The sequence below is a fragment of the Kitasatospora sp. NPDC001683 genome (assembly GCF_053596495.1).
In genome coordinates this window covers 1-56,665 of the sequence record NZ_JBSFGK010000001.1, presented here as the reverse complement: position 1 = coordinate 56,665, position 56,665 = coordinate 1, and the positions used below count along the sequence as shown (strand labels likewise).

The 56,665-nt window shown below is 71.7% G+C and carries 48 protein-coding genes, 3 tRNA genes and 3 pseudogenes (1 of these 54 cut by a window edge); 26 read left to right on the top strand and 28 right to left on the bottom strand.

Translation table 11 applies throughout. The features are described from left to right. The 3 genes from ACWCYO_RS00270 to ACWCYO_RS00260 all read left to right on the top strand — a co-directional run. Positions 1-767, top strand: the final stretch of a protein-coding gene (locus ACWCYO_RS00270; RefSeq protein ID WP_449782885.1) for a hypothetical protein. The gene continues 814 nt to the left of window position 1, outside the view; the window shows 767 of its 1,581 coding nt (coding positions 815-1,581); its start codon lies beyond the left edge, outside the window; it ends in the stop codon at positions 765-767. A 283-nt stretch (positions 768-1,050) separates the two neighbouring features. Further along, positions 1,051-2,589, top strand: a complete 1,539-nt coding sequence (locus ACWCYO_RS00265) for a N,N-dimethylformamidase beta subunit family domain-containing protein (protein WP_449782884.1) — start codon at positions 1,051-1,053, stop codon at positions 2,587-2,589. Between the two features lie 89 nt (positions 2,590-2,678). After that, a complete protein-coding gene (locus tag ACWCYO_RS00260; RefSeq protein WP_270145758.1) occupies positions 2,679-3,578 on the top strand; it encodes a phosphoribosylaminoimidazolesuccinocarboxamide synthase in 900 nt (299 codons plus the stop codon). A 23-nt stretch (positions 3,579-3,601) separates the two neighbouring features. On the opposite strand, the gene ACWCYO_RS00255 is transcribed toward ACWCYO_RS00260, so the two are convergent. The 7 genes from ACWCYO_RS00255 to ACWCYO_RS00225 form a co-directional block, all read right to left on the bottom strand. Beyond that, positions 3,602-4,222, bottom strand: coding sequence for a response regulator transcription factor (locus ACWCYO_RS00255; protein WP_270145760.1), 621 nt, complete (start codon positions 4,220-4,222; stop codon positions 3,602-3,604). A gap of 53 nt (positions 4,223-4,275) precedes the next feature. Then, positions 4,276-5,502: a sensor histidine kinase gene (locus ACWCYO_RS00250; protein ID WP_270145762.1), complete on the bottom strand. Its 1,227-nt coding sequence runs from the start codon at positions 5,500-5,502 to the stop codon at positions 4,276-4,278. 91 nt (positions 5,503-5,593) lie between these two features. Continuing rightward, on the bottom strand, positions 5,594-6,430 hold the full coding sequence (locus ACWCYO_RS00245; RefSeq protein ID WP_449782883.1) for an ABC transporter permease: 837 nt from the start codon (positions 6,428-6,430) through the stop codon (positions 5,594-5,596). Then, positions 6,427-7,434 carry an ABC transporter ATP-binding protein gene (locus tag ACWCYO_RS00240; protein WP_270145766.1) on the bottom strand — a complete coding sequence of 336 codons (1,008 nt, stop codon included), beginning with the start codon at positions 7,432-7,434 and terminating at the stop codon, positions 6,427-6,429. The genes ACWCYO_RS00245 and ACWCYO_RS00240 overlap by 4 nt, the downstream gene beginning before the upstream one ends. Before the next feature lie 149 nt (positions 7,435-7,583). Beyond that, positions 7,584-7,659, bottom strand: a tRNA-Gly gene (locus ACWCYO_RS00235). A 40-nt stretch (positions 7,660-7,699) separates the two neighbouring features. Next, positions 7,700-7,772 (bottom strand) — tRNA-Gly (locus tag ACWCYO_RS00230). 141 nt (positions 7,773-7,913) lie between these two features. Beyond that, on the bottom strand, positions 7,914-8,231 hold the full coding sequence (locus tag ACWCYO_RS00225) for a histone-like nucleoid-structuring protein Lsr2 (RefSeq protein WP_030056585.1): 318 nt from the start codon (positions 8,229-8,231) through the stop codon (positions 7,914-7,916). Between the two features lie 468 nt (positions 8,232-8,699). Between ACWCYO_RS00225 and purS the strand changes: the two genes are divergently transcribed. The 4 genes from purS (at position 8,700) to ACWCYO_RS00205 (ending at position 12,770) form a co-directional block, all read left to right on the top strand. Beyond that, positions 8,700-8,954: a phosphoribosylformylglycinamidine synthase subunit PurS gene (gene purS / locus ACWCYO_RS00220; RefSeq protein WP_030278336.1), complete on the top strand. Its 255-nt coding sequence runs from the start codon at positions 8,700-8,702 to the stop codon at positions 8,952-8,954. Then, positions 8,951-9,628 carry a phosphoribosylformylglycinamidine synthase subunit PurQ gene (gene purQ / locus ACWCYO_RS00215; RefSeq protein WP_270145770.1) on the top strand — a complete coding sequence of 226 codons (678 nt, stop codon included), beginning with the start codon at positions 8,951-8,953 and terminating at the stop codon, positions 9,626-9,628. The genes purS and purQ overlap by 4 nt, the downstream gene beginning before the upstream one ends. Then, a complete protein-coding gene (gene purL, locus ACWCYO_RS00210; protein WP_270145772.1) occupies positions 9,628-11,883 on the top strand; it encodes a phosphoribosylformylglycinamidine synthase subunit PurL in 2,256 nt (751 codons plus the stop codon). The genes purQ and purL overlap by 1 nt, the downstream gene beginning before the upstream one ends. Before the next feature lie 74 nt (positions 11,884-11,957). After that, positions 11,958-12,770 (top strand): sterol carrier family protein, encoded by an 813-nt coding sequence (locus ACWCYO_RS00205; protein ID WP_270145774.1) that lies wholly within the window; start codon positions 11,958-11,960, stop codon positions 12,768-12,770. 19 nt (positions 12,771-12,789) lie between these two features. Here ACWCYO_RS00205 and ACWCYO_RS00200 read toward each other — a convergent pair whose 3' ends face one another. Further along, complete coding sequence (locus ACWCYO_RS00200; protein ID WP_270145775.1) at positions 12,790-13,500, bottom strand: hypothetical protein; 711 nt, start codon at positions 13,498-13,500, stop codon at positions 12,790-12,792. Between the two features lie 61 nt (positions 13,501-13,561). Continuing rightward, positions 13,562-14,344 (bottom strand): DUF3152 domain-containing protein, encoded by a 783-nt coding sequence (locus ACWCYO_RS00195; protein WP_449782882.1) that lies wholly within the window; start codon positions 14,342-14,344, stop codon positions 13,562-13,564. A gap of 240 nt (positions 14,345-14,584) precedes the next feature. On the opposite strand from ACWCYO_RS00195, the gene ACWCYO_RS00190 reads away from it, so the two are divergent. Beyond that, positions 14,585-15,004: a DUF3151 domain-containing protein gene (locus tag ACWCYO_RS00190; RefSeq protein WP_270145777.1), complete on the top strand. Its 420-nt coding sequence runs from the start codon at positions 14,585-14,587 to the stop codon at positions 15,002-15,004. A gap of 107 nt (positions 15,005-15,111) precedes the next feature. Here ACWCYO_RS00190 and fbaA read toward each other — a convergent pair whose 3' ends face one another. Next, positions 15,112-16,134: a class II fructose-bisphosphate aldolase gene (gene fbaA, locus ACWCYO_RS00185; RefSeq protein ID WP_270145779.1), complete on the bottom strand. Its 1,023-nt coding sequence runs from the start codon at positions 16,132-16,134 to the stop codon at positions 15,112-15,114. Between the two features lie 339 nt (positions 16,135-16,473). On the opposite strand from fbaA, the gene ACWCYO_RS00180 reads away from it, so the two are divergent. Then, entirely contained in the window at positions 16,474-17,196 is a 723-nt protein-coding gene (locus ACWCYO_RS00180) for a DedA family protein (protein WP_449782881.1), read from the top strand. A 107-nt stretch (positions 17,197-17,303) separates the two neighbouring features. Here the strand turns inward: ACWCYO_RS00180 and pyrE are convergent, their stop codons facing one another. From pyrE to ACWCYO_RS00155, 5 genes are all read right to left on the bottom strand, one after another. Next, on the bottom strand, positions 17,304-17,840 hold the full coding sequence (pyrE, locus tag ACWCYO_RS00175; RefSeq protein WP_270145783.1) for an orotate phosphoribosyltransferase: 537 nt from the start codon (positions 17,838-17,840) through the stop codon (positions 17,304-17,306). A 43-nt stretch (positions 17,841-17,883) separates the two neighbouring features. Beyond that, on the bottom strand, positions 17,884-18,957 hold the full coding sequence (locus ACWCYO_RS00170) for a hypothetical protein (RefSeq protein WP_449782880.1): 1,074 nt from the start codon (positions 18,955-18,957) through the stop codon (positions 17,884-17,886). A 580-nt stretch (positions 18,958-19,537) separates the two neighbouring features. Then, complete coding sequence (locus ACWCYO_RS00165; protein ID WP_449782879.1) at positions 19,538-21,169, bottom strand: polyamine aminopropyltransferase; 1,632 nt, start codon at positions 21,167-21,169, stop codon at positions 19,538-19,540. 154 nt (positions 21,170-21,323) lie between these two features. Beyond that, complete coding sequence (locus ACWCYO_RS00160) at positions 21,324-21,851, bottom strand: DUF2617 family protein (RefSeq protein ID WP_270145787.1); 528 nt, start codon at positions 21,849-21,851, stop codon at positions 21,324-21,326. An 858-nt stretch (positions 21,852-22,709) separates the two neighbouring features. Continuing rightward, positions 22,710-23,681, bottom strand: coding sequence for a LuxR C-terminal-related transcriptional regulator (locus ACWCYO_RS00155; protein WP_449782878.1), 972 nt, complete (start codon positions 23,679-23,681; stop codon positions 22,710-22,712). Positions 23,682-24,080: 399 nt separating this feature from the next. Between ACWCYO_RS00155 and ACWCYO_RS00150 the strand changes: the two genes are divergently transcribed. From ACWCYO_RS00150 to ACWCYO_RS00140, 3 genes are all read left to right on the top strand, one after another. After that, on the top strand, positions 24,081-24,254 hold the full coding sequence (locus ACWCYO_RS00150) for a hypothetical protein (RefSeq protein ID WP_449782877.1): 174 nt from the start codon (positions 24,081-24,083) through the stop codon (positions 24,252-24,254). A gap of 8 nt (positions 24,255-24,262) precedes the next feature. Next, positions 24,263-24,565: a hypothetical protein gene (locus tag ACWCYO_RS00145; RefSeq protein ID WP_449782876.1), complete on the top strand. Its 303-nt coding sequence runs from the start codon at positions 24,263-24,265 to the stop codon at positions 24,563-24,565. Positions 24,566-24,899: 334 nt separating this feature from the next. Then, complete coding sequence (locus ACWCYO_RS00140; RefSeq protein WP_270145794.1) at positions 24,900-26,393, top strand: FG-GAP-like repeat-containing protein; 1,494 nt, start codon at positions 24,900-24,902, stop codon at positions 26,391-26,393. A 123-nt stretch (positions 26,394-26,516) separates the two neighbouring features. Here ACWCYO_RS00140 and ACWCYO_RS00135 read toward each other — a convergent pair whose 3' ends face one another. Continuing rightward, entirely contained in the window at positions 26,517-27,677 is a 1,161-nt protein-coding gene (locus ACWCYO_RS00135; RefSeq protein ID WP_449782875.1) for a pyridoxal phosphate-dependent aminotransferase, read from the bottom strand. A gap of 611 nt (positions 27,678-28,288) precedes the next feature. Here ACWCYO_RS00135 and ACWCYO_RS00130 point away from each other — a divergent pair. After that, a complete protein-coding gene (locus ACWCYO_RS00130; protein ID WP_449782874.1) occupies positions 28,289-29,476 on the top strand; it encodes a hypothetical protein in 1,188 nt (395 codons plus the stop codon). Positions 29,477-29,482: 6 nt separating this feature from the next. After that, positions 29,483-31,546 carry a tetratricopeptide repeat protein gene (locus ACWCYO_RS00125; RefSeq protein ID WP_449782873.1) on the top strand — a complete coding sequence of 688 codons (2,064 nt, stop codon included), beginning with the start codon at positions 29,483-29,485 and terminating at the stop codon, positions 31,544-31,546. A 411-nt stretch (positions 31,547-31,957) separates the two neighbouring features. Here ACWCYO_RS00125 and ACWCYO_RS00120 read toward each other — a convergent pair. Together ACWCYO_RS00120 and ACWCYO_RS00115 are read right to left on the bottom strand one after the other, a co-directional pair. Beyond that, a pseudogene (locus tag ACWCYO_RS00120) lies at positions 31,958-32,164 on the bottom strand (aminotransferase class I/II-fold pyridoxal phosphate-dependent enzyme); the annotation flags it as partial. A gap of 27 nt (positions 32,165-32,191) precedes the next feature. After that, positions 32,192-32,758, bottom strand: a complete 567-nt coding sequence (locus tag ACWCYO_RS00115) for a type III secretion system chaperone family protein (protein WP_270145802.1) — start codon at positions 32,756-32,758, stop codon at positions 32,192-32,194. Positions 32,759-33,104: 346 nt separating this feature from the next. On the opposite strand from ACWCYO_RS00115, the gene ACWCYO_RS00110 reads away from it, so the two are divergent. After that, on the top strand, positions 33,105-33,374 hold the full coding sequence (locus ACWCYO_RS00110) for a helix-turn-helix domain-containing protein (RefSeq protein ID WP_270145804.1): 270 nt from the start codon (positions 33,105-33,107) through the stop codon (positions 33,372-33,374). 128 nt (positions 33,375-33,502) lie between these two features. Here ACWCYO_RS00110 and clpB read toward each other — a convergent pair whose 3' ends face one another. Together clpB and ACWCYO_RS00100 are read right to left on the bottom strand one after the other, a co-directional pair. After that, complete coding sequence (gene clpB, locus ACWCYO_RS00105; RefSeq protein ID WP_449782872.1) at positions 33,503-36,124, bottom strand: ATP-dependent chaperone ClpB; 2,622 nt, start codon at positions 36,122-36,124, stop codon at positions 33,503-33,505. A 143-nt stretch (positions 36,125-36,267) separates the two neighbouring features. Continuing rightward, positions 36,268-37,200 (bottom strand): LysR family transcriptional regulator, encoded by a 933-nt coding sequence (locus ACWCYO_RS00100; RefSeq protein WP_270145808.1) that lies wholly within the window; start codon positions 37,198-37,200, stop codon positions 36,268-36,270. A gap of 70 nt (positions 37,201-37,270) precedes the next feature. Here ACWCYO_RS00100 and ACWCYO_RS00095 point away from each other — a divergent pair, with 70 nt between their 5' ends. The 3 genes from ACWCYO_RS00095 (at position 37,271) to ACWCYO_RS00085 (ending at position 40,317) form a co-directional block, all read left to right on the top strand. Then, positions 37,271-38,425: a TDT family transporter gene (locus ACWCYO_RS00095; RefSeq protein WP_449782871.1), complete on the top strand. Its 1,155-nt coding sequence runs from the start codon at positions 37,271-37,273 to the stop codon at positions 38,423-38,425. A 655-nt stretch (positions 38,426-39,080) separates the two neighbouring features. Then, entirely contained in the window at positions 39,081-40,073 is a 993-nt protein-coding gene (locus ACWCYO_RS00090; RefSeq protein WP_270145812.1) for a LuxR family transcriptional regulator, read from the top strand. Beyond that, positions 40,063-40,317 (top strand): hypothetical protein, encoded by a 255-nt coding sequence (locus ACWCYO_RS00085; protein WP_449782870.1) that lies wholly within the window; start codon positions 40,063-40,065, stop codon positions 40,315-40,317. The genes ACWCYO_RS00090 and ACWCYO_RS00085 overlap by 11 nt, the downstream gene beginning before the upstream one ends. Before the next feature lie 485 nt (positions 40,318-40,802). Here ACWCYO_RS00085 and ACWCYO_RS00080 read toward each other — a convergent pair whose 3' ends face one another. Continuing rightward, a complete protein-coding gene (locus ACWCYO_RS00080) occupies positions 40,803-41,420 on the bottom strand; it encodes a hypothetical protein (RefSeq protein WP_449782869.1) in 618 nt (205 codons plus the stop codon). A 335-nt stretch (positions 41,421-41,755) separates the two neighbouring features. On the opposite strand from ACWCYO_RS00080, the gene ACWCYO_RS00075 reads away from it, so the two are divergent. After that, a complete protein-coding gene (locus tag ACWCYO_RS00075; RefSeq protein WP_449782868.1) occupies positions 41,756-41,914 on the top strand; it encodes a hypothetical protein in 159 nt (52 codons plus the stop codon). 74 nt (positions 41,915-41,988) lie between these two features. Here the strand turns inward: ACWCYO_RS00075 and ACWCYO_RS00070 are convergent, their stop codons facing one another. From ACWCYO_RS00070 to dnaK, 5 genes are all read right to left on the bottom strand, one after another. Beyond that, positions 41,989-42,978 carry a helix-turn-helix domain-containing protein gene (locus tag ACWCYO_RS00070; RefSeq protein ID WP_270145822.1) on the bottom strand — a complete coding sequence of 330 codons (990 nt, stop codon included), beginning with the start codon at positions 42,976-42,978 and terminating at the stop codon, positions 41,989-41,991. A gap of 190 nt (positions 42,979-43,168) precedes the next feature. Further along, positions 43,169-43,714 carry a heat shock protein transcriptional repressor HspR gene (locus ACWCYO_RS00065; RefSeq protein ID WP_270145824.1) on the bottom strand — a complete coding sequence of 182 codons (546 nt, stop codon included), beginning with the start codon at positions 43,712-43,714 and terminating at the stop codon, positions 43,169-43,171. 7 nt (positions 43,715-43,721) lie between these two features. Further along, positions 43,722-44,873, bottom strand: coding sequence for a molecular chaperone DnaJ (gene dnaJ, locus ACWCYO_RS00060; RefSeq protein ID WP_449782867.1), 1,152 nt, complete (start codon positions 44,871-44,873; stop codon positions 43,722-43,724). A gap of 223 nt (positions 44,874-45,096) precedes the next feature. Then, complete coding sequence (grpE, locus tag ACWCYO_RS00055; RefSeq protein ID WP_270145828.1) at positions 45,097-45,723, bottom strand: nucleotide exchange factor GrpE; 627 nt, start codon at positions 45,721-45,723, stop codon at positions 45,097-45,099. Next, the gene (dnaK, locus tag ACWCYO_RS00050) at positions 45,720-47,570 is read right to left on the bottom strand and encodes a molecular chaperone DnaK (protein WP_270145829.1); all 1,851 of its coding nucleotides are present in this window, start codon (positions 47,568-47,570) and stop codon (positions 45,720-45,722) included. Before dnaK ends, grpE begins: the two co-directional genes overlap by 4 nt. A gap of 335 nt (positions 47,571-47,905) precedes the next feature. Between dnaK and ACWCYO_RS00045 the strand changes: the two genes are divergently transcribed. From ACWCYO_RS00045 to ACWCYO_RS00030, 4 genes and pseudogenes are all read left to right on the top strand, one after another. Beyond that, positions 47,906-50,137 (top strand): (Fe-S)-binding protein, encoded by a 2,232-nt coding sequence (locus ACWCYO_RS00045; RefSeq protein WP_449782866.1) that lies wholly within the window; start codon positions 47,906-47,908, stop codon positions 50,135-50,137. Positions 50,138-50,459: 322 nt separating this feature from the next. Continuing rightward, positions 50,460-51,524 (top strand): annotated as a pseudogene (locus tag ACWCYO_RS00040) (sugar phosphate nucleotidyltransferase); the annotation flags it as partial. Positions 51,525-51,739: 215 nt separating this feature from the next. Continuing rightward, on the top strand, positions 51,740-52,789 hold the full coding sequence (locus tag ACWCYO_RS00035; protein ID WP_270145833.1) for a YIP1 family protein: 1,050 nt from the start codon (positions 51,740-51,742) through the stop codon (positions 52,787-52,789). A gap of 88 nt (positions 52,790-52,877) precedes the next feature. After that, positions 52,878-53,768 (top strand): metal-dependent hydrolase, encoded by an 891-nt coding sequence (locus tag ACWCYO_RS00030; RefSeq protein ID WP_449782865.1) that lies wholly within the window; start codon positions 52,878-52,880, stop codon positions 53,766-53,768. A gap of 116 nt (positions 53,769-53,884) precedes the next feature. Here ACWCYO_RS00030 and dcd read toward each other — a convergent pair whose 3' ends face one another. Next, the gene (gene dcd / locus ACWCYO_RS00025; protein WP_030278387.1) at positions 53,885-54,460 is read right to left on the bottom strand and encodes a dCTP deaminase; all 576 of its coding nucleotides are present in this window, start codon (positions 54,458-54,460) and stop codon (positions 53,885-53,887) included. A gap of 71 nt (positions 54,461-54,531) precedes the next feature. Then, positions 54,532-54,753, bottom strand: coding sequence for a hypothetical protein (locus ACWCYO_RS00020; RefSeq protein WP_360227361.1), 222 nt, complete (start codon positions 54,751-54,753; stop codon positions 54,532-54,534). Between the two features lie 276 nt (positions 54,754-55,029). On the opposite strand from ACWCYO_RS00020, the gene ACWCYO_RS00015 reads away from it, so the two are divergent. From ACWCYO_RS00015 to ACWCYO_RS00005, 3 genes and pseudogenes are all read left to right on the top strand, one after another. Further along, positions 55,030-55,103 (top strand) — tRNA-Gly (locus ACWCYO_RS00015). A 275-nt stretch (positions 55,104-55,378) separates the two neighbouring features. Further along, a pseudogene (locus ACWCYO_RS00010) lies at positions 55,379-55,782 on the top strand (transcriptional regulator); the annotation flags it as partial. A 184-nt stretch (positions 55,783-55,966) separates the two neighbouring features. Further along, entirely contained in the window at positions 55,967-56,548 is a 582-nt protein-coding gene (locus tag ACWCYO_RS00005) for a hypothetical protein (RefSeq protein ID WP_449782864.1), read from the top strand. The last annotated feature ends 117 nt before the right edge of the window (positions 56,549-56,665 follow it).

Below are 56,665 nucleotides of genomic sequence, written 5' to 3'. Positions count from 1 at the left end.
GGATCGCCGCCCAGGAGCAGGTCGGCCTGGCCTACGCCGGCTGGGACCGGCTGCTCACCCGGGTCGCGCTGCCCGCCTGGCGGCTCGGCCGCCACCCCGCGCACCTGAACGCCGGCGTGGTCGCCGCGCTCACCGAGCTGTCCCGCCGCGACCGGCTGGCCGACGGCTACGGCACCCGGCTCGGCGACCGCCCCGCCTGCGACCTGCTGGAGGAGCCCGGCGCGGTCGACCGGGCGGTCTCCCGGCTCGCCGCCGAGCTGTTCTTCGGCCGACCGGCGGCCGGCGCCTGGCACGAGCTGGAGTGGACCGAGTACCCGGCCGAGGTGGTGGACGCCGGCTGGCGGGCCCGGGCCGCCGCCCTGCAGTGCGCCCTGGACCGGCTGGCCCCGCAAGCCCGCCCGGGCGCCCCGACCCTCACCCGGCTGCTGGCCCGGCTCGCCGACGGCGACGGCGAGCAGCTGGCCGCCGCCCTGGCCGCCCAGCTCGCCCGCACCACCACCCCGGCCCCGCTGCTCGAACCCGACCGCACCGGCCGCGACCTGCTGGTCGACCACGTCACCGCGATGGTCTGCTGCGCCGCCGTGGACACCGCCGGCGGCGCCCCAGGCCTGGACTGGCTGGACGGCCCGGTGCTGCTGCTCGGCGGGGTCCGCCGCACCGACCTGGCCGTCCCGGTCGCCCAGGCCGTCGAGCAGGGCCAGGACGGCCCGCTGCGCGCCTGGCTGGACGCCGCCGAGGTCCGGCTGGAGAAACCCGTACGGCTGTAGGGCGTGTCCGACGATTCCCGCCGGCGCGCGAATCGTCCGACACGCCCTGGCGTCGCTGCGGCCCCGGACGGCGCTCGACGCTCCCGCACGCGCCCCCGGGAGCCTCGGCCGCCGGTCGTCTCCGCAGGCCGGAGGCCCTGTCCCGGAGGCCCGCGAGATTCCCGACACCAATTGCTACCGTGGGGTGACGGAGCGCCAGCACTGTGTGGTGTATTAGACCGCACGCACATCCGGGGGGCACGTGCCAGCGAGGGATTCACGGAAGTGCACCTGGGAGGGGCGCGTGGGGACCGAACTCAACCGCCGCTGGGAGTCGGGCACGCACGCCTACAGCGTCTCCGACCCCTTCGGTCAGGGCCCGCTGCCCTGGCTGCGCAGCCCCGACCAGTACCTGGCCGGGGTGGAGGGCGCCGTGCCCTGGTACGTCTCGGTGGACGCGCCCGGCCAGCAGCCGCTGTCGGCGGGCGTGCGCCCCAAGCCGCCGGTCGGCACGCCGCAGAGCTCCAACGACGTGGACCAGCAGATCAAGGGCTTCGCCTCGGCCGGAGTGATCCGCCCCGGCGGCTCGGTGGACTTCCGGGTCACCGTCAACCCGCCCCGCGAGTTCACCGTGGACGTCTACCGGATCGGCCACTACGGCGGCGACGGCGCCCGCCACATGACGTCCAGTCCGCTGATCGCCGGACTGGCCCAGCCCGCCCCGCTGGTGGTGGAGCGGACGGTCTCCTGCCACCACTGGTGGCACTCCTGGCGGCTGCAGGTCCCGGCGCACTGGAAGCCCGGCGCGTACGTCGCCGTGCTGACCACCGCGGACATGCTGCACCGCAGCCACGTCCCCTTCACCGTGCGGGACTTCGCGGACCAGGGGCGCAAGGCCGAACTGCTCCTGGTGCTCCCGGACGTGACCTGGCAGGCGTACAACCTGTTCCCCGAGGACGGCCGCACCGGCGCCAGCCTCTACCACGCCTGGGACGGCCGGGGCGGTCTGGTCGGCGAGCCCGAGGCGGCCGTCACGGTCTCCTTCGACCGCCCGCACGCCACCGCCGGGCTGCCGCTGCACGTCGGCCACGCGTACGACTTCATCCGCTGGGCCGAGCGCTACGGTTACGACCTCTCCTACGCCACCGCCACCGACCTGCACGCCGGCCTGGTGGACCCGTCGGAGCACCGGGCGCTGGTCTTCCCCGGCCACGACGAGTACTGGTCCGAGCCGATGCGCCGGGCCGCCGAGCGGGCCCGGGACGGCGGCACCTCGCTGGTCTTCCTGTCCGCCAACACCATGTACTGGCGGGTCGAGCTGACCGCCGCCGCCTCCGGCGAGCCGAACCGGCTGCTGAACTGCCGCAAGCGGCAGAAGGTCGCGCCGGGCAGTCCGGCCGCCGGGGCGCCCGGCGCGGCCAGCGCGCTGTGGCGGGACGCGGGCGAGCCCGAGCAGCACCTGCTCGGGGTGCAGTACTCGGGCCGGGTCGCCGCGCCCGTCCCGCTGGTCGCCCGGCACACCTCGCACTGGCTCTGGGACGGCACCGGGCTGCAGGAGGGCGACGAGCTGCCCGGCCTGGTCGCGGGGGAGGCCGACCGGTACTACCCCAAGGTCGCGCTGCCCGACCACACCGAGCGGGTGCTGCTGGCCCACTCGCCGTACCGGGACCTGGTCGGTCGCACCCGCTACCAGGAGACCTCGCTGTACCGGGCGCCCAGCGGCGCGTACGTCTTCGCGGCCGGCACCTTCGCCTGGTCGCCCGCCCTCGGCCGCCCCGGACTCACCGACGAACGGGTCCAGCGGGCCACCGCCAACCTGCTGGACCGGCTCTGCAAGAACTGAGACCGGGCGGGCGTGAAAGACTGCAGGGGCAGTGACCTCCCCTTTCGCGGTGCCCCACGCCCGTGAACGACCCCTGAGGACTGAACACCTTGAGCGGATTTGTCACCAAGCCCGAGCCCGTCCAGGTACCCGGCCTGGTCCACCTGCACACCGGCAAGGTGCGCGACCTGTACCGCACTGAGTCGGGCGAGCTGGTGATGGTCGCCAGCGACCGGATGTCCGCCCACGACTGGGTGCTGCCGAACGAGATCCCGGACAAGGGCCGGGTGCTCACCCAGCTCTCGCTGTGGTGGTTCGAGCGGATCGCCGACATCGTCCCCAACCACGTGATCTCCACCGAGGTCCCGGTGGGCGCCCCCGCCGACTGGAAGGGCCGCACGCTGATCTGCAAGAACCTGGACATGATCCCGGTCGAGGCGGTCGCCCGCGGCTACCTGGCCGGCTCCGGCCTGACCGAGTACCAGGAGAGCCGCACGGTCTGCGGCATCGCCCTGCCGGAGGGCCTGGAGAACAGCTCCGAGCTGCCCGCCCCGATCTACACCCCGGCCCTCAAGGCCGAGGTCGGCGAGCACGACGAGAACGTCCCGTACGAGGAGACCGCCCGCCGGATCGGCGCCGAGCTGGCCGCCCAGGTGCGCCGTACCACCCTGGACGTCTACGCCAGGGCCCGGGACATCGCCCGCGACCGCGGCATCATCCTGGCCGACACCAAGTTCGAGTTCGGCCTGCTGGACGGCGAGCTGGTGATCGGCGACGAGGTGCTCACCCCGGACTCCTCCCGCTACTGGCCGGCCGACGAGTACCGGCCGGGCCGCTCGCAGGCGTCCTTCGACAAGCAGCTGATCCGCGACTGGCTGGTCTCCCCGGCCTCCGGCTGGGACCGCTACAGCGAGCAGCCGCCGCCGGAGCTGCCCGCCGAGGTCGTCGAGCAGACCCGGGCCAAGTACATCGAGGTCTACGAGCGGCTGACCGGCACCAGCTGGGTCTGAGTCGCACGAGCGAGGCCCGCGAGCTAGATCCAGCCGTGCTCGCGGGCTATCCGCACCGCCGCGTGCCGGTTCTCCGCGCCCAGCTTGTTGGCCGCGGAGGACAGGTAGTTGCGCACGGTGCCCTGGGATAGCCCGGCCCGCTCGGCGATCTCCGCGATCGGGGTGCCGTCCGCGGCCAGCTCCAGGACGTCCGTCTCGCGCGGGGTCAGCGGGGTCTCCCCGGCGCTGATCGCGTCCGCCGCCAGCTCCGGGTCCACGTACCGGCCGCCGGAGTGCACGGTGCGGATGATGCCGGCCAGGTCGGCCGCCGAGACGGTCTTCGGCAGGAAGCCGCGCACCCCGACCTCCAGCGCCCGCTTGAGGTAGCCGGGGCGGCCGTGACCGGTGACGATCATGCAGCGGCAGTCCGGCAGCAGCCGGCGCAGCTCGGTGGCCACCTCGATGCCGTCCCGGCCGGGCATCTGCAGGTCCAGCACCGCGATGTCCGGCCGGTGCGCCCGGGCCATCGCCAGGGCTTCCGGGCCGGAGCCGGCCTGGGCGACCACCTCGATGTCGTCCTCCAGTGAGAGCAGCGCGGCCAGCGCGCCGCGGATCAGGTGCTCGTCGTCGGCGAGCAGGACGCGGACGGGTGCGGTGTCGGTCATCGGGCGGCCTTCCTCGGCAGCGGGGTTCAGAGCGGTACGGCCGGCAGCGGGGTTCAGAGCGGTACGGCGGCGAGCACCCGGAAGGTGCCCGGCGCTGCCGTCGGGACGGTCAGTTCACCGTCGTGGGCGGCCAGCCGCTCGCGCAGGCCGCGCAGCCCGGTGCCGGCGCCCGGGGAGGGGACCGGGACCTCCGGCACCCCGTCGTTCTCCAGTTCCAGCACCGCCCGGCCGTCCTCCCGCCGCAGCCGGATCAGGCAGTGGGCGGCCTCGCTGTGCCGCAGCACGTTGGTGGTGGCTTCCCGGATGACCCAGCCGAGCACCGACTGCACCGGCAGCGGCAGTCCGTCGGCGTGCTCGCCGAGGTCGATCTCGCAGGCGACGTCGGCGGCGCGCAGTACCGCCCGGGCGCCGATCGCCTCGGCGTGCAGGTCGGCGGTGCGGTAGCCGCGGATGACGTCCCGGACCTCGCGCTGCGACTCCTGGGCGATCCTCTGCACCTCGGCCATCTGTTCGGCGGCCTCCGGGCGCCCGCGCCGGGCGAGCTGGACGGCGAGTTCGCTCTTCAGCGCGATGGTGGTGAGGTTGCGGCCCATCACGTCGTGCAGGTCGCGGGAGAACCGCAGCCGCTCCTCGGCGACGGCCAGCCGGGACTGCGCCTCGCGGGCGGCGTCCAGCTCCCAGACGACGGCGGTCACCCAGGCGAAGCTGCGGCAGCTGCCGATCAGGACGAGCGTGCCGATGACCGCGCCGCACACCCACCCGAAGGTGCTGGCGGGGCTGACGCCGGCCAGCAGCATCGCGGGGGAGACCATGAGCGGCAGACCGGCGGCGGCAAGGAAGGCCCAGCGCAACCGCAGGCTCACCCCCGTGGGGCCTGCGGTTGCTCCCACCAGGGAGGCGGCGATCACCAAGGTGAACGGCGGGCCCGGGTGGAGGGGCAGCCCGTCGGATGACGGGCCGAGCAGGAGGACGGTCCAGGAACCGGCCACGGTCAGGACGGCGTTGACGACCAGCCAGCGCCGGTACGTGCTGGGCCGCCCCAGGTAGTGGTCGAGCGAGGTCCGGTACGCCCGGAGCGTGACCAGGGTGGAGGCGAGCGAGAGCACCAGGGCGACCTGGGCGACGGTGGTCGAGTCCTGGACCCTCGCGGCGGAGGCAGTGGACAGCAGGTTTATCGGCAGCATGATCCACGCCACCAGGTAGAGCGACCAGCGGAAGTACAGCTCGGCGCGTTGCGGCTTGCCGTAGCCCTTCCAGCGGCGGATCGGCCCCCGGACCATCGCAGTGTCCCCCGTCTGATCACGATCGTGTCGCTGCCTTCATATCAGAGGTGGAACGGGGGCAGATCCTGCGGATTCCTGCGTGCCGAGATCAGCGGCGCGGTTCCCAGCGGAAGTACCGCACCGCGCCCCAGACGGCGAGACCGAGCCAGACCGCGCCGGTGACCAGGTGCGGGGCGGCGGCGCCCCAGCTGCCGAGGAAGCCGGTCGCGGCGGCGGAGCCGTCGGTGCCGAACCAGCCGACCCGGATCAGCTGGAAGGCCGGGGTGGTCGGCAGCAGGCGGCAGACGTCGGCCAGCTGCGAGGGCATGACCTCCAGCGGGACGAACAGGCCGGAGCCGAACTGCATGACCAGCATGACCGGCAGGGTGGTGATGCCCGCGCTCTCCACGGTCCTGGTGAAGGCGCTGGACAGCGCGGCCAGGGCGATCATGGTGGCCAGCAGCACCAGCAGACCGACCAGCATCAGCACCGGGTTGACCGGCACGGCCAGGTGCAGGCCGACGCTGCCGCCGATCCCGATCAGGGCGGCCATGAAGAGCCCGAGGGCGAGCGAGGGGACGGCCGTGCCGAGCAGGATCTCCAGATCCTTGGCCTCGCCGGTGCGCAGCCGCTTGAGCACCAGCTCGCCGCGCCGTCCGACGTACGCGACGGTCAGGTTGTAGTACACGACGAAGGCCAGGATCATCCCGACCGAGCCGTAGATCAGCAGCGAGTGGACGTCCAGCCCGGGGTTGTTCTCGGACTGCTTCTTGAGCATCCCCTGCAGGGTGCTGATCAGCACCACCGGCAGCACCACGGCGGTGAACAGCGCGGTGCGGTTGCGCAGCAGCAGGGTGGCCTCGGCCCGGCCGAGGGCGAGCAGTCGGCCGGCCGTGGTGCTCGGCGGACCGCTGACGGTGTCGGGGGCGGTGGCGGCGGTGGTCATCGGGCGGATCCGATCAGGCGGCGGCGGGCGGGACGGGTGGCGGCGGGGGTCTGCGGCGGGGCCTGGTGGGCGGCCTCGGAGGCGATGGCGAGGAAGGCCTCCTCCAGCGAGGCGCTGCGGGCGTCCAGGGCGCCGAGGGCGATCCCGTGGTGCCGGGCCCAGCCGAGCAGGTCGGTGAGGGTGTCCTGGAGGCCGACGCTCTGCACGGTGACCTTGCGGCCGTCGACGGTGACCTCGGCGCCGGGCAGGAGGGGCAGCGCGGCGCCGGTGAACTCCGGGAGCTCGAAGGTGATCCGGGAGGGCCGGCCGGCGATCACCTCGGCGACCGTGCCGGTGGTGACGACCTGGCCGCCGTGCATGATGGCCAGCCGGTCGGCGAGCTCCTCGGCCTCCTCCAGGTAGTGGGTGGTGAGCAGCACCGTGGTGCCCTGGGCGCGCAGCTCGCGGACCAGCCGCCAGACGGCGGCGCGCGCCTCCGGGTCGAGGCCGGTGCTGGGCTCGTCCAGGAACAGCACCTCGGGGCGGCCGAGCAGGGCCATCGCGAGGTCGAGCCGGCGCCGTTCGCCGCCGGACAGCTGCTTGACCCGGACGCCGGCCCGGTGGCCGAGGCCGACCAGCTCCAGTGCCTCCGCGACCGGGCGGGCGCCGCTGGTCATCCCGGCCCAGGTGCGGCCGGTCTCGGCGGCGGTGAGCTCGCCGGGGAAGCCGCCCTCCTGGAGCATGATGCCGATCCGCGGCCGGACGGCGGCGCGGTCCCGGAAGGGGTCGTGGCCGAGCACCCGGACGGTGCCGCGGCCGGGCGCGGCCAGGCCCTCGATGACCTCCATGGTGGAGGTCTTGCCGGCGCCGTTGGTGCCGAGCAGGGCGAACAGCTCGCCGCGGCCGACGGTCAGGTCGACGCCGCGGACGGCGTGGTACTCGGTGGCGCCGGTGCCGTAGTGGCGGTGCAGGTCGGTGACCTCGATCACGCTGTCGCCGGGGCGGGCGGGCTCGCTCGTTTCCATGCCCCAAGCCTTCCGCCGCCCCGGTCGCGCGGGCAGTGCGCGCCGTCATGACTCGGTGGTGCGGATCCACGGGTCGGCGATGACAAATGTCATGGGGAGGAGCAGCACGAATACGCCGAAGGCCCCCTCGATCGAGGGGGCCTTCGTTCTGGAGCGGACGACGAGATTCGAACTCGCGACCCTCACCTTGGCAAGGTGATGCTCTACCAACTGAGCCACGTCCGCATGGTCAAACTATTGAGTTGTGCTGTGCTCGCGCACTGCGAGCGGACGACGAGATTCGAACTCGCGACCCTCACCTTGGCAAGGTGATGCTCTACCAACTGAGCCACGTCCGCGTGGTGCCCGGTGGGGCACCCGCCGCCTCTTCGGATCTCTCCGTTGCGGCGACGAGGAATACTCTACAGCATCGTTCGGGGTGGTCGCCCCACCCTTTCGGTCCGGGCGGGCAGGGCGACCGGGGCGGTGCCCCGACGGGGTCAGTTCGCCTCGGCGAACGCCTCGTACACGTGCTTGGGGATCCGGCCGCGGGCCGGCAGTTCCATCCCGCGCGACAGGGCCCAGGCGCGCACGGCGGCCGGGTCCGGGGTGAGCGCGGTGCGGCGGAAGGACTTTCCGGTGCGGCTCTGGCGCCGGCCGGCCGCGACGAACGGGGCGAGGGCCTCCCGCAGCTTTTCCGCGTTGTCCACGGACAGGTCGATCTCGTACGACTTCCCGTCGACGCCGAAGTGGACGGTTTCCGCGGCGGCGCCGCCGTCCAGGTCGTCGGAGAGCGTGACAACTACACGCTGAGCCATGGGTGTCAATCCTCTCGGGCAATTCGGCCGTCGGTTCACGGAGTGCGCCCCGTGGCCTGATGTGCACCAACTCGCGCAAGCGCACACGGGCAGGCCCGGTGGCCCGCCGGATACGCAGCACTTGCCGCGACAGGTGGCCCTATTCTGCACCCGAAGGGGGTCGAAATCGAAGAGTCCGGCATTCTTTTCCGGATATTCACGAGTCTTCGCGGGGTTGCCGGATACCGATGTGCGGGACGGGCGGTTCTGTCCCCAAGTGCCGTATTCGGGTGTTCTCCGGGGGCTCCCGCGGGCGGCTCCGAATCCCTGGAAACGGGCCGGCCCGGGCGGGGGGCGTCGGCGCCGGATCCCTTGTGGCGTAAGGGTCGTGGGTCTACGCGCGTCACCCTCCCCGGCCAGCATTCCTGCCCCGAACGGCCGGTAGTCTGGAGTTCCCCCGCCTCACCGAAGACACCACCGGGAGTGCCAGTGGCACGCGTCGTAGTCGACGTCATGCTCAAGCCGGAGATCCTCGACCCCCAGGGACAGGCGGTGCAGCGTGCACTGCCCCGTCTCGGATTCACCGGGATCGCCGACGTCCGCCAGGGCAAGCGTTTCGAGCTGGAGCTGGAGGGCCCGGTCGACGACGCCGCGCTCGCCCGTATCCGCGAAGCAGCCGAGACCTTTCTCGCCAACACCGTGATCGAGGACTTCACCGTCCGCGTCGAGGAGGCGGCGAAGTGACCACCCGCATCGGCGTCGTCACTTTCCCCGGCTCGCTCGACGACCGCGACGCCCAGCGCGCGGTCCGCCTGGCCGGCGCTGAGCCGGTCGCCCTCTGGCACCGTGACAAGGATCTCCACCAGGTCGACGCCGTCGTCCTGCCCGGCGGATTCAGTTACGGCGACTATCTGCGCTGCGGCGCGATCTCCCGCTTCTCGCCGGTGATGGAGACCGTCATCGAGCAGGCCAAGCTCGGAATGCCGGTGCTGGGTATCTGCAACGGCTTCCAGGTGCTGTGCGAATCGCACCTGCTGCCCGGCGCGCTCACCCGGAACGACTCGCTGCACTTCGTCTGCCGCGACCAGAAGCTGCGCATCGAGAACGCGGAGACGGCCTGGACCGGGGATTACTCGGCCGGCCAGGAAATCGTCGTCCCGCTGAAGAACGGCGAGGGCCGCTTCGTCGCCGACGCCCACGTCCTGGACGAACTCGAGGCGGAGGGCCGGGTCGTGGCCCGATACCTCGACGTCAACCCGAACGGTTCGTACCGCGACATCGCCGGCATCAGCAACGCCGCCGGCAATGTCGTCGGCCTGATGCCGCACCCGGAGCACGCGGTGGAGCCGCTCACCGGTCCGACCACCGAGGGCCTGGGCTTCTTCACTTCCGTACTGAAGCAGCTGGTGAACGCCTGATGAGCCTCGACACCGTCAAGAACGCCGAGCAGACCCCGGATGCCGCCCAGCCGTGGGCCGAACTCGGCCTCAAGGAGGACGAGTACGCGCGCATCCGGGAGATTCTCGGCCGCCGCCCGACCGGCGCCGAACTCGCGATGTACTCGGTCATGTGGTCCGAGCACTGTTCGTACAAGAGCAGCAAGGTCCACCTGAAGCAGTTCGGCGAGAAGAAGCCCGATTCGGACGCGATGCTCGTCGGCATCGGCGAGAACGCCGGTGTGGTCGACGTGGGCCAGGGCTACGCGGTGACCTTCAAGGTCGAGTCGCACAACCACCCGTCGTACATCGAGCCCTACCAGGGCGCGGCCACCGGCATCGGCGGCATCGTGCGCGACATCCTGGCGATGGGCGCCCGCCCGGTCGCCGTGATGGACCCGCTGCGCTTCGGCGCGGCCGACCACCCGGACACCCGGCGCGTGCTGCCCGGCATCGTCGCGGGCATCGGCGGCTACGGCAACTGCCTGGGCCTGCCGAACATCGGCGGCGAGGTCGTCTTCGACTCCTGCTACCAGGGCAACCCGCTGGTCAACGCGCTGTGCGTGGGCGTCATGAAGCACGAGGACATCCACCTCGCGCAGGCCTCCGGCGCCGGCAACAAGGTCATCCTGTACGGCGCCCGCACCGGTGGCGACGGCATCGGCGGCGTCTCGGTGCTGGCCTCCGAGACCTTCGACGACACGAAGCCGGCCAAGCGCCCGGCCGTCCAGGTCGGCGACCCGTTCCAGGAGAAGCTCCTGATCGAGTGCACCCTGGAGATCTTCCGGGAGAAGCTCGTCAAGGGCATCCAGGACCTCGGCGGCGCCGGCCTGTCCTGCGCCACCAGCGAGCTGGCCTCGGCCGGCTCCGGCGGCATGCGGATCGACCTCGACACGGTGCACCTGCGCGACCACACGCTCTCGCCGGAGGAGATCCTCATGAGCGAGTCGCAGGAGCGCATGTGCGCGATCGTCGAGCCCGACAAGGTCGCCCGCTTCCTGGAGATCTGCGAGAAGTGGGACGTCATCGCCAACGTCATCGGTGAGGTCACCGACGGCGAGCGGCTGGAGATCTTCTGGCACGGCGAGCTCGTGGTGGACGTGCCCCCGCGCACCGTCGCCCACGAGGGCCCGACCTACCAGCGCCCCTACGCCCGCCCGAGCTGGCAGGACGCGCTGCAGGCCGACGCCCCCACCGCCGAGCGGCTGGCCCGCCCGACCACCGGCGAGGGCCTCAAGGCCGACCTGCTGAAGGTCGCGAGCCACCCCAACCAGGCCTCCAAGTCCTGGATCACCGACCAGTACGACCGCTACGTGCTCGGCAACACCGTGCTCTCGCACGGCGAGGACTCGGGCATGATCCGGATCGACGACGAGACCAACCTCGGCGTCTCGGTCGCCACCGACGGCAACGGCCGCTACGCCAAGCTGGACCCGTACGCCGGCGCCCAGCTGGCCCTGGCCGAGGCGTACCGCAACGTCGCGGCCGGCGGTGCCAAGCCGCTCGCCGTCTCCGACTGCCTCAACTTCGGCTCCCCCGAGGACCCGGACGTGATGTGGCAGTTCGCCGAGGCCACCCGCGGTCTGGCCGACGCCTGCCTGACCCTGGGCACCCCGGTCACCGGCGGCAACGTCTCGCTGTACAACCAGACCGGCGAGGTCGCCATCCACCCGACCCCGGTGGTCGCGGTGCTCGGCGTCATCGACGACGTCACCCGGCGCACCCCGGTCGCCTTCGCCGAGGAGGGGCAGCTGCTCTACCTGCTCGGCGACACGGCGGACGAGCTGGGCGGCTCGGCCTGGTCGCAGGTCGTCCACGACCACCTCGGCGGCCTGCCGCCCAAGGTGGACCTGGAGCGCGAGCGGCTGCTCGGCGAGATCCTGATCTCGGCCTCGCGCGACGGCATGATCGACGCCGCGCACGACCTGTCCGACGGCGGCCTCGGCCAGGCGCTCGTGGAGAGCTGCCTCAAGGGCGGCCACGGCGCGCGGATCGTCGTGCCCGAGGGCATGGACCCGTTCGTCCTGCTGTTCTCGGAGTCGGCCGGCCGCGCCGTCGTGGCGGTGCCGCGCAGCGAGGAGCTCCGCTTCAACGACATGTGCACCGCGCGTGGCCTGCCGGCCACCCGGATCGGTGTCGTGGACGGCGACGCCCTGGACGTCCAGGGGCAGTTCACCGTCTCGCTGGCCGAGCTGAAGGACGCCCACACCGGCGTCATCGAGGCCCTGCTGGCCTGACCGGCGCGCCTTCGAGGGGCGGGCGGTTCTCCGGATTCCGGGAACCGTCCGTCCCTCGGCGTATGTTGGGCCCCATGCCTCCCAAGTCCCGTACGTACCAACCGCAGAAGGTCCGCGCCGCGCTGGCCGCCCAGAGCGCGGCGCTTCGGGCCGTCGTCCACGGCCTCACCGCGGACCAGCTGGATCTGCCGACCCGGCTCGGCACCTGGCGGGTGAGGGAGTTGCTGGCGCACCTGAGCCTGGCGCTGGGCCGGCTGCCGGCCGCGCTGGACGCCCCGGCGCCGGCCGGGCCGGTGCTCTCGCTGGCCGGCTACGCGGAGGTGAGCCGGACGATGGCCGAGGCCGTCGACAGCCTGGCGACGGAGCAGGCGGCGACCGGGTTCGCGGGCCCGCCCGCGGCGGTGGTCGCCGCGTTCGACCGGTCGCTCGACGCCGTACCGGCCGCGCTCGACCGGCCCGCCGGGGCGGCCCCGGAGCCGACCGCCGTCGTGGTCGGTCGGCGGATGCCGCTGACCGACTACCTGGTGACCAGGCTGGTCGAGGCCGTGGTGCACGCCGACGACCTGGCCGAGGCGCTCGGCCTGGACGCCTTCCCGCACGACCGCCAGGCCCTCGCCGCCGTCACCCGGATGCTGGCGGACGCCTTCGCCGAGCAGGTGCCCGGCGGCGCGGTCGAGCTGCGGATCCCGCCGTACGCGGTCGTCCAGGCCGTCCCGGGGCCCAAGCACACCCGCGGCACCCCGCCGAACGTGGTCGAGACCGACCCGCTGACCTGGATCCGGCTGGCCACCGGCCGGGTGCCGTGGGCGGCGGCGGTGGCCGACCACCGGGTGGACGCCTCGGGGGAGCGCAGCGACCTGGGGGAGTACCTGCCGATCCTGGGCTGACGCAACCGACCGGCCCTGGTCAGCCCTTGAGCTGGGCGGCCAGGGCCTCGGCGGCCTTGCGCAGCGGCTCGCCGGCCAGGGCCTGGTCCTGGGCCGCCTGGCCGGTGGTGTTCTGGGTCAGCATCAGCACCAGGTCGCCGTCGCCGTGGAGCGCGATCCGGGCGACGGCGGCCGTGCCCCCGCCCGGGGTGAGCCTGGTCTGCCCGACGGCGGGGCGGTCGGTGGAGAACCGGGACAGCTGGTCCACGCTGAGCAGTCCGGCGCGGGCGATCGAGGGGAGCATCATGCTGATGCCGTAGTCGTTCTTCGGCACGGCCAGCAACTCGACGTCGACGGTGGACGGGCCGACCGTGTACGAGCAGGTGATCTGGGCGCTCGGGGGCGTGGCCGGCATCTCTGTCATGGTCGGCGGGTGGGTGGCTCCGGAGGGCCAGGGCTGGGCCGGGACGCCGTCCCCGGCGTTGCCCCGGACGGATCGTCCGTCCGTCACGGCGGGGGCGACGGCGCCGGTGATCCCGGCCCCGGCCGCGGCCTTGGCGAAGTCGAGGCCGAACGGGCAGGTGCTGGACCTGTTCTTGAACAGGTCCAGCGCGGTCGACCGGACGCGGTCGTAGGAGAGCGCTCCACCGCTCGTGGCGGCATCGGTCGAGGACGAGCAGGCCGCGGTGCCGAGCGTGATCCCGGCGATGGTGAACGCGGCGGTGAGCCTCAGGCGTTGGGCAGCGGTCATGCTCGGAGGGTAGGCCACGGTCGTGCCGGCGGCTTGCCGTTCGGGTCTCAACTCCGTTGCACTACGGGACCGCTGGGCCGCTCAGGTAGGTGCCGTCCGCCGAGTACGGCCAGGCGTTGGGGGCGCAGCCCTTGAGCCCGTAGATCTGCTGCATCATCGCGGGCGCGGGCTTGCCCGGGCCGGGGCAGGTCTCGTGTCCGTGGCCGATCCGGTGGCCGACCTCGTGGTTGACGATCAGTGCCCGGTACTCGTCCAGCGGGCCGCCGAACTGCGGTGAACCGGTGTTCCAGCGCTTGGAGTTGACGAGCACCTGGTTGCCGACGTTGCAGTTGACCTCGCCGTGGGTGTCCAGGCCGGAGGCGCCGCAGATCTTGTCCACGGTGGCGGGGGAGGCGATCTTCACGGTGAAGTCGTACGAGCCGCCGGCGACCAGTTGGAAGCCGTTCTTGTGGTCGTTGGTCCAGCCGCGGCGGTCGCCGAGGATGCCGTGGATCTGGGCGGCGGCGGAGGCGGCGTCGATGCCGATGCCGTCCTCGACCTCCACCCGGTAGCGGCGTATGGTGCCGCGGCCGACCGCCTTGGCGCTGGCGGGGGCGATGGTGAAGGTGCCCGAACCCTTGGTGGGGCCGGGGTCGGGCCCGGTGGGCGTCACGGTGGGGGTCGCCGTCGGCGTGGGGGCGCCGGTGGGCGTCGGCGTCGCCGGTGCCGTGCCGGGCGACTGCTCGCCGGGCGGGGCGACCCGGGCCTGGGCGGTCGTGGCGGGGGCCGGGTGTTCCGACGGGCGGTTCAGCGCGAAGCCGGCGACGCCCAGCAGCAGGACGGAGGCGATCAGTGCCGTGAGCATGCCAGGGCCGATCCGGCGGCGCGACCTGCGGCGTCGGCGGGCGCTGCGAGCGTTCCTGGGCGGAGCGGCTCGCCGGCGGGCGGATCTGGCTGCGGGCACGAGCCACACCCTGGCATGCGAACGGGTGAATGTCTACATACCTGGTATGCAGCCAGCGCTCCTCCGCGGCCCGACTCCCCGGCGGCCCGGTTCCCCGGCGGGGCGGTTGACCCCTGGCCCCCGGGTGGCAGACTGCACTGCATGGCGATTCACAAGAATCTTCTCGACGGCCCCGAACCGACCCTCCTGCCGGAGGACGAGCAGCCCTACCGGATGCTGGCGGAGGAGTCGGCCTCACCGACCCAGGTGGCCGCCGACTTCCCGGCCTTCTGCCTCGCCTGGGCCATGCTCGCCGACGACGCCTACGCGGCCGGCCGTTACGTCGAGTCGTACGCCTACGCCCGCACCGGCTACCACCGCGGGTTGGACGCCCTGCGCCGCAGCGGCTGGAAGGGACACGGCCCGGTGCCGTGGGACCACCGCGGCAACCGCGGCTTCCTGCGCTGCCTGGCGGCGCTCGCCCGGGCGGCCGGCGCGATCAAGGAGACCGAGGAGGAGAACCGCTGCTGGCAGTTCCTGAAGGACAGCAGCGCGGAGGCCTACGCGGAGCTCAAGCAGTAGGACCGCAGTCAGGAACCACGGAACCACCCGGACACGACCGTGCCCCCGGCGGGAGACCGCCGGGGGCACGCCCGTTTCAGGCCCGTTTCACGCTCGCTTCAGCGGGCTCACTTCAGGCGCTTGCCGGCCGAGCGCAGCTGCTCGGCGGCCTCGACCACGCGGGCGGCCATGCCGGCCTCGGCCAGCTTGCCCCAGGTGCGGGGGTCGTAGGTGTTCTTCTTGCCGACCTCGCCGTCGACCTTCAGCACGCCGTCGTAGTTGGCGAACATGTGGCCGGCCACCGGGCGGGTGAAGGCGTACTGGGTGTCGGTGTCCAGGTTCATCTTCACGACGCCGTTCTCCAGCGCGGTGGCGATCTCCTCGGCGGTGGAGCCCGAGCCGCCGTGGAAGACGAAGTCGAACGGGTCGGTCTTGCCGTACTGCTTGCCGATCGCGTCCTGGAGCTCGCGCAGCAGCTCCGGCTTCAGCACGACGTTGCCCGGCTTGTACACGCCGTGCACGTTGCCGAAGGAGGCGGCCAGCAGGTAGCGGCCCTTCTCGCCCAGGCCGAGCGCCTCGGCGGTGCGCACGGCGTCGTTGACGGTGGTGTACAGCTCGTCGTTGATCTCGTGCGAGACGCCGTCCTCCTCGCCGCCGGTCGGGGTGATCTCGACCTCGAGGATGATCTTGGCGGCGGCGGCCTGGGCCAGCAGCTCCTGGGCGATGGACAGGTTGTCGGAGAGGGTCTCGGCCGAGCCGTCCCACATGTGCGACTGGAACAGCGGGTTCTCGCCCTTGGCCACGCGCTCGGCGGAGATCGCCAGCAGCGGGCGGACGTAGCCGTCCAGCTTGTCCTTCGGGCAGTGGTCGGTGTGCAGCGCGACGGTGATGTCGTACTTGGCGGCGACGATGTGCGCGAACTCGGCGAGCGCGACCGCGCCGGTCACCATGTCCTTGTTGTGCTGGCCGCCCAGGAACTCCGCGCCACCGGTCGAGATCTGGATGATGCCGTCGCTCTCGGCCTCGGCGAAACCACGCAGCGCGGCGTGCAGGGTCTGCGACGAGGTGACGTTGATGGCCGGGTAGGCGAACTTGCCCGCCTTGGCCCGGTCGAGCATCTCGTTGTAGACCTCGGGAGTTGCGATGGGCATGCGATCCGCTCCTGTCGGGTTGCGGCGTACGGACGGTGCTGTCCGACGCTGTGTACGCCTTCGTGACGACTCCGTGCCGGCCCGCCGACGCGCGGCGCTGCGGTGTGGCTCTCCGGCACCAAGGTTCGAGGCGGCCTCCGCGTACGGCCATGAGGGTGGTGGGCCGCCGCGGACCGGACGCCTGTGCCATCTTCCCAGACTCGTGCCCGCAGGTCAGCAGGAGCCCGCCTGTCGGGACGTCGCCCGGGCAGGCTCGGCCGGAAGTAGTCGGCGGGCCCGGCGCGAGTCCGGGGGCTCGGCCGGAAGCCGTCGGAAAGGTACGCCCGCTATCCTGCGCCCGTGGACTACAACCAGCTGGCCGTCAACCTGCTCGACGCCAAATCCCTGATCTCGTCCCTCGGCGCCATCGGGCTGATCGCGATCATCTTCGCGGAGACCGGCCTGCTGGTCGGCTTCTTCTTCCCGGGCGACTCGCTGCTGATCATCGGAGGTGTCGCCGCCTCGAACGCCGCCTCGTCGGTGCTCGGCGACGGCGCCAAGCTGCCGATCGCCGTGCTGCTCATCGGCTGCCCGGTCGCGGCGGTCGCCGGTGCCCAGCTGGGGCACCTGCTCGGGGCCAAGGTCGGGCCGAGGATGTTCGACAAGCCCGACTCGAAGATCTTCCGCCGCGAGTACGTGATGAAGGCGGAGGAGTACTTCAACAAGTTCGGCTCGGGCAAGGCCGTGGTGCTGGCCCGCTTCATGCCGATCGTCCGGACCTTCCTGAACCCGGTGGCCGGAACCCTGGAGATGCCCGCCAGGACCTTCTTCGTGTGGAACGTCGTCGGCGGTGTGCTGTGGACCGAGTCCATGCTGCTGATCGGCTACTTCTTCGGTGACGCGCTCGCTCCGGTGATCGACAAGTACCTGATCCCGGCGGTGCTGCTGATCGTGCTGCTGTCGATCTCGCCGATCCTGGTCGAGGTCGTGCGGGAGCGCCGGAAGAAGAAGGCCGGCGTCGTCGAGGCTCCCACCGCGGACGCGGTGCAGGGCGGCGGCAGCGGGCGGCACCGGCGCGGCTGAGGTCCTCGTTCACGGCCTCGTCGTCGCACCCTGACGTTCAAGGGCCGGGTCCCGTTCCACGTGGTTTCACGTGAAACAGGGCCCGGCCCCTTGCTTCGTCCGTACGGTCAGAGGCCCAGGTCGTCCAGGGTGTACGCGGTCACGTACTCCAGGCCCTGCTCCTCGACGGCGCCCGCGCCACCGCGCTCGACGATCACCGCGACGCCGACCACCTCGGCGCCCGCCTCGCGCAGCGCCTCGACGGCGGTCAGCACCGAGCCGCCGGTGGTGGAGGTGTCCTCGACGGCCAGCACCCGGCGGCCCTTCACCTCCGGGCCCTCGATCCGGCGCTGCAGGCCGTGCGCCTTGCCGGTCTTGCGGACCACGAAGGCGTCCAGCTTCCGCCCGCGCGCGGCGGCGGCGTGCAGCATCGAGGTGGCCACCGGGTCGGCACCCAGGGTCAGACCGCCGACGGCGTCGTACTCCAGGTGCGAGGTCGCGTCCAGCATCACCCGACCGACCAGCGGGGCGGCCTCGCCGTCCAGCGTGATCCGGCGCAGGTCGACGTAGTAGTCGGCCTCCTTGCCGGAGGAAAGGGTGACCTTGCCGTGCACGACGGCCTTGTCCTTGATCTGTGCCAGCAGGGCGTCGCGGTCGTTGCTCATGAGCGTTCAGTCTAGGGCCTGAACGCTCATGAGGCGCTCGCGGCTAGCGGCGGCGCAGCGCCCTGACCAGCACCACGGCACCGCCCAGCAGGGCCACCGAACCACCGATCACCCACGGCACCGCGCTGCGTCCACCGGTGCCCGGCACCACGATGCCGCCGGCCTCGCCGCCCCAGCGGGACGCCGCCCGGGCCCGCGCACTGCGGGCCGGCAGCGCCGGGGCGTACCGGCCGCGCGGCGGGGCGTGGTCCACCTCCTCGGCCGAGCGGCCGACGATGCTGCGGCGGACCGGGCCACTGAGCTCCGGTTCGTCCTCGTAGGCGAAGAGCGGCTCGGCGGGGAGTTCCTCGGCGACTCCGTCCCGGGGGCCACCGCTGCCGTCCCCGGCGGCGTCGGCCTCTTCGCGGTCGTCGACGTCGTTCTCCTCGTCGTCGACCTCGTCCTCGTCGTCGTCGGCGGCGGAGCCGGTGGGGAGGCCGAAGCGCTCGGCGTCGGCGTCGGAGAAGGCGATCAGGTCGGAGAGGTCGTCGTCCAGGTCGTCGCCGGGCTGGTCCTGGTGCTCCTCGATGAAGACGATCTCGGCGTCGGTCACGCTGTCGGTCCCGTCCGCGCTCTCGTTCCCGCCTTCGTCCCCGCCGTCGTCCGCGATCTCCTCATCGCCCTCCTCCGGGGCGTCCGGGGAGGTGAGTGCGGTGGCGAAGCGCTCCAGCAGACGGCGACCGGCGGCGTCGAGGGTCTCGTCGTCGAACTCGGTCAGCCGGCCGGTGGCGCTCAGATCGCCGGTGAAGCGGATCACCGCGGTGCCGTCTTCGGCGCCGTCCGAGACGCTCACCCGCACGGTGGCGGTCGCCTCGCCGCTGCCCCGGGCCTCCTGGCCCTCGGCGAGCACGGTCAGCACACCGTTGCGGCCCTCGATCAGCGACAGCACACCCTTGAAGGTGATCGTGGAGGCGCCGATCCGCAGCTTCAGCCGCCCGCCGATCTCATCGGCCGGCCCGGCCCCGACCGCCGCCGGCTCGGTGCTCAGCCCCGGCACGCTCCGCGCCAGCAGCGCCGGATCCTGCAAGGCCTGCCGCACCAGCTCTGCGGACATCGCGACGACAACCTCATGCTCCATGTCACGGAGCCTACCGACTGGGCCCCGCCCGGTCCCTACCCACCACCGCCCGACTTTCCCACCACCGCCCGCCCCTGCCGGCTCCGCCCGCCCGCACGGCCTGCGCGGGCCTTCCTGCGCGGCCTGCGGGGACCGGGGCGGGGCGGTCGCCGACCGCGGGCTTGTCGGCGCTCGTGTTCCGTTCTCACTCGGCCGGGCACCCCTTTGCCGAGCCCGGCTGCTCGCACGGCCCGCGCGCTTCCCTGTACGGCCAGCGGCGACCCTCGCCGGCGGGGCGGGCCAGCCGTGGGCCTCGCTGACGGCCTCACCGCCAGCGGGCTCCCCTTGCCGCGTCGACACTCTCGTTCCCAGCGCGGCCCGAGGAAGGTGGAGGGCCGTGGAGGCATCGGGGCGAGCCTTCGGCGCGGCGGCATGGTGTTGACCCGGTCGGGTCCTGCTTCCTGGGCGTCTTTCTCCAGGCCCGCCGCCCCTCCCTTCCGTCGGCGCGCCGGGTCTGCCGCCCTTCCTCCCCGTCGACGCGCCGGGCCCGTCACATCTCTCCTCCTGTCAGCGCGCCAGGTCCGTCGCCCCTCTCCCCCCGTCAACGCGGTCCCAGGAGTGTGAGCGGGTCAGGGGAGTGGGGTGGGCGGAGGGCGGTGAGGTGGGTGGCGGAGGCCTGGAGGGCGGCGGGGGTGAGGGCGCGGGGTGGTGGGGCGTCGGGGGCGAGGGTGAGCGGTGGCGGGGTGGCGGCGGCGAGCAGGAAGGCCTGGATGGTGTTCGGCGGGTCGGGGCGGCAGGTGCCGGTGGCGGTTCCCTGGACCTCGTACGGGGTGGTCCACAGGCCGGCGGCCCGCAGCCCGGACTCGATCTGCCACAGGCCCTCCCCGTCCCCGCCGGCCCGGACGGCGATCCGGCCGCCGGGGGCCAGTGACCGGGCGGCGAGGCGGTAGAACTCCTGGGAGTGGAACTTGACCGGCCCGCCGTCCACGGGGGCGGGCAGGTCGGCGAGCACCACGTCGTACTCCTGGTCGGGGGCGCCGCGCAGCCAGGCCATCGGGTCGGCCGCCGTGGTGCGGACCCGGGGGTCGTCCAGGGAGTGGCCGTTGAGGGCGGCGAGCCCGGGGTCGGTGCGGGCGAGCCGGGTGAGGGCCTGGTCGGCGTCGACCAGCCGGACGGAGCGGACGTCCCGGTGCCGCAGCACCTCCCGCAGGGCGAGGCCGTCGCCGCCGCCGAGCAGCAGGATCCGGGCGTCCGGTCCGGCGGCCAGGGCGGGGTGCACGAGTGCTTCGCTGCCCCGGTACTCGTCGGGTCCGCAGACCGCGAGCCGTCCGCCGAGGTAGAGCCGGAGCGGGCCTTCGGCGGGGCCGGTGAGCACGATCTCCTGGTACCGGCTGCGGGTGGCGTAGCGGACCTGGTCGCCGTAGAGGGCGTGCCGGGCGGCGCGTTCGATCGAGTCGGAGCCGGCGGCGGCGGCCGCGAGCACGGCGAGGACGATGGTGCAGCCGCCCCAGAGCAGCCGTCGTATCCGGGGGGCGGGTTCCTCGCGGAAGAGCCAGAGCACCACGGCGGCACCGGCGACGGCGTTGACCGCGCCGGTGAGCAGCGCGCCGTCGCCGGGACCGAGGCGGGGGAGGATCAGGAAGGGGAAGGCGAGGCCGCCGATCAGCGCGCCCACGTAGTCGGCGGCGAACAGGTCGGCGACCGCGCGTCCGGCGTCCTCGCGCCGGATCCGCTGGATGAGGGTCATCAGCAGCGGGATCTCGGCGCCGATCAGGATGCCGATCAGGCAGGTGAGGCCGACCATCGCGGCCTGGTAGCGGCCGATCCAGGCCCAGCAGGAGTACAGGGCGAGGACGGAGAGCCCGCCGGTGAGGGCGAGGGCGCACTCGACCAGGGCGAAGGCGGTCGCGGGTCGGCGGGTGAGCCGCTTGGCGAGCAGTGAGCCGAGGCCCATCGCGAACACCATGACGGAGAGCACGACGGAGGTCTGGGTGACCGTGTCCCCGAGGAGGTAGTCGCCGAGCGCCACGAGTTCGAGCTCGTAGACGAGTCCGCAGGCCGCGCAGACGAACGCGGCGAGCAGGACGGTGAGCCGGGCGAGCCGGGGGTGGGAGCGCAGCCGGGACCGACGGCGGGCGGGCAGGGGGATGAGGTTTCGCCCGGGCGGGGGTGGGGTGCCGTCGTCGAGGTCCACTCGCGGGCGTGCGGGCGGACCGGCTGGATGATTGATCACGAACAAACGCTAGGGGACGTGCGGGACGGATAGCTGCGCCCATCCGACGGACAGTGAGGGTCGTCGGATTGACGAATCGTTCCTGCGTGCGATTCGTGGGTTTGTGCTGGGTGGTGTAGGACCGGACCGGTGACCCCGCCCGGCTCGTGGGCCCTCACGCCCCCGACACCACCAGTGAGGAGCGGGTGCAGACCAGCTGCCCCTCCTGCGGGTAGGCGTGCCAGGTCCGCCAGAGCAGCCGGTCCGTGCCGCCCTGGGCGACCAGTGCGGTGAAGGCGCTCGGGTCGCCCGGGAAGACCCCGGCGAGGCCGCGCGGGTGCCCCTCGACCAGGGCCAGCAGCTCCTGGGCGCGGGCCGCGAAGTCGTGCGGGGGCAGTGCCTCGATCCGGGCGGCGAACTCGTACTCCCAGCCACCGACCTGCTTGGCCACCCGGGCCGGCAGCGGGGTGCGGCGGCCGGGCAGACAGGCGACGGTCTCCAGGCACTCGCCGGGGCCGGCCGAGATCACCACCTGGTGCGAGGCGCCCAGCAGCCGCAGCTGGAGGGTGTCGGAGGTGCCGGGACGGCCGCCGTCGAGTCTCAGGTCGCGGACGGCGAGAGCGGGCAGCGGGTCGCCGCCGAGGCACCACGCCAGGTCACCGGCGCGGGTGTCCGTGTAGGAGGTCTGCAGTGTGGTGAGCATGCTCGGCTCCGCGTTTCAGCTCCGTGCGCGCCCGCCGAGCAGCAGCGAGTAGGCCTAGGCGATGGCGAGGCTGTTCGTGGCTGTGCGGCCCTGGGCGCGGCCGACCGTGGAAGGAAGGATTCCGGCTGGAGATTCAGCAGCAGAGAAGCACGAATACGCCGGGTCCGTCGGTGATTTACCCATCCTTGTCAAGCATTCACCGTTTCGAGCACACCTGCTTCCCGGCTCTGATCGACCCGGTGTGCGACTTTGCACAGCGCGCGCCCCTGTCACCGGCCTGTGCGCCGTGCGCGCTGGTTGTGCGCCCTCGGTATGCCCCACGCGCCGCCGCCCTCCACACGCAGGGCGTGGAGGGTGGCAGGAGCGTGCCCGACGGGTCGCCTGTTTTGCCTCACTGGCAGCAAATAGGCATGTGATCCATGGGAGTTGAGGACAACGCAGAACTGACCACGGACCAGGATTGGCCCCGTTCAATGGGGCGCGCGAAACGAAGCGAGCGCCGTCTGTCCGCAACGCACTCCGGAAGTCGTCAGCTCCCTTGCACAAACCGGCCCCGGCTGGGCTGCGGTCCGCTCGCGGGCGGAAGTCAGTTCGGACGAACAGTCCGGCCGCCAGCCGTCGACACCGTCAAGTACGGTTTGTCATGCGGCACTTGCCGCCAAGCGGCACGGCGGGGTGACGCGACGACGCGGTCGTGCCGCCGGACTCCCGCAGCCGCCGCCCGTCAGATCCAGCCGGCCGTCAGATCCGCCGCAGGCGCTCGACGGCGGTGAAGCCGTCGAGCAGCAGGTCGCGCTTGCGGAGCAGGTCGGTGCGCAGGGTGTGGAAGTAGCGGTCGGACAGGCTGCACGGGGCGGGTCAGAGCCAGCCTCTTTGGGCGGCTTTGATGCCGGCTTCGAACCGGCTGCTGGCGCCGAGGCGTTCCATGATGGAGGCCATCTGGCGGCGGACGGTACGGTCGGCGATGCCAAGGCGCTGTCCGGCGGCTTCGTCGGTGAGACCGGTGCCGAGCAGGCGCAGGAGTTCGCGTTCGTGGTCGGTCAGGCCGGTTTCGGGGTCGTCGGGGCGACCGGCGCCGAGAGGGACGGCGGTGTTCCAGGCCTGATCGAAGAGTTCGAGCAGGGCCGTGACGATGCCGGGTTCGGTGACGTGGAGGGCGCCCTTGCGGTTGTCGGTGGGGTCGATCGGGACGAGGGCTTGGGCGCGGTCGATGATGACCATGCGCTGGGGGACCGTGGGGGCCGTGCGGACTTCTCCGCCGTGGCTGAGCAGGGTGTGGGCGAAGGTGGCGACGTGGGCGTGGTTGCGGGCGGCGTCCTGGAAGAGCGAGTGCATGGTCACGCCGCGGGCCAGGGCGGCGAGGTCCTGGCCGCGGGCGGCGTCGAGGTCTTCGGGACGCTGGACACCGGGCTGGACGCCGATGATCTCCGTCTGGGCGGTGCGGGCGAAGTGTTCGAGCCGGGCCTGGATGGCGTCCATGCCGAGGAGGCGTTCGCCGTGCGCGGATCGCTGCTCGGCGCGGTCGGCGACCATCCGGGTCACCGCGGCGCGCGAGGCCGCCAACTGGGCCTGGCGGGCGGCCAGGTCCGCTTCCTGGCGGGCGACCATGTCCGCCAGTCCGATTTCGGGGTCCACGGCGCGCAGCTGTCCGGGGTGTTCGATGGACGCGCGCACGAGCATCAGTTGCCCGAGCTCGTCGAGGCAGTCATGGATCCGGGTGGGGGTCAGGCCGCAGTTGTCGGCGAGCTGTTCGACGCCGTGGCCGGGGTGGTCGAGCATCGCCCGGTAGACGGTGACGGCGTCGATGCTCAGGCCGAGTGCTTGCAGCATGGTGCCCCGTTTCGCTCATCGGCACGGCGCCCGGCTGCGCCTGCCCGGCCAGAATCGCAGCCGACCAGCAGCATTGACAAGATCTTTCCGCTGCATTTTGCCCAGGTCAGGGCAGATGCATGGATGATCCTTCCCGCCCGGGAAACAGGCGCCTCGCCCACCTTGGCTCCAAGGACCGGGCCAGTGATTCACAGTAAATTGATGTGTCCATGACCATGAGTCCTGATCAGGTCGGGCCGGTTCAGGACGTCCGAAAACCCTTCCGGGGGCGTTGATCTGCGGCGAAGCTGTTCGTCGCCAGCAGGGAACAGCCCGAACGGCAGCCGGACGAAGCGTCAACCGCGGGACGCGAGACCGGAACAGGCCACCCATAACCTCGCCAGAAACGGAGCAACTACCGTGATCCGCACCCGTATCGCCCTGGCCGCCGCGGTCGCCACCCTCGCGCTGGGCATCGTCGGCCTCATCCCCTCCGCAGTCGTCGCCGCCCCCCAGGGCACTGCTGCCGGCCAGAGCGCTCCGGCACCGGGCGTCCAGATCGCCTCCCCGGACACCACCTCCTGGGGGGGCTGAGTCGCCCCATGGACATCGTCTGCGCCAGCCTCGACCGCAGGCTGCCGGCCGAACCCGCGTCCGAGGGCGAGACGGCCGAAGTCCTCGCCGCCTTGTGGGCACATGCCAGGCCCGACGACAGTCTCGAACACATCACCGCCCGTCCCGAGCCCGACCGGATCGACCTCCTGCTCTACTTCCTCACCCGCCCCACCGACGCGTCCAGCACCCGAAGCCCGCTCCACCGGGCCGGGGACCTGCTCCACCGTAGCCACCAGGCCTCACCACTGTTGCGCCGCCGCTACCTGCCGCCGCAACTCCTGGCGGCCTAGCTCAGGGCGCGATCCGCCCGTCCGGCGGCGCTCCACGCCCTGAACCAGCCTGACTCGCCCTGAACCAGGCCGACTCGCCTGACGACCGCTGTTCCTGCAGGACAGCCGTCGTCCCCGCGCACACCCACGACGGGGAACCTGACGCATCGTCAAGCAGCGAAGGCCGCCTCCGCACCATTCCGCACCATCCGCGCGCCTGCGCGCAATCCGCCCTGTCCCGTGAAATCGCCCGCGGCTGTTCCTGCAGGACAGCCGCCACGAGCGGCGGACCGGAGCAAGGCACGTACACAACGACTCCGCAACTCCAGGTGCCTCACCCGAAGGAAGAACAGCCATGCTCTCGATCAAGTCCCGCCTGCTGAAGAAGTCCACCATCGGCACCCTCGTCGCCGCCTCCGCCATTGCCGGCCTGACGGCGCTGCCCGCCCAGGCCGCCACCGTGGGCCAGAACATCGCTTCCGAGGCCGCCTCCCAGATCGGCGCCAACGCCTGCACCGGCGGCGGCTACTACGGCAGCTGCACCGGCGACGGCGGTTCGCCCGAGCTCTGGTGCGCCGACTTCGCCAAGTGGGTCTGGAACCAGGAGGGCGTCGACGTCAGCGGCCTCACGGCCGGCGCGGGCAGCTTCTACACCTACGGCAAGAACAACGGAACGCTGTCCAGCACCCCCGCTGTCGGCGACGCCGTGGTCTTCAACTACTCCGGCGGCGGCTACGCCGACCACGTCGCCATCGTGACCCAGGTCAACGCCGACGGCACCATCGTTACCGTCGGCGGAGACGAGAACGGCGTCCATGGCAACTGGGCCGCCACCTCCGCGGTGCACCAGGACGGGCCCTACAACGGCGGGCTCGGCTGGACCCCCTACATGGGCATGAGCATCTCCGGTTACATAGCCCCGGTCGGCGGCACGGCCGGCGGCACCACCAACCCCACCCCGGCCACCCCGACCATGCGCCTGACCGCCGGCGACTTCAACAACGACGGCAAGCAGGACACCCTGGCCGTCGACAACTCCACCGGCCACCTGTTCTACTACGCCGGGCTCGGCACCGGGCACTTCGCCGCGCCGGTGGACCTCGGGGGCGGCTGGGACAACATGCGCCTGCACGCGGCCGACTTCAACAACGACGGCAAGCTCGACATCCTCGCCCAGGACCCCCACGGCGAGCTCTACTTCTACGCCGGCCTCGGCACCGGGCACTTCGCCGCCCGTGTCGACCTCGGTAGCGGCTGGGGCAACCTCAACCTGACCGTGGGCGACTTCAACGGCGACGGCAAGGCCGACGTGCTGGCGGTCGACACCTCCGGCGGCCACCTGTACTTCTACCCCGGCCTGGGCAACGGCGCCTTCGGCACCCGCACCGACCTCGGCTCCGGCTGGGCCAACATGACCCTGACCGCGGCCGACTTCAACGGCAACGGCAAGCTCGATCTCTTCGCGCAGGACTCATCCACCGGTCACGCCTACTACTACCCCGGCGTGGGTGACGGCTCCTTCGGCACCCGGACCGACCTCGGCGGCGGCTGGGGCAACTACAACGTGACGGTTGGAGACTTCAGCGGTGACGGCAAGCGCGACCTGATGGCGATCGACACCTCCGGCGGCCACCTGTTCTACTACGCCGGGCTGGGCACCGGGCACTTCGCCGCCCCGGTGGACCTCGGCTCCGGCTGGGGCACCATGACCCTGACCGCGGCCGACTTCAACGGCGACGGGAAGCTCGACGTCCAGGCCCAGAACGCCAGCACCGGCCACATGTTCTTCTACCCCGGCCTGGGCGACGGCTCCTTCGGCACCCGCACCGACCTCGGCGGCGGCTGGTAACACCCACCCACCACATCAACAACCCAGCTGGGGCCCGCGCATCCCGCGCGGGCCCCAGCCCGTCTGCCCGCAGTTCCGGGAGGGGAGGGCGCACGCTCCTACGGGTGCCTGGCCGGCCCTCTGTCAGAGCCTCCGGAGGCGGGCCACCGCTTCCCGCAGGACGTCGTCGCGCTTGCAGAAGGTGAAGCGGACCAGGCTGCGTCCGGCGTCGGTGTTGTCGTAGAAGACGACGTTGGGGATGGCGACGACGCCGCAGCGTTCGGGGAGGGAGCGGCAGAACTCCAGGCCGTCCTTCTCGCCCAGGGGGGTGATGTCGGTGGTGATGAAGTACGTGCCCTCGGGGTTGAACACGCGGAAGCCCGCAGACGAGAGACCGTCGACGAGAAGGTCTCGCTTGCGCAGCAGGTCGGCACGGAAGGTGGCGAAGTAGCTGTCGGGGAGGCGGAGCGCCTCAGCAACCGCGTACTGGAACGGGCCTGCACTGACGTAGGTGAGGTACTGCTTCGCCGTGCGGACCGCCGAGACGAGAGCAGGACTCGCGGTTACCCAACCGACCTTCCATCCCGTGTACGAGAAGGTCTTGCCGGCGGAGGAGATGGTGACGGTGCGTTCGCGCATGCCGGGGAGGGCGGCGATGGGGTGGTGGGTGGCGCCGAAGACGAGGTGTTCGTAGACCTCGTCGGTGACGACCAGCAGGTCGTGTTCGACGGCGAGTTCGGCGATCACGGCGAGTTCGGCGGGAGTGAGGACCAGGCCGGTGGGGTTGTGCGGGGTGTTGATCAGCAGGAGGCGGGTGCGCGGGGTGATCAGGGCGCGCAGCTCGTCCAGGTCGGGGCGGAAGGCCGGGGCCCGGAGGGTGAGCGGGCGGCGGATGGCGCCGGCCATGGCGATGCAGGCGGCGTAGGAGTCGTAGAAGGGTTCGAAGGCGATCACCTCGTCGCCGGGCTCCAGCAGGGCGAGCAGGGCGGCGGCGATGGCCTCGGTGGCGCCGGCGGTGACCAGCACCTCGGTGTCCGGGTCGTAGCTCAGGCCGTGGAAGCGCTGCTGGTGCTCGGCGATGGCGGTGCGCAGCTCCGGGATGCCGGGCCCGGGCGGGTACTGGTTGCCGCGGCCCTCGCGCAGGGCCCGTACGGCGGCCTCGCGGACCTCCTCGGGCCCGTCCGTGTCGGGGAAGCCCTGGCCGAGGTTGATCGAGCCGGTGGCCGTGGCCAGGGCGGACATCTCGGCGAAGATCGTCGTCCCCATCCCGGCCAGGCGGCGGTTCAGTAGCGGCCTGGTACCCATCGGTGGCTCCTCACGGCTCGTCGTCGGAGCCATCCTCAGGGTAACGAGCGTGCGGCGACAAGCCCCTTGACGAGGCGACTTGATCAGGCGTCGCCGTCATCGACTGGGGCGAAGCCGGAGCGGCCCGGGGTGCCGGTCCACACCGGTGCGACACAAATCATCCCTCGGGCAATCATGGGACGACCATGATTTTTTCAAATTGTCCGGGGGCGAAGAGCGCCAGCTCAGATGAATGATGAAGCCAAATTTGATCAATCTCATTCATGTGGGCTCATGTCAGATCTATTGACGTGTCATATTCGCAACGGCAGGGTTGCCCTCGCTCGGCCGCCTGGTCGGGCAAACAGCGAGCAGGGAGGTTCTCATGAAGTCGACTGCTGCACTGAAGAAGACCGCCAAGAAGATCACCGTCCGCCGGACCGGCGACGTGCGCCTGACCTCGGCCGCGTGCCAGTGCCCGTACTCCGCTTCCGCCTGACGATGACTCCGTGAGTACTGCCCGGGCGCACGGGATACCCTCCGGTGCGCTCGGGCGCCCCCAAATGCCAGGCGAAGCGGATCATCCGACGCTTTGGAGCGCTGTGAGCGAACCGACCCTTGCGTTGCACAAGTTGAGCTTTGTTCCAGACAGCGACGACGAGGTCCTGGTCGGCCGGCTGGACACCGGTTCCTATGCGGTCTTCCCCGCCGACGGCGCACAGCTGCTCAGACGGCTCACCGAGGGGATGCCCCTGGACGAAGCGGCCGCGTGGTACGAAGAGACCTTCGAGGAACCGGTCGACGTCGAGGACTTCGTCGCCACGATCCGCGAGTTGGGATTCGTCCGGGAAGGCGGAGCCGGCGAGGCCGCCCCCGTCGCGCCGGTCCGCTTCCAGCGGCTGGCACGTGCGGCGTTCTCTCCGGTGGCATGGTTCTGCTACGCGGCCGTCCTCGTGGTCTGGCTGCTGGCCGTGGTGCGGCACGGCGAACTGCGTCCCGCCCCCTCGCAGATCTTCTTCGTCAAGTCGCTGCTCGTGGTCCAACTGGTGATCACGTTCGGCCAAGTCCCGCTGTTGCTGGCGCATGAGGGCTTCCACATCCTGGCCGGCCGCCGGCTGGGCCTGCCGACCAAACTGCGGCTGAGCAACCGGCTCACCTACATCGTGGCCGAGACGCAGACCAACGGCCTGATGAGCGTCGAGCGGCGCAAGCGCTACCTGCCGTTCCTGGCGGGCATGGTCTGCGACGGCGTGGTGCTGGCGGTCCTCGGGCTGGTCGCCGCGGCCGACCGCCACGACGACGGCGGCTTCTCGACGCTCGGCCGGGCCTGCCTGGCGCTCGCCTTCACGGTGGTGATGCGGATCTTCTGGCAGTTCCAGCTCTACCTGCGCACCGACCTGTACTACGTCTTCGCCACCGTGCTCCGCTGCTACGACCTGCACGACGCGAGCAAGGCCGTGCTGAGGAACCGGGTCTGGCGCCTGCTGCGCCGCCCGGAGCGGCAGGTCGACGAGAGCCGGTGGACCGAACAGGACCGCAAGGTCGGTGCCTTCTACGGGCCTTTCATCCTGCTCGGCTTCTGCGTCCTGGCGGGAGTCACGGTCTTCGCGAGCGTACCGGTCACCGTCGACTACGTGCGGATCGCCGCCGAAGCCCTCGGCTCCGGGCGCGTGGACGCGCACTTCTGGGACTCGCTGCTGTCCCTGGCGCTGAACGCGGCCCAGGTCGTCGCCCTGGTCGTGCTCTCCCGGCGCAAGCGTCGCGAGCAGCGCGAGGCGCCCGCGCTCTCCCCGTCTCCGACCGCTCCGATGGAAGGGTGAACCTATATGGCCAGTCACCGCAGGATCGTCAGCGAGAGCCCGGCAACCCGGCTGCGACTGGCCGCCGCGGACGGGGAGGCGACGGTCGTGGCCCGCTGCCACCGGCGGCTGCGCGGTCCGTACACAGGCGTGGACACCGTGCTGCGCGCCGTGCTGCCCGAGGCGGCCCGCCGCTGGCCGGATCTGGTGGAGTTCCACCGGGTGGAACTCCTGTACGGGATGCCGGAGTTGGCTGATCTGATCGGTCCGGCGCCGCGGACGCTGGCGCTCGACTCTTCGTTCAAGGAGCGCACCCGGTTCTTCGGCTCCGGGATGATCCGCTGCATGAGCCAGGGTGTCGCCTCGTTCCTGATCGACCACGCCCGCCGGCTGTGCTCCTGCGGCGAGCAGCCGCCGTACCTGGTCTTCGACGAGGTGGACCAGGCGGAGCCGACCGCGCAGGAGTTCATCGCCCTGCTGCTGCGCCGCGCCGACCCCGGACAGCTGAGGGTGGCGGTCGGTACGGCGCCGGGGGAGCTGCCCGAGGAGCTGGAGCGGTCGTTGGCCCGGTACGCGGAACGCACCAACGCCGAGCCGGAGTGGGCCGAGCCGGCCGAGGCGGCCGCGCTGGTCGAGGCGTACGTCTTCGGTGACTGCACCGGCAGCGACCCCGCCGAGCTGCTTGCCTACCAGGAGGCCCGGCCGGAGCTGCGCGCCCGGTTGCACGACCTGCGCGCCGAGGAGCTGGAACGGTCCGCGACGAGCTGGGGCGAGCGGGTCGGAGCACTGACGTACCACCGCGAGCACGGCAGCGACCCCGCCGGGGCGGGTCGGCTCGCCCTACTGGCGGCCCAGCGGCACTGCGTGGAGGTCGGCTTCTCGGCCGCGGTGATCGACCTCGGCCTTCGCGGGCGTGCCGTCACCGATCCGGACGTCCACCAGCACGACTTCTGGGAGTTCACCCAGCAGGCGGCGGCGGCCTGCATCCCGCTCGACCGCACCGAGCAGTCGATGGAGCTCTACCTCGACACCATCCAGCGGTTCGCGGACCCCAAGGTCCACATGATGACCAGCTACTCGATCGCGATGCTGCACACCCGCTTCCTCCAGCCGCGCGACCACGATCTGGCGCTGCGCTGGCAGAACAACGCGGCCGCGATCGCGAGTATCCTCCCCGACCCGGCCGAGCGGCTCACCTTCAGCGTCTTCCACGACAACGGCCTGGCACTGGTGGAGATGCACCGGGGCAGGCTGGACCGCGCGATGCAGCTGGTGGAGTCCTGCATCGCCCGGCTCGACACGAACCTGACGGACGACCAGTGGCGGCTGCACCGCTCGCAGCTGCTGTACAACCGGGCACGCCTGCTGACGGCCACCGGTCGGCTGGACGAGGCCTTCGCCGACTATTCGACGCTGGTGGACCTCGACCCCTACTACACCGACTACCTCTCCGAGCGGGCCCGGATCCACCGCACCCGCGGCGACTTCGCGGCCGCGTTGGCCGACTACGACCGCGCCGTGGACCTCGCTCCGCCGTTCCCCGAGCTCTACTACAACCGCGGGACGGCCCGGATCGAGGCCGGCGACACCAAGGGCGCGCTGGCCGACTTCGCGTACGTCCTGGAGATGGAGCCCGACGACGTCGACACCCGCCTCGCCCGCGCCGAACTCCTGCTGGAACTGGCCGAGTTCGACGCGGCCGCGGCCGACGTCGAGGCCGGACTCGCACTGCGGCCGAAGGAGCCCCGGCTGCTCTGCATGCGCGGCACCGTCGCATTGCAGCGCGGAGCCCTCCCTGAGGCCTTCGCGGCGCTCGACGCGGCCGTCGCCCTCGACCCGGCCTATCCGGCCGCACTGCTCAACCGCGCCGTCGTCCACTACGAGCAGGGTCGCCCCCGGGCCGCCGTGCAGGACCTGACCGCGCTGCTCGACCTGGTCGGGGACGACCCCGACGTGCTGCTCAACCGTGGTATCGCGTACCAGGCGGACGGCCTGCCGGACCTCGCCCTGGCCGACTTCGACCACGCCCTCACCCTGCCAGGCGCGGACGAGCCGGAACTGGAGGCGCGGCGCGCGCAGTGCCGCGGCTGACCAGGAGCCGCACCGCATTCTCCGCGGTGCCGGACCGGGTACCAGGGGCCCGTACCGGCACCGCCCGGTCACCGGTCCTCGGAAGGGGTGCCATCCTGACAGGCCCGGTCAGAGTCGTCGCGCTGTGCGGCGGCGCGGCGACTTCCTCCTCCACCGAGCGCGTGCTGCGCATCGCGGCCGCACACGCCGCGTCGCTGGGTGCGCAGGTGGACTCGCCTGGACGGCAGGGCGGTCGGTTGCATCGCAGTGGCAAGGGCTCCCAGGGGCCGGGGAACACCCTGCGGGCCCTGCGAGACATCGTGCATGCGCTGCGTGGCCGGCCCACTCCGCCGGGCGTCACCATGGACAGCTCATCCCTCCGCGCACCGGTCGGCCGGGACATCGAGACCGCCCTGGAACTCGTCGCACGCCAGCTGATCGGGTGAGCGGGCGGCGGGTGGCGCCGGCCATGGCGATGCAGGCGGCGTAGGAGTCGTAGAAGGGTTCGAAGGCGATCACCTCGTCGCCGGGCTCCAGCAGGGCGAACAGGGCGGCGATGGCCTCGGTGGCGCCGGTGGTGACCAGCACCTCGGCGTAGCTCGCAAGACGGCCCGGCCGCCCGGGAGTGCCGGGGGCCGGGCCGCGGAGTGCGTGCCGGGGCCGGGATCAGGCCTCCTCGCCGTCCTCGTCCTCGCCGTCCTCGCCCTCGATCTCGTTCTGCAGGCCCAGGCGCTCGACGATCCACTGCTCGAAGCCGACCGCGGCCTGGGTCCAGTTGGCGGTGGTGGTGACGAAGTAGTCCAGGTTGACGCCGGTGCCGACGATCATCTGGGCCTCGCCGATCAGGCGGACCACGCCGTCCTCGTGGGTGTGGGTGTAGACCTTGGGCCAGAGGGTCTCGCGGTTCCACTCGTCGATCAGGTCGAGGATCTCGCCCTTCTTCTCCAGCGGGTACGCGCGGTCGTAGAAGGCGCGCACCGCGAAGAGCTCCTTCTGCTCGCCGCGGAACATGTAGTAGACGCGGAAGCCCTCCCAGGGGGCGGTGAGGTCGCCCTCCTCGTCCACGACGTGCTTGAGCTGCATCTGGTCGAGCAGCTGGGTGACCAGGGCCTGGTCCGGGACGACGATCGGCGGAGGGCCGGCCGGCCGACCGCCCTGGCCGCCGGGCTGACCACCGGGCTGGCCGCCCTGGGGCACGCCGAACGACGGGATGGACGACGGGTCGATGCTCATGGGGGTCCTCTTCCTCAGTGCACGTGGTGGCCGGCAATGAGAGGCCGCCCTTTCCACCTCCCATCCTGCCTCATTCGGGGCTCCGCTCACAGGGGCGCCGGGGGGCGCGTCGATCTTCGTTCCGCGGCGGCGGAGGCCGTCGTCACGCACGGTGCCCGGGTGCCGTCGCCCTGCCGCGCGCCCGGCGTGCGCGTGAGCCAAGTCACGCGCCCGGAGCTCGGGTTCGCCTGCCGCGCGGGCCGGATGCGGTTAGCGTGCGACGGACCTCACCCGGGGACAAAACCAGTTTCCCCGGGCCGAGTTGATGCGGTTCGAACCGAAGGGGGGAGCGGGGATGGAGCGTACGGTGACCAGGGAGGGTGCCTCGCTCGGGACGCTGCTGCGGAACATCCGCCTGGACCGGGGGATGACGCAGGAGCAGTTGGGGGAGGCCTCGGGGCTGAGTGTGCGGTCGATCCGCGACCTGGAGCTGGGGGTGTCCTGCCCGCGGGTGTCCACGCTGCGGCTGCTCACCCAGACCTGGAACCTGCCGGAGGCCCAGGGGGCCGAGCTGCACCGGCTGGCGCGAACGTGGCGGAACAGCTCGCGGCGGCAGCAGCGGGACGCGGCGGAGTAGGACCCGTCCCACGGGAGCGGGCCGGGCCCCGGCTCGCGAAAGCGGTACGGCCACCCGTCGCACGAAAGCGGTACGGGCCGCTCCCCTCACACGGACGAGGGGAGCGGCCCGGCGGCCGGTGGCGGCTGCTACTTCTCCAGCGGGCCCCGGCTGCGGATGGTGAGCCGGTCGCCCTCCTCGTCCCGTTCGACCAGGACGGTGTCCCCGTCGTGCACCTGGCCGGACAGGATCGCCCGGGCCAGCTGGTCGCCGATCGCGGACTGCACCAGCCGGCGCAGCGGGCGGGCGCCGTACGCCGGGTCGTACCCGGTGAGCGCCAGCCAGTCGCGGGCGGCCACGGAGACGTCCAGGGTGAGCCGCCGCTCGCGCAGCCGCTCGCCGAGGCGGGCCACCTGCAGGTCGACGATCCGGCTGAGCTCGGTGGGGCCCAGCGGGTCGAAGACCACGATGTCGTCCAGCCGGTTGAGGAACTCCGGCTTGAACGCGGCCCGGACGGAGTCCAGCACCAGGGCCTTCTTCTTCTCCTCCGGGGTGGCCGGGTCCACCAGGAACTGGCTGCCCAGGTTGGAGGTGAGGATCAGGATCGCGTTGCGGAAGTCCACCGTGTGGCCCTGGCCGTCGGTGAGCCGGCCGTCGTCCAGCACCTGGAGCAGCACGTCGAAGACCTCGGGGTGGGCCTTCTCCACCTCGTCCAGCAGCACGACGCTGTACGGACGGCGGCGGACCGCCTCGGTGAGCTGGCCGCCCTCCTCGTAGCCGACGTACCCGGGCGGGGCGCCGACCAGGCGGGAGACGGAGTGCTTCTCGCCGTACTCGCTCATGTCGATGCGGACCATCGCCCGCTCGTCGTCGAAGAGGAAGTCGGCCAGGGCCTTGGCGAGTTCCGTCTTGCCGACGCCCGTGGGGCCGAGGAACAGGAAGGAGCCGGTCGGGCGGTCCGGGTCGGCGATGCCGGAGCGGGTGCGGCGCACCGCGTCCGACACGGCTTGCACGGCCTCCGTCTGGCCGATCAGGCGCTTGCCCAACTCCTCCTCCATGCGCAGGAGTTTGGCGCTCTCGCCCTCCAGCAGCCGGCCGGCCGGGATGCCCGTCCAGGAGGCGACCACATCGGCCACGTCGTCCGGGCCGACCTCCTCCTTGACCATCGGGGCGGAGGCGGACCCGGGCTCGTTGTCCGTAGTGGCGGCGCGCTCCTGGGCGTCGCCGAGTTCCTTCTCGGCGGCCGGGATCTCCGCGTACATCAGCTTGGACGCCCGCTCGAAGTCCCCGTCGCGCTGGGCCCGTTCGAGCGCGCCGTGCAGGTCGTCCAGCCGCTCCTTGAGCTCGCCGACCCGGTTGAGGCTCTTCTTCTCCTGCTCCCAGCGCGCCGTCAGCACGCTCAACTGCTCGTTCTTGTCGGCGAGATCGCGCCGCAGCCGGGCCAGCCGGTCGACCGAGGCCGGGTCCGACTCCTTCTCCAGGGCCAGCTCCTCCATCCGCAACCGGTCGACCGCGCGCTGGAGTTCGTCGATCTCGACCGGGGAGGAGTCGATCTCCATCCGCAGCCGGGAGGCCGCCTCGTCGACCAGGTCGATCGCCTTGTCCGGCAGGAAGCGGGCGGTGATGTAGCGGTTGGACAGGGTGGCCGCGGCGACCAGGGCGGCGTCCGAGATCTGCACCTTGTGGTGCGCCTCGTACCGGCCCTTGAGGCCGCGCAGGATGGCGATCGAGTCCTCCACGCTGGGCTCGCCGACCAGCACCTGCTGGAAGCGGCGCTCCAGGGCCGGGTCCTTCTCGATCCGCTCGCGGTACTCGTCCAGCGTGGTGGCGCCGACCATCCGCAGCTCGCCGCGGGCCAGCATCGGCTTGAGCATGTTGCCGGCGTCCATCGCCGAGTCGCCCCCGGCGCCCGCGCCGACCATGGTGTGCAGCTCGTCGATGAAGGTGACGACCTGGCCGTCGGAGGCCTTGATGTCGTTCAGGACGGCCTTCAGCCGCTCCTCGAACTCCCCGCGGAACTTGGCGCCCGCGACCATCGCGCTGAGGTCCAGCGCGACCAGCCGCTTGCCGCGCAGCGACTCCGGCACGTCACCGGCCACGATGCGCTGGGCCAGGCCCTCGATCACCGCCGTCTTGCCGACGCCGGGCTCGCCGATCAGCACCGGGTTGTTCTTCGTCCGGCGGGAGAGCACCTGGACCACCCGGCGGATCTCGTGGTCACGGCCGATCACCGGGTCGAGCTTGCCGTCCCGGGCGGCCTGGGTGAGGTCGGTGCCGTACTTCTCCAGGGCCTTGTAGGTGCCCTCCGGATCCGGCGAGGTGACCCGGCCGCTGCCCCGGACGTCCTTGAACGCCGCCAGCAGCGCCTTGGGCGTCGCGCCCTGCTGCACCAGCAGCTCGGCGACCGCGCCGCCCTCGGCGGCCAGGCCGACCATCAGGTGCTCGGTGGAGACGTACTGGTCTTCCAGGTCGTCCGCGCGCTTGCCCGCCTCGGTGAGCACGGCGAGGGTGTCCCGGGCGAGCTGCGGGGCGGCGACCGTCGAGCCCATCGCGCTGGGCAGCGCCGTCAGCTGGCGGCGCGCCTCGGCGTCGATCCGGGGGACGTCCGCCCCGACCGCCTCCAGCAGGGGCCGGGCGATGCCCTCGGGCTGCTCCAGCAGGGCGATCAGGATGTGCACCGGCTTGACGTCCGGGTTGCCGGCCGCGCCCGCCTGCCGGATCGCGGCGGACAGGGCGTCCTGCGTCTTGGTGGTGAACTTGCTCGCGTCCACTGCTGGGGGATCCTCCCTCGTCGTCCTTCACTGGTGCTACGTACAGCATGCACTAAGTTGAGTGTATTCCGCTCAAGTTTTCCTGGGGCGGCTCCGACGGCCGGACGTGCTCGGCGGTGGGCCCGCCGCGGGCGCTCCCAGCCTCAGTCCCTGCGCTTCGGCAACTGGCCGGAGTTCCGCCGGGTCAGCCCCAGCAGCTCCCGCGCCGGCCCGCCCGGCCGTTGCCCGGCCGGCCACACCGCGCGCAGCGGCCGCCGCAGGTCCAGCTCCTCCGCCAGCGGCACCTCGACCAGCCGCCGGGTGGCCAACTCCTCCACCACCGCCAGCTCGCTCAGGCAGACCGGCCCCGCCCCGGTCATCGCCGCCGCCTTCAGGGCGGTGGACGAAGCCAGCTCCAGCCGGGGCGGTACCGCGCCCCCGTGCGGCAGCAGCGCCATCTCCAGCACCTCCCGGGTGCCCGAGCCGGGCTCGCGCAGCACCAGCGGGGTGGCCGCCAGCTCCGTCCCGGTCAGCGGGGTACGACGACGCGCCCACCGGTGGCCGGGCGCCACCACGACCACCAGCCGGTCCGCCGCCACCACCGCGCCGGCCAGCCCGGGCGGGGTGGACGGGCCCTCGACGAAGCCCAGGTCGGCCTCCCCGGCCAGCACGTGCCCGGCGACCTCCGCCGAGTTCGCCGTCCGCAGCGTCACCGCCGTTCCCGGACTGGCCTCGGCGAGCGCCAGCAGCCAACCCGGCATCAGGTACTCGGCGACGGTCAGGCTGGCCACCACCCGCAGCTTGGCGTCACGTCGCTCGCGCAGCGCGTCGATCCCGGCGTCCAGCGCCTGCGCCGCCTCCACCACCTGCCGGGCCCACTCGACCACCAGCCGGCCGGCCTCGGTCGGCCGGCTGCCCCGGGGCGAGCGCTCCAGCAGCGGGACGCCGATCTGCCGCTCCATGCCCTTGATCCGGGCGCTGGCGGTCGGCTGGCTGACGCCCAGCTCGGCCGCGGCCCGGCCGACGCTGCCCAGCCGGGCCACCGCGAGCAGCAGTTCCAGGGCGCCCAGTTCGGGGACGTGCGGGGAGAGGGTCATAGGTTCAGGCTATGCCCTCATAGAACCCGCGGCGCTACCGGCCGCCGGGCCGCTCGGCGACGGTGGAACCATGTCCACCTTGGCCGATGTCCGCCCGCTCGTCCGCCCCGCCGGCTCCTCCCGGCGCTCCCGCTTCTCCCGGTTCACCGGCCTCACCCCGCTCTCCCGCCTCGACCTCGCCCAGCTCGGCCCCAACTGGTACGCCGCCGTGATGGGCACCGCGATCGTGGCCAACGGCGCCGCCGCCCTGCCGGTCCGGCTGCCCGGGCTGATCGGCTTCGGCGAGGTGATGTGGGCGCTCGGCGCGGCCGGGCTGCTGGTGCTGGCCGGAGCCCGGCTGGTGCACCTCACCCGGCACCGCGAGGCGGCCCGCGCCCAGCTGCTGGACAACCCGGCCACGGCGGTCTTCTACGGCTGCCCGCCGATGGCGCTGCTGGCGGTCGGGCTCGGCACCCTGCTGCTCGGCTCGCGGGTCATCGGCACCGGCCCGGCCGTCGCCCTGGACGCCGTGCTGTGGGGCGTCGGCACCCTGTACGCGCTGATCGTCGCGGCCGGCATCCCGTACCTGATGATCACCCGGCACCCGGTCTCCGCCCTGGAGGCCAACCCGACCTGGCTGCTGCCCGTGGTCGCCCCGCTGGTCGCCTCCGCCTGCGGCCCGGCGCTCGTCCCGCACCTGCCCGCCGGCCTGCCGCAGCAGGCCCTGCTGTACGGCTGCTGGGCGCTCTTCGGGATCGGCCTGCTGGCCACCCTGGTGCTGCTGCCGGTGGTGTTCACCGGGCTGTTCCACAGCAAGGTGCCCGCACCGGCGCTCACCCCCGCGCTGTTCCTGGTGCTCGGCCCGCTCGGCCAGTCCGTCACCGCGATCCACCAGCTCGCCGACGCGGCCCGCCCGGTGCTGCCCGCGCTGGCGCCCGTCATGCTGCCGCTGGTCGAGCTGTACGGCGTCGCGGTGACCGGCGTCGCGATGCTCTGGCTGGCCGTCGCGCTCACCGCCAACCTGCGCGCCCGGCGGGCCGGGATGCCGTTCGCGATGACCTGGTGGGCGTTCACCTTCCCGGTCGGCACCTGCGTCACCGGCGCCTCCGCGCTCGCCAGGCACACCGGCTTCGGCGGCTTCACCGGGCTGGCCGTCGGGCTCTACCTGCTGCTGGGCGCCGCCTGGCTACTGGCGGCGGGCGGCACCGCCGCCGGGCTGCTGCGGGGCCGGCTGCTGGCGCGCTGAGGTGCTGGCGCGCTGAGGTGCCGGGGGCGCTGAGGTGCCGGCGCGCTGAGCTGTGCCGACCCGTCATCCAGCGGACTCACCCCAGGTCAGGAGCACGGCCGCCGTTGCAGGAACGCGCAGCTGCAGGATGACGGTGCACAGCCAACTGGTGGCCCTCGCCCACACCCCCCGCTGGCCTCGGCCTTCACCGGAATCCGACCCGCCGTCCGCATCCCGGCGCCCCCGCCGGGATGCAGATAGCTGCAATTGCGCGAACCTGCACTCGGGCGGCACTTGTCCACCGGCCGTCACGCTGTGAGGGTGGAGGCACGCCAGGTCGTCCGGGCAACCGCAGCCCGATGGTCGCGACTTGCTCTTCAGAATTGACCACGGGTGCAACGTCCCGCACCTGTGGAACGGGGGGAAGAGCCCCGGCCGGGGTCCATGTGTGGTGATGGAGCCCGGAACCGGAGCCGGCGAGGCGTTGCTGCTCCGCCTCGACGGAAGCGCCTAGGCACTGGCGTGCTGATGGGGACCCCCAGGGCTCCGGTGTGCGACGGCACCCGGACCCGGGGGTCCACCGTCCGACCGGTACCGTGAGACGCCCGGCCACCGGTACCGCGGACCGTGCGTACGGGTGGGAGGACAGGGGAGCGTCCGGCAGGGAGAGTGCGACGTGACGGCGGAACCGGCGGTCACGCCGCACCAGCAGCCCGGGGGCGGGGAACCCGACGCGGCCGCCCGGCAGCTGTACCTGGCGATCATCGCCCAAGGCGGCCGCACACCGTTCACCGACATCGCCGACGACGACCGCGCCGCACTCCGACAACTCCTCGACATCGGCCTGGTCATGGCCAACCGGATGGACCGCTGCTACACCGCCGTCAGCCCCCGCTCCGTCAGCGACCGCCTCGGCGCCGAACTCCGCAGTGAGGCCACCCGGCTGCTGGTCCGGGCCGAGAACCTCCCCGGCGCCCTGGACGGCCTCACCCGCGCCTACGACGCGATGCCCCGCCCGGGCGGCTGCTCCGGCGGCACGGTCTACGTCGAAGGCCACGTCCACATCCGCCAGCGGATCTCCCAACTCGTCTCCGACTGCCGCTCCGAGGTGCTCACCGCCCAACCCGGCCAACGCCCCGCCGACACCCTCCAGGTCGCCCTCGCCCAGGACGTCCAGCTCCTCCAGCGCGGCTGCTCGCTGCGCACCATCTACCAGCCCGTCGCGCTCGCCGAGCCGCCCGCGATCGCCTACGCCGAGGAGGTCACCCGGCACGGCTCGCAGATCCGGATCCTCGACGAGCCCTTCCAGCGGCTGATCGTCTTCGACCGCAGCGTCGCAGTCATCTCCGCCAACGACGACAACAGCACCGCCGCGTTCATCAGCGACCCGGCCGCCCTCACCTTCCTGATCGGCGGCTTCGAACGCGACTGGGCCCGCGCCGACACCTCCGAAGCCGCCGCCGCCCTAGGCCAGGGCCCCGCCCGCACCATCCCCGACCGGGTCGGCCGGCTGCTCGCCCGCGGCCTCACCCAACGCGCCGTCGCCACCCGGCTGGGCCTCAGCGAACGCACCGTCGCCGGCCACATCGCCCGGCTCCGCGACCGCTACGGCGCCCAGACCCTCTTCCAGCTCGGCTGGCTGATGAGAGGCGCCCGTGATGACCGATGAGCCCGGCCCGGCCGAACGCGCCCGCTACCTCGCCGCCGTCCGCAGCGGCGGGCGACCGCGCCCCGAGGACCTCGCCCCCGCCGACCGCCCGGCCGTCGCCGCCCGCGGCCTCCTCACCACCACCACCGGCTACACCGCCGCCAACCCGCGCGTCCTCGTCGGCGGGGCGGCGGCCGGGGTGGGCGGCGCCGAGGTGCCGGTCGGCGGGGGTGGCGTGGCCGCTACATCGAAGCGGGTGGGGTGATGCACACCGTCTTCGAACCGTCGGCCTGCTCGGATCCCCGGACGGTCGAGTACGCGCTGCACTCGACCCGGGTCGGCGCCCCGATCCGGCTGCTGGAGGGGCCCTTCACCAAGACCCCGATCTTCGACCGCACCGTGGCCCTGATCCCGGCCGCTCCCGACCACACGGTTGCAGCGGTGGTCGAAGATCCCGCGATGATCGCCTACCTGGTCGGGGTGTTCGAGCAGCAGTGGCTGCAGGCCCAGGTCGTGGACCGGGAGTCACTGGCGGCAGGCTCCTCACCCGTAGCCCACGAACAGGTCGGCCGCCACTGCTGGCCCGGGGTCTCACGCAGCGGGCGATCGCCAGCCGGATGGGGCCGAGCGAAGGGACCGTGGCCGGTCACATCGCCCGGCTGCGTGAGGTGTACGACGCCGAGACCCTGTTCCTACTCGGCCGGCAGATGCGGGGAGCGCGGACGGGGGAGTCCGGTGGGTGAGCGCTGCTCAGCCGGTGGCGGCGCCGGTCGGCCAGTAGCCGGAGACGGCGGTCTGCTGTCGGGGGACGTTGAAGCGGTCGCCGGGGGCGGTCCAGAAACCCTCGCGGAGGGAGAGTGCCATGCCGGCCCAGTCCAGGGCGGTCTCCACGGTGTGGTGGAGGGCCTCCTGCGACCAGGTGTCGTCGAAGACCAGCGGCAGGACGGGGGCGACCTGCTCGATGGTGGCGATCAGCGGGTTGTGGGTGATGGCCTCGTCGACGAGCAGGACGATCGGCTTCCGCAGCGCCGACGCCCAACCGAGTTCGAGGCTCACCCCGGCCGAGAGCGGGGCTCCGACGTAGGCGAACACCAGGTCCGCGGACTGCAGAGCCCGGAAGTCGGACGGCACCCGGGGCTCGGGGGCATGGCCGGCGACGGTCCAGGCGTCGCTGTGGTGCGCGCTGTACACGGCGGCACCGCTGCGGAGCAGAGTGGTGCGGAGCGTCGTCAGCCGCGTCCGGCTGGCGAGCGTCACCACACTGTCCGCGGGGCCGGTCAGCCGCATCAGCGGCGCGGCCAGGAACACACGTGCACGCCGACCCTCAGGGGCCTGGCTGTCGTGGTGACGCAGGTAGGGCTCGGTCATGTCGACTCCGGGGGAAGGCCGACCAGGGGAGTGAGCGTCGGCGATGCGTTGGTTGTTGGCTGCTCTATGGGTGGTGGTGCTGCTGGTGAAACCGCTCGGTTTTTGACGGTACATTGGCAAGATGTGGTGTCCTGCCCGGACCATCGGGAGCGAACTGATCGTCCATCGCGGGGCGGCGTCGCGTCCAGGGTTGGCCTGTGTCATCTGTATGCCTGGCAGGGAGATGACGCACACTTCGCAGCCTTGGGCAGGTGACAGCCTCCCCCTCGTGCGGCACTATGTGTGTCGTTATCCTGCTAGATGCTTCTAGTGGCGAATCTCGAGAGAGTGGGGGCGTGACCGGCATGCGCCGTTTTGTCCGCAAGTTTGTGCTTCCGTTGGCCGCTGCGGCCGCTGTGCTTGGCGTGGTCTCTCTCGCGAATGCTGCTGACTCGCACGACACGATTGCCGTCAAGGCTGCGGTGACTGTCGCGGACGACATCTCCTGGCAGTGAACACGCCATGTGAGTGTCCAGGCGCACGCCAAGCCCCTTGAAGTACTTGCCATTTGCGCAAAGTGGGCGGATGGTCAGTCGGAAGGCCCCTGCGCTTTTCGGCCGAGAACGTATCCGAGCTGGAATAGCGAGTCCACTTTGTAGTCGTCTCGCATTTCGGCTATATGCCGCGCCAGTGTTCGCTCGCTGATTCCCAGGCGTCGCGCGATGACCCGGTGATTGGTGCCCTCGAGCATCTGGTCAATGATCGTTTGGCGCAGGCGGGAAACCACCTGCTGCGGCACCGTTCGGTCACCCTCGAACTCCAGTGCCCGACTCCAGCATCGCTCGAATACCTCTTCGGCGAGGTAATTGACGACTGCAGGGTCATATATGAACGCCGCGAGACTCATGTCATCGCCGATCGGAATGACAGCTACCCGCCGGTTCATCACTATGAGCCGCGTGTAGGGCTCATCAAGGGTTCGATACTGGCCGCCAGCCTTGGCGAGGGTAGCCACGTAGTCCCTGGTCGGCTGGTGGTAGCGAGTGCTGGCATGGTAGATCGTCCGCATCTGGGTGCCACTGCGGAGCGTTTCTAGATCTTGCTTGATCATCCCGGCGAGAAGGTCCGGCTGCCGGGGCCCGCCGGGTTGAAGCGCCAGGGCCTCCTCCAGTCCGGATTCCCTGAACTGCTCGAGCCGCTGGCGGATAAGAGCCTTTCCTTGCACATACTCGATCGACCCTCCGGACTGCTTCGGGGTGTGGAATTCCCGAGTGAGTTCCTGCAGTTCGGAGGGGAGAGATATGGCGCGTGACAGGAGCTCCAGTGCCTGACGCTGCCACGAATGGCTGAGGCTTGCCGAGAGCTGTGTAGGGTCTGTGGCTACGAAGATTGTCGGATCGTCGCTGTCGGGCACGAGAAGGCCAATCCTTACCAGCTCATCCCGTGCAGAATCATTCTGATCGGCATTTGAGTCCAATGGCAGTTGACCATCTCCCCGGATGACGGCCAGATATAGCGCTCTTGCTGCTGCCGAGAGGACGGTCAAGCCAGCGGAAAGCGGCTGCTCTCGTTCACTCATCCGCGACTCCTTGCCGTTACGGTGATATCTGGGCCCGGCCAGCGCTGACGCCGAATCGAGTGTCAGCATGCCAGATCCGGCGAGCCCTCTGGAGAGGGAATGCGACCGCACTCTCTCACCAACACCCCAGCCGCCGGCACCCCCCGAACAGGAGGGAACCGGCGGCTGGGGAGGTGAGCAGTCCCCCGGGTCAGCGCTTGGGGCGCCAGACGACGAGGGCGCTGGACTGTGGGGTGGGGGGCTGGTACGGGACGAGGTCGCGGCGGTAGGAGGCGTGGACGGCGGCCTCGCGCTGCTGGAGGGCGGTGGCGGCGCCTTCGAGGGAGTCGGCCAGTTCGGTGATGCGGGCCTGGAGGGCGGTGACCTGGTTCTCCAGCTCGATGATCCGCTTGATGCCCGCCAGGTTGATGCCCTCGTCCTGGGAGAGCCGCTGGACCTCGCGCAGTTGCTGGATGTCGCGGGCGGAGTAGCGGCGGCCGCGGCCGGCGGTGCGGTCGGGGCAGACCAGGCCGAGGCGGTCGTACTGGCGCAGGGTCTGCGGGTGCAGGCCGGAGAGTTCGGCGGCGACGGAGATGACGTACACCGGGGTGTCCTCGGTGAGCACGTACTGCGGCGGGGCCGCGGTGGTGCGCCGGGTGCGGCGGGGGCCGTTGCCGGGCAGGCCCTCGCCGAGCCCGGGGCCGATCGGGCCGCCGGCGTCCATCGGGCTGGTCGGGTTCATCGGGTTCGGGGACATCTGGTCGTCACGCTCCCTTCGCCGCCCGGAAGAGGGCGGCTCGCGGGTCGTCGGAGGCGGTGGCCTCGCGGTACTGCTCGAGGGCGTTCAGCGCGTCGCCGGTGACGTGCTGCGGCACCACGACCTCGACGGTGACGAGGAGGTCGCCGCGGGTGCCGTCCTTGCGGGTGGCGCCCTTGCCGCGGGCGCGCATGGTGAGGCCGTTGGCGCTGCCCGGGGGCAGCTTGAGCTTGACGGCGGGGCCGTTGAGCGTGGGCACCTCGATGGTGGCGCCGAGGGTCGCCTCGGGGAAGGTGACCGGGACGGTGACGGTGAGGTTGTCGCCCTTGCGCCCGAACACCGGGTGCGGGTCGACGTGCACGGTGACGTAGAGGTCGCCGGGCTGGCCGCCGCGTTCGCCCTGGGCGCCCTTGCCCTTGAGCCGGATCCGCTGGTCGGCCTGGACCCCGGCCGGGATGCGGACCTGCATGGTGCGGGCGGAGCTGGCCCGGCCGCTGCCGTGGCAGTCGGGGCACGGGTCGTCGACGATCATGCCCCGGCCGCGGCAGTCCTTGCAGGGCTCGGAGAGCGCGAAGGCGCCCTGGCCGCGGCTGACGGTGCCGGCGCCGACACAGGTGGGGCAGACCCGGGGCGTGGTGCCGGACTTGGCGCCGGTGCCGTTGCAGACGCGGCAGGGGGCCTGGCTGGTCATCCGCAGCGGGACGGTGGCGCCGTCCACCGCCTCCTCGAAGGAGAGCGTCACCTCGGTCTCGACGTCGGCGCCGCGCCGGGGCTGGGCCTGCCGGGTGCCGCCGCGGTTGAAGAGCCCGCCGAAGACGTCACCGAGTCCGCCGCCACCGCCGCCCTGGCTGCCGCTGAAGAGGTCGCCGAAGTCGAAGCTGTAGCTGCCGGTGCCGGGGCCGCCGGTGCGGAAGCCGCCGTTGGCGAAGAGGCTGCGGGCCTCGTCGTACTCCTTGCGGCGCTTTTCGTCGGAGAGGACGTCGTACGCCTCGGAGATGTCCTTGAAGCGCTCCTCGGCCTTGGCGTCGCCCTTGTTCGCGTCGGGGTGGAACTCGCGCGCCAGCTTGCGGTAGGTCTTCTTGATCTCGGTGGCGGTGGCGTCCTTGGGCACGCCGAGGACCTTGTAGTAGTCCTTCTCCACGTAGTCCTTGCCACTCATGCGTCCACCTCGCTGCGCTCGGCAGCCGCTGAGCGGGACACGCACCCCTTGATGGTTCGCTCGCTGCGCTCGCTCACGGCTTCCGCCACCTCCCGATGTCCATCGTCACTGCGCTGTCAACAGCCCCCGAAAGAAGAGCCGTTGACAGCGCGCTGCGGAGTCGGCCGCCGTACTGGCCGGCAGGCGACTCCGCAGCGCACTGGTTGTCAGCTGTCACAGGTTGTCAGCTGTCCGAGCCACCGTCGGACTTGTCCGCGTCGGCGGGCTTGGCCTCGGCGTCCGGGCCGGACGTCGTCTGGGTGCCCGGCTGGGGCTCGGCCACGGCCACCATCGCCGGGCGGATGATCCGCTCGCCGATGCGGTAGCCGGGCTGGAGGATCTGCACGCAGGTGTCCTCGGTGACGTCCGAGGAGTAGCTGTGCATCAGCGCCTCGTGCTGCGTCGGGTCGAAGGGCTCGCCCTCCTTGCCGAACTGCTGCAGGCCCAGCTTGGCGACGACCGTCTCCAGGGACTCGGCGACGGACTTGAAGCCGCCCGTCACCTCGCCGTGCTCGCGGGCGCGGCCGATGTCGTCCAGGACCGGGATCAGGGACTCCAGGATGTTGGAGACCGCGATCTCGCGGACGGTCAGCCGGTCGCGCTCGACCCGCTTGCGGTAGTTCTGGTACTCGGCCTGCAGGCGCTGCAGGTCCGCGGTGCGTTCGGCCAGCTCGCGCTTGGCCGTGGCGAGCTCCTCGGAGCCCTCGCCCGCAGCTGCCTCCTCGGCAGCCTTGCCGGTGCCATTCACCTGGGCGGCCTCCTCGGCGGCGGAGTCGTCGCCGGGCTTGCCGCCCTGCGGCTTGTCCGTCATGCCGACGCACCGCCCTTGGGCTTCTCGTCGTCCACGATCTCGGCGTCGACGACGTCGTCCTCCTTGGCGTGGCCGGCCTCACCGGCACCGGCCGCGCCGGCCGCACCGGCGGCGTCGGCGTTGGCGTAGAGCGCCTGGCCGAGCTTCTGGGCGGTGGTGGAGACCTTCTCCGAGGCCTCGCGGATCTTCGCGATGTCCTCGCCCTTCAGGGCGTCCTTGAGCTCGCCGATGGCGGTCTCGACCTCGGTCTTGACGTCGGCCGGGAGCTTGTCGGCGTTGTCGGCGATGAACTTCTCGGTCGAGTAGACGAGCTGCTCGGCGGAGTTGCGGGTCTCGACGGCCTCGCGGCGCTTGTGGTCGTCCTCGGCGTACTGCTCGGCCTCGCGGCGCATGCGGTCGACCTCGTCCTTCGGCAGCGAGGAGCCGCCGGTGACGGTCATCTTCTGCTCCTTGCCGGTGCCGAGGTCCTTGGCGGCGACGTGCATGATGCCGTTGGCGTCGATGTCGAAGGTGACCTCGATCTGCGGCAGGCCGCGCGGCGCCGGCGGCAGGCCGGTCAGCTCGAACATCCCGAGCTTCTTGTTGTACGCGGCGATCTCGCGCTCGCCCTGGTACACCTGGATCTGGACGGACGGCTGGTTGTCCTCGGCCGTCGTGAAGATCTCGGAGCGCTTGGTCGGGATCGTGGTGTTGCGCTCGATCAGCTTGGTCATGATGCCGCCCTTGGTCTCGATGCCGAGGGACAGCGGGGTGACGTCGAGCAGCAGGACGTCCTTGACCTCGCCCTTGAGGACACCGGCCTGGAGCGAGGCGCCGATGGCGACGACCTCGTCCGGGTTGACGCCCTTGTTGGCGTCCTTGCCGCCGGTCAGCTCCTTGACGAGCTCGGCGACGGCCGGCATGCGGGTCGAGCCGCCGACCAGGACGACGTGGTCGATCTCGGAGAGCGAGATGCCGGCGTCCTTGATCACGTTGTGGAACGGGACCTTGCAGCGCTCGAGCAGGTCGGCCGTCAGCTGCTGGAACTGGGCGCGGGTGAGCTTCTCGTCCAGGTGCAGCGGGCCCTCGGCGGAGGCCGTGATGTACGGCAGGTTGATCGAGGTCTCGGAGGACGAGGACAGCTCGATCTTGGCCTTCTCGGCGGCCTCGCGCAGACGCTGCAGGGCCATCTTGTCCTTGGACAGGTCGACGCCGTGGCCGGCCTGGAAGACCTTGACCAGGTGGTCGACGACGCGCTGGTCCCAGTCGTCGCCACCGAGGTGGTTGTCACCGTTGGTGGCCTTCACCTCGACGACCCCGTCGCCGATCTCCAGCAGGGAGACGTCGAAGGTGCCGCCGCCGAGGTCGAAGACCAGGATGGTCTGGTCGTCCTTGTCCAGGCCGTACGCGAGGGCGGCCGCGGTCGGCTCGTTGACGATGCGCAGGACGTTCAGGCCCGCGATCTCGCCGGCCTCCTTGGTGGCCTGGCGCTCCGAGTCGTTGAAGTACGCCGGGACGGTGATGACGGCGTCGGTGACGGTCTCGCCCAGGTACGCCTCGGCGTCGCGCTTCAGCTTCTGCAGCACGAAGGCCGAGATCTGCTGCGGCGTGAAGTCCTTGCCGTCGATGTTGATCTTCCACCCGGTGCCCATGTGGCGCTTGACCGAGCGGATGGTGCGGTCGACGTTGGTGACCGCCTGGCGCTTGGCCACCTCGCCGACCAGGACCTCGCCGTTCTTGGCGAAAGCGACGACGGACGGCGTGGTCCGCGCGCCCTCGGCGTTCGTGATGACGGTGGGCTCGCCACCCTCCAGAACGCTGACGACCGAGTTCGTCGTGCCGAGGTCGATGCCGACCGCGCGTGCCATCGTAGATACCTCCACGGAAGAGTTGAGCTTTACAGGCTCAAGGATGCACGAGGGGCACGAACGAGTCAACAGCCATGAGTCCTGTCGACTCAACTTTGCTGCGGCTGCTCACCTACTGTTCGCCTTCTGGTCGTCTTCCTTGCCTCCCTCGTCCTCTTCGTTCCGTTTTTGACCCGAATGAGCGAGTGTGGTCTCACGTGACTGCCGCCATACCTTGAGCAGCTTCTGAATCGGTGCTAGTGGGCGATAGTGTCCGCCCGGTGGGTGGTTAAGTTACCCACGAGTACACTTGACCGACCTCTATCCTCACCGCCGCTGGAGTACGGAGAAGCCGGATGCAGCTAGCAGCGATCCTCATCTCACTGACGACGACCGTGGTCGGCGTGGCGCTGTTCGCTCGTGCCATCGCACAGATCTACCGGTTCATCCGGCTCGGCCAGTCCGTCCCGAAGGGCGCACGGATCAACGACCCGGTCGCCCGCACCGTGACCCTGATCCGGGAGTTCCTCGGCCACACCCGGATGAACAAGTGGGGCGTCGTCGGCATCGCCCACTGGTGCGTGGCCGTCGGCTTCTACGCGCTGATCCTCACCCTGGTCGGCGCGTTCGGGCAGCTCTTCGATCCGGACTACGAGGTCCCGCTCATCGGTGACTGGACGCCGTACCTGGTGTTCCAGGAGCTGCTCGGCCTGGTGACCTTCCTCGGCATCGCGGTGCTGATCGTGATCCGGCAGCTGAGCCTGCCGAACAAGTCGGGCCGCAAGTCCCGCTTCGCGGGCTCCAACATGGGCTTCGCGTACTTCATCGAAGCGGTCATCTTCATCATCGGCGCGGCCATCCTGACCCTGCGCGGCCTGGAGGGCGCCCAGCTGGGCGCCGACCACTACTCGGCCGCGTACGTGGTCTCGTACCCGCTGGTGAAGCTGTTCTCCGGGCTGAGCGTCGGCACCCTGCACAACCTGCTCTGGGTGGTCGCGACGATCAAGATCTCGGTCTCCTTCATCTGGATGATCACGGTCTCGCTGAACACCGACATGGGTGTGGCCTGGCACCGCTTCCTTGGCTTCCCGAACATCTGGTTCAAGCGCAACGCCGACGGCGCCGTGGCGCTCGGCGCGCTGCAGCCGATGACCTCCGGCGGTGCGCCGATCGACTTCGAGGACCCGGCCGACGACGCCGTCTTCGGCGTCTCCCAGGTCGAGCACTTCTCCTGGAAGGGCATCCTCGACTTCTCCACCTGCACCGAGTGCGGCCGCTGCCAGTCGCAGTGCCCGGCCTGGAACACCGGCAAGCCGCTCTCGCCCAAGCTGCTGATCATGAGCCTGCGGGACCACGCCTTCGGCAAGGCGCCCTACCTGCTGGCCGGCGGCGGCAAGGACATGGAGGGCACCGAGAAGGCCACCGCCGAGCAGCTCGTGGACGTCCCGGCGGCCGCGCTGGCCGAGGCCGAGCGCCCGCTGATCGGCACCGCCGAGGAGAACGGCGTCATCGACCCGGACGTGCTGTGGTCCTGCACCACCTGCGGCGCCTGCGTCGAGCAGTGCCCGGTGGACATCGAGCACGTCGACCACATCGTCGACATGCGCCGCTACCAGGTGATGATCGAGAGCAACTTCCCGACCGAGGCCGGGACGATGCTCAAGAACCTGGAGAACAAGGGCAACCCGTGGGGCATGGCCACCAAGGCACGCCTGGACTGGGTCAAGGAGCTCAAGAAGGAGACCGGCATCGAGGTGCCGGTGATCGGCGAGGACATCGACCCCGCCGAGGTCGAGTACCTCTACTGGGTCGGCTGCGCCGGTGCCCTGGAGGACCGCGCCAAGAAGACCACCAAGGCCTTCGCCGAGCTGCTGCACACCGCGGGCGTCAAGTTCGCCATCCTCGGCAAGGAGGAGACCTGCACCGGTGACTCCCCGCGCCGCCTGGGCAACGAGTTCCTCTTCCAGATGCTCGGTGCGCAGAACGTCGAGACCCTGAACGCCGCGCTCGAGGACGCCCCGACCAAGCGGATCGTGGCCACCTGCCCGCACTGCTTCAACACCATCGCCAACGAGTACCCGCAGCTCGGCGGTCACTTCGAGGTGATCCACCACACCCAGCTGCTGCAGCACCTGATCGACGAGGGCAAGCTCGTCCCGGTCAACCCGGTCGAGGGCCTGATCACCTACCACGACCCCTGCTACCTGGGCCGCCACAACAAGGTCTACAGCCCGCCGCGCGAGATCATGGACAAGGTCCCCGGTCTGCGCCAGCAGGAGATGCACCGCCACAAGGAGCGCGGCTTCTGCTGCGGCGCCGGCGGCGCCCGGATGTGGATGGAGGAGCGCATCGGCAAGCGGATCAACACCGAGCGGGTGGACGAGGCGCTGTCGCTCGACCCGGACATCGTCTCCACCGCCTGCCCGTTCTGCCTGGTGATGCTCTCCGACTCGGTCAACGGCAAGAAGAACGAGGGCGCGGCCAAGGAGCACCTGAAGGTGGTCGACGTGGCCCAGCTGCTGCTCGACTCGGTGAAGGCGACCCCGCCGGCCGAGGCCGAGGAGGAGCCCGCGACGGTGGACGCCTGACGGCGACCGCCGTGACCGTGGACGCCTGACGGCGACCGCTGTTCGACAGTTCTGCTACAACAGCCCGGCCCGGTGGACGCCGCCAACGCGCCCGCCGGGCCGGGCTTTTCGGTGCCCCGGGCGACGGCCGGCGGTACGGCGGGCGGACGGCGAGTGACGTCAATCGCACGGCCGCCGGACGGGCATCCGTTCGGAAGGAAATACAGTAGGCGCCGGACCGGCCGCGAGCCGGTCGACCCGTTCCGGACGGGTTCAGACCACCGACGGAGGTATCGGCCCGCCGGGCCGGGCCGCACAGAGCACAAGGGGAACAGCGCAGACCATGACCGAGGCGATCATGCTCGTCGGTGGTAAGGGCACGCGACTGCGTCCGCTGACCACCCACACCCCCAAGCCGATGCTGCCGGTGGCCGGCGTCCCGTTCATCGCGCACCAGCTGGCCCGCGCGGCCGCCGCCGGGGTCACCCGGGTGGTGCTGGCCACCTCCTACCTGGCCGAGGTGTTCGAGGACCACTTCCAGGACGGCACCCCGTACGGCATCGAGCTGGTCTACCTGACCGAGCGCGAGCCGCTGGGCACCGGCGGGGCCATCCGCAACGCCGCGTCCGGGCTGACCTGCGGCCCGGACGAGCCGGTCCTGGTCTTCAACGGCGACATCCTCTCCGGCCTCGACATCGCCGCCCTGCGCGACGGCCACGTGGCCGCCGGGGCCGACGTCACCCTGCACCTCACCCGGGTGGAGGACCCGCGCGCCTTCGGGCTCGTCCCGACCGACGAGAACGGGCGGGTGCTGGAGTTCCTGGAGAAGCCGGAGACCCCGGAGCAGATCGTCACCGACCAGATCAACGCCGGCTGCTACGTCTTCACCCGGTCCGTCATCGACCGCATCCCGGCCGGCCGGGAGGTGTCCGTCGAGCGCGAGACCTTCCCCGAGCTGCTGGCCACCGGCGCCCTGCTGCGCGGCGTCGTCGACACCTCGTACTGGCTGGACCTCGGCACCCCGGCCGCGTTCGTCCGCGGCTCGGCCGACCTGGTGCTCGGCAAGGTCGACTCCCCGGCCGTCCCCGGCCCGACCGGCGACGCCCTGCTGCTGCCCGGCGCCACCGTCCACCCCGGCGCGGTGCTCAGCGGCGGCACCGTGGTCTCCGCGGACGCGGTGGTCGAGGCCGGCGCGATCGTCGAGGGCAGCGTGATCCTGCCGGGCGCGGTGATCGGCCCGGACACCCTGGTCAAGGACTCGATCGTGGGCGCCTACGCCACCGTCGGCGACCGCTCGGCGCTGGACGGCGCGGTGATCGGCGACGGAGCGATCGTGGAGTCCGACAACGAGCTGCCGAACGGCATCCGGATCGCCTGCGGCACCCTGCTGCCGGTCGGCGCCGTGCGCACCACGGCCGGCCCGGGCGGCTGCCCGGCCGGCACCACCGCAGCCGCCGCGGTGCACGGGCCGTCGGTCACCGCCCAGCGGTAGCGCTCGCCGGGGCGGCTCCTGCGCGGGCCCCGGGGACGGCTTTCGGACCCGTTCGTCTCAGCCTCGCTGCAAACCGGCCCCGGCTCCGTCCGGGCCCGACGCGCACTGGGCCGGACGGGTACCTTCGGAGCGTGGTTGGTAATCGATACGACAGCGGTCAGGGTGCCGACCGTCCGCACGGCGGATGGCCGGCCCCTCCGCCGCCGCAGGCGGGGGCGCCCGGCGGGTACGGGCGGACGGACGGGCCGGAGTACTTCACGGCCGCGCACCCGACGGCGGCCGCCGGTCCGGGCGGGTACGGCGGTTCGGCCGGGCACGGTGGGTCCGGCGGTCCGGCCGGTCCGCGCGGTTCGGCCGAGGGCCCGGGGGGCACGGTCGGCGCCGGCTACGACCCGTACGCGGCCGACCGGCCCGGCAACACCCGGGCCTTCCCGCTCGGCGACCCGTACGAGCAGCAGCCGTACGGCCAGGACCACGGCCACTACGGCCGACCGCCGGCCCAGGGACACTACGAGGACGGCGGCTACGGGCAGCAGCCGCCGTACGGTGGCCAGGACCAGCAGCCCCCACCGCCGTACGGCCAGGACAACGTCACCGTCTACCGCGCCGGCGGCCAGTCCGCCCCGCACGTCAGCGGGCCCCGGCCGCAGTGGCGCGAGCTGTTCGTCGGCATCTTCCGCAGCCCGACCGAGACCTTCGACCGCACCCGCGACCACCAGGTCTGGCTGCCCGCCCTCACCGTCTCGCTGCTGTACGGCGTGCTCGCGGTGCTCGGCATCGGGCTGACCCACGACGACATCGTCGACTCGACCTTCTCGGTCGCGCTGACCGGCCTGTGCGCCGCGGCCGTCTGCTTCACCGTGGTCGGGGCGGTCTTCGGTGCCGTCACCTACGCGCTGGCCCGCCAGCTCGGCGGCGCCGGCCCGTGGAAGTCGACGATCGGCCTGGCCGCGCTGATCGGCTGGCTGACCGACGCGCCCCGGCTGCTGATCGACCTGGTGCTGCCCTCCGGCAGCGCGGTGGTCCAGGCCGTCGGCTGGGCCACCTGGATGCTCTGCGCGTACCTGCTGACCGGCATGGTCCGGCGGGTGCACGACCTGCCCTGGGGCAAGGCGGCGGCCGCCGCGGCCGTGCAGCTGGTCGCGCTGCTGGTGCTGATCAAGCTGCCGACACTGGGCTGAGGGGCGACGGGCACAATGGTGGGCGGGTCCGGCCGGTAGGCGACGGGGCCCGCCCACCCCCGTCCAGCCCCAGCCACCGGAGCGCGCCATGACCCTCCCCACCACCCACGTCAGCTTCCCGGCCGGGGCGGTGACCGGCGAGTCCCCGGTGCTGGCGGTGCACCCGCTGGCGGACGGCCGCTACGCGGTGGTGACCGAGTCCACCCCGTTCCACCCGCTCGACCACACCTGGCCCGACCAGCCCGCCGACCACGGCACCCTCACCGTCGACGGCACCGAGCTGGCCGTGGTGGACTGCCTCACCGGCGCGGTCGGCCCGGAGGGCGGCGCCCCGCTGGTCGGCGCCGAGATCCCGGTCAAGCGCGGCGACGAGGAGTGGTCCTGGCTGGTCCTGCACGTCCTCGACACCGACCCCGGCGACCTCACCGGCCGGACCGCCACCCTCGCCGTCGACGCCGAGCGCCGGGCCGCCCTGAGCGCCTCGCACAGCGGCTGCCACCTGCTCGCCCTCGCCCTCAACGCCGCGCTCGCCCCGCGCTGGCGCAAGGACCCGGGCCGTTCGGACGCCTTCGGCAACCCCGACTTCGACAGCCTCGCCATGGCGAGCTCGGTGATGGACACCCAGGCCAGCACGGACACCTACCGGCTCGGCAAGTCGCTGAAGAAGAAGGGCTTCACCGTCGACGCCACCGAGGAGTTCCCCGCCCTCGCCGACGCCCTGCCCGCCCTCACCGAGGCCGTCAACGCCCGGCTCGCCGCCTGGGTCGCGGCCGACGCCCCGGTCCGGATCGACGTCCCCGGCCCCGAGCTCACCGCCCGCCGCCAGTGGCACTGCGAGCTGCCCGAGGGCGGCGCGCAGATCTTCTGCGGCGGCACCCACCTGCACCACCTCGGCGAGCTCGCCGAGCTGACCACCGAGCTGCGGCTGTCCGAGGACGGCGCCGAGCTGGTCGCGGTCACCAGCCCGAAGCGGGCCTGACGCCGGAGGAAACGCCGCGGGCGGCCACCCCCTCGCCTGAGGGGATGGCCGCCCGCCGTGCGTGCACTCCGTCTTGGTGCGGTCAGGGTCTTGGTGCGGTCAGGATCCTGGTGCGGTCAGACCTGGCTGCGGTGGAAGTTCAGGTACGAGCGGGACGGCGTCGGCCCGCGCTGGCCCTGGTAACGCGAGCCGTAGCGCTCGGAACCGTACGGGTGCTCCGACGGCGAGGAGAGCCGGAACAGGCACAGCTGCCCGATCTTCATCCCCGGGTAGAGCTTGATCGGCAGCGTCGCGACGTTCGACAGCTCCAGCGTCACGTGCCCGCTGAAGCCGGGGTCGATGAAGCCCGCCGTGGAGTGGGTGAGCAGGCCCAGCCGGCCCAGGCTCGACTTGCCCTCCAGCCGGGAGGCCACGTCCTCGGGCAGCGTGATGACCTCGTACGTCGAGGCCAGCACGAACTCGCCCGGGTGCAGGATGAACGCCTCGTCGCCGTCCGGCTCGACCAGCCGGGTCAGGTCCGGCTGCTCCTCGGAGGGGTCGATGTGCGGGTACTTGTGGTTCTCGAACACGCGGAAGAAGCGGTCGAGGCGCACGTCGATGCTCGACGGCTGGATCATCGCCGGGTCGAACGGGTCGATGACGACCCGGCCCAGGTCGATTTCGGTCCGGATGTCCTTGTCAGAGAGCAGCACGCTTCGAGGTTACGTGCACGACGGGGCCCCGGACGAATCCGTCCGGGGCCCCGGTGTCCTTCCGCCGGCCGTCAGGCCAGGAACTCAGCGGCCTCCAACCGCATCGCCCGCGCCAGTTGGGCCGTGGACAGCTCCCGCACATCGGCCAGCACCGAACTCCGGAGCCGTCCGCACTGCGGACAGCGGATCAACCGCCCGGGCCCGAGCCGGCCCGGACCGAGGTTCTGCATCGGGAACGTGGTGGTGCTGAACAGGTGCCCCTCGGCACAACGAACGACGGCGCGCTGCTCCATCGATCCCCTTCCCATCCCTAACCCAGTACTCACCCGTACTCATCGCCCCGGCGGCCAGGCCTCGGGACAGCGTCACATTAGGGGATGTTCCGGACATTCCACACCGTGGCTCGCCGCCCCGACCCCACACCCACCGGAGCACTCACACGCGGCCCAAACAGTACGCCCCCCGCCCACCCCCACCCGGCTCCGCCACGGCCCCGAACCAGCCGTGCAACCACAGCGGCGGATGGGGTACAGTGGCACTGGATCGAGCGGTCTCTGACGGCTCATCAGGCGGGCGTAGTTTAATGGTAGAACATGAGCTTCCCAAGCTTAGAGCGCGAGTTCGATTCTCGTCGCCCGCTCCACTACCGAAGGCCGTAGGTCATATGACCTACGGCTTTCTTGTTTGTCCGGAACAATTCGATCCCGCCGTGCAGATTCGTGCCAGAAGGCCGCCGGGGCCGCGGAAATCGGGCGTTCTCGGCGGTTGTTCTCGGGTGTCACCAGGTGATGGCACCGTCCATCGACTGCTGCCAGTAGGTGACCTTGAGGGAGTCGTCTACGTAGGCGCCCTTCGCGGGCAGCGGCGGGTGGGCCCTGCGCCGACGCTCTCGTTGCCGGACGGACCCAGGAAGTAGCGGACACGGTCGTCCTGGAGGCGCTGCACGTGCGGATCATCATCGAGGGCGCGCCGCTCGCCTGGACCGCCTACTCCATGGGCGTCGGCTGCGGCGGCGGTTCGACACCAAGTCCTTCGACATCGACTTCGACCGGGGCAGTCCGGTGATCACCGTCAATGGCGGGTGGCGCGACTTCCCGTACAAGGTCGGCAAGTCCGATCCGGAGGTCTTCTACGTCACTGTGCACACCAAGGCGCACGAAGTCCGCCGGGACCTCATGCCGGACTGGTCCAGCGGCAGCCGCCGCGACACCGTGCACATCGACAACAACGGCACCCCGTTCCGCACCGGCGCCGAGGTCGGCCGCCCCGGCTACTGCTACCCGCTGGGCGGCGGCGAGTGGATCAAACGAGAAAGCGGGTAGGACACGGGCAGGCTCCCTCGACCGGTGAGGCGGCACCCGCCTGCTGCGCCTGCTGGTCGATTGGTGGGGAAGGGGCGCCTGCCAGCGGCGGGCGAAGGACGGAACTGTCCGTGCCCGGCCACCGTCCAAACAGTGACGGAATGCCTGCCCGGGTTGAATGCCGGGAGGAGTACGGAGGGGGCCTGTGCAGTCAGGTGGTGCCGAACTGAACCTCGGACGCTCGGACGGCTTCCGCGGTGGCGCGCCGGTCGCGCCGGACTGGTGGCCGGTGCTGGCGCCGGATGTGACGGTCGATCAGCTCGATGCCGCGGAGCACTGCGAGATGCTGCTCCGGGACACCATGGCGGCCGTTCGGCCGGCGACGGTGTGGCAGGAGACGGTGCCGCGGGCGGGGGTTCGGCTCTCCGCGCCGGGGCGGCGGGGGCCGGAGGTGCTCTGGTACGTCACCCGGGGGCGGGACCTGCTCACCGTGGTATCGCCGGGCCGACGGCCGGAGTTGGCGCGGATGGTGGAGCGCCAGTGGCGGTGGCGCGGGTGGACGATCACCTCGCTGAACGCCGGGCGGGACCGGCCCGGGGTCGCCGCGACCAGCCGTTGTGGCTCCCAACTGGTGCTGTGCTTCGGTGAGTTCGGTGAGGTGCGGCTGACCGCGAGTCTGCTCGGGGTGGCCGGCTCGGATCGGGTGCCGGCGCTGCCGGGAGCCGGCGAGCCGGACCCGGCGCCGCTGCCCTGGGTGCACTGCTCGTACTGGAGCGCGCCGGTGTGATGGGGCGGGACACCGGGGGAGGCGTGGAGCGGGTCCGCCCGCCGTACAGTCCCGGGCCGCCGCGGCGGTGGTCTTCGACACCCTGCTGCACTTCCCGCGGATCGCCCTGCGCACCGC

Excerpts from the sequence above, each read along its gene's own strand:
- ACWCYO_RS00240 (WP_270145766.1), bottom strand. The coding sequence starts at position 7,434 with ATGGAAACGAGCGAGCCCGCCCGCCCCGGCGACAGCGTGATCGAGGTC.
- ACWCYO_RS00020 (WP_360227361.1), bottom strand. The coding sequence starts at position 54,753 with ATGGAGCAGCGCGCCGTCGTTCGTTGTGCCGAGGGGCACCTGTTCAGC.
- ACWCYO_RS00245 (WP_449782883.1), bottom strand. The coding sequence starts at position 6,430 with ATGACCACCGCCGCCACCGCCCCCGACACCGTCAGCGGTCCGCCGAGC.
- ACWCYO_RS00100 (WP_270145808.1), bottom strand. The coding sequence starts at position 37,200 with ATGACCCTCTCCCCGCACGTCCCCGAACTGGGCGCCCTGGAACTGCTG.
- ACWCYO_RS00200 (WP_270145775.1), bottom strand. The coding sequence starts at position 13,500 with ATGACCGCTGCCCAACGCCTGAGGCTCACCGCCGCGTTCACCATCGCC.
- ACWCYO_RS00195 (WP_449782882.1), bottom strand. The coding sequence starts at position 14,344 with ATGCTCACGGCACTGATCGCCTCCGTCCTGCTGCTGGGCGTCGCCGGC.
- ACWCYO_RS00045 (WP_449782866.1), top strand. The coding sequence starts at position 47,906 with ATGCAGCTAGCAGCGATCCTCATCTCACTGACGACGACCGTGGTCGGC.
- ACWCYO_RS00135 (WP_449782875.1), bottom strand. The coding sequence starts at position 27,677 with ATGGGTACCAGGCCGCTACTGAACCGCCGCCTGGCCGGGATGGGGACG.
- ACWCYO_RS00065 (WP_270145824.1), bottom strand. The coding sequence starts at position 43,714 with ATGTCCCCGAACCCGATGAACCCGACCAGCCCGATGGACGCCGGCGGC.
- ACWCYO_RS00085 (WP_449782870.1), top strand. The coding sequence starts at position 40,063 with ATGACCGATGAGCCCGGCCCGGCCGAACGCGCCCGCTACCTCGCCGCC.
- ACWCYO_RS00250 (WP_270145762.1), bottom strand. The coding sequence starts at position 5,502 with ATGGTCCGGGGGCCGATCCGCCGCTGGAAGGGCTACGGCAAGCCGCAA.
- fbaA (WP_270145779.1), bottom strand. The coding sequence starts at position 16,134 with ATGCCCATCGCAACTCCCGAGGTCTACAACGAGATGCTCGACCGGGCC.
- ACWCYO_RS00205 (WP_270145774.1), top strand. The coding sequence starts at position 11,958 with ATGCCTCCCAAGTCCCGTACGTACCAACCGCAGAAGGTCCGCGCCGCG.
- ACWCYO_RS00140 (WP_270145794.1), top strand. The coding sequence starts at position 24,900 with ATGCTCTCGATCAAGTCCCGCCTGCTGAAGAAGTCCACCATCGGCACC.
- ACWCYO_RS00155 (WP_449782878.1), bottom strand. The coding sequence starts at position 23,681 with ATGCTGCAAGCACTCGGCCTGAGCATCGACGCCGTCACCGTCTACCGG.
- ACWCYO_RS00190 (WP_270145777.1), top strand. The coding sequence starts at position 14,585 with ATGGCGATTCACAAGAATCTTCTCGACGGCCCCGAACCGACCCTCCTG.
- ACWCYO_RS00255 (WP_270145760.1), bottom strand. The coding sequence starts at position 4,222 with ATGACCGACACCGCACCCGTCCGCGTCCTGCTCGCCGACGACGAGCAC.
- ACWCYO_RS00070 (WP_270145822.1), bottom strand. The coding sequence starts at position 42,978 with ATGAGTGAACGAGAGCAGCCGCTTTCCGCTGGCTTGACCGTCCTCTCG.
- ACWCYO_RS00115 (WP_270145802.1), bottom strand. The coding sequence starts at position 32,758 with ATGAGCATCGACCCGTCGTCCATCCCGTCGTTCGGCGTGCCCCAGGGC.
- pyrE (WP_270145783.1), bottom strand. The coding sequence starts at position 17,840 with ATGAGCAACGACCGCGACGCCCTGCTGGCACAGATCAAGGACAAGGCC.
- ACWCYO_RS00125 (WP_449782873.1), top strand. The coding sequence starts at position 29,483 with ATGGCCAGTCACCGCAGGATCGTCAGCGAGAGCCCGGCAACCCGGCTG.
- dnaK (WP_270145829.1), bottom strand. The coding sequence starts at position 47,570 with ATGGCACGCGCGGTCGGCATCGACCTCGGCACGACGAACTCGGTCGTC.
- ACWCYO_RS00080 (WP_449782869.1), bottom strand. The coding sequence starts at position 41,420 with ATGACCGAGCCCTACCTGCGTCACCACGACAGCCAGGCCCCTGAGGGT.
- ACWCYO_RS00160 (WP_270145787.1), bottom strand. The coding sequence starts at position 21,851 with ATGCTCACCACACTGCAGACCTCCTACACGGACACCCGCGCCGGTGAC.
- purL (WP_270145772.1), top strand. The coding sequence starts at position 9,628 with ATGAGCCTCGACACCGTCAAGAACGCCGAGCAGACCCCGGATGCCGCC.
- ACWCYO_RS00145 (WP_449782876.1), top strand. The coding sequence starts at position 24,263 with ATGGACATCGTCTGCGCCAGCCTCGACCGCAGGCTGCCGGCCGAACCC.
- ACWCYO_RS00030 (WP_449782865.1), top strand. The coding sequence starts at position 52,878 with ATGACCCTCCCCACCACCCACGTCAGCTTCCCGGCCGGGGCGGTGACC.
- ACWCYO_RS00095 (WP_449782871.1), top strand. The coding sequence starts at position 37,271 with ATGTCCACCTTGGCCGATGTCCGCCCGCTCGTCCGCCCCGCCGGCTCC.
- grpE (WP_270145828.1), bottom strand. The coding sequence starts at position 45,723 with ATGACGGACAAGCCGCAGGGCGGCAAGCCCGGCGACGACTCCGCCGCC.
- dnaJ (WP_449782867.1), bottom strand. The coding sequence starts at position 44,873 with ATGAGTGGCAAGGACTACGTGGAGAAGGACTACTACAAGGTCCTCGGC.
- ACWCYO_RS00225 (WP_030056585.1), bottom strand. The coding sequence starts at position 8,231 with ATGGCTCAGCGTGTAGTTGTCACGCTCTCCGACGACCTGGACGGCGGC.
- ACWCYO_RS00170 (WP_449782880.1), bottom strand. The coding sequence starts at position 18,957 with ATGGAGCATGAGGTTGTCGTCGCGATGTCCGCAGAGCTGGTGCGGCAG.